60 protein-coding genes (1 of these 60 only partly in view) are annotated in these 55682 nt (G+C 62.8%); 33 read left to right on the top strand and 27 right to left on the bottom strand.

Annotation, left to right across the window (positions count from 1 at the left end; translation table 11 throughout):
* The 5 genes in view from SPISAL_RS00825 to SPISAL_RS00810 are tightly spaced (at most 23 nt apart) and all read left to right on the top strand, a layout consistent with a single transcriptional unit that may run on beyond the window.
* On the top strand, positions 1 to 128 hold the 3' end of the coding sequence (locus SPISAL_RS00825) for a membrane dipeptidase (RefSeq protein ID WP_016352572.1). It extends 874 nt beyond the left edge of the window; only the last 128 of its 1002 coding nucleotides appear in the window; the start codon falls outside the window, past its left edge; it ends in the stop codon at positions 126 to 128.
* Entirely contained in the window at positions 121 to 882 is a 762-nt protein-coding gene (locus SPISAL_RS08985; RefSeq protein WP_245539900.1) for a BCCT family transporter, read from the top strand. The genes SPISAL_RS00825 and SPISAL_RS08985 overlap by 8 nt, the downstream gene beginning before the upstream one ends.
* Positions 816 to 1697 (top strand): BCCT family transporter, encoded by an 882-nt coding sequence (locus tag SPISAL_RS08980; RefSeq protein WP_245539899.1) that lies wholly within the window; start codon positions 816 to 818, stop codon positions 1695 to 1697. The genes SPISAL_RS08985 and SPISAL_RS08980 overlap by 67 nt, the downstream gene beginning before the upstream one ends.
* A gap of 23 nt (positions 1698 to 1720) precedes the next feature.
* Positions 1721 to 3469, top strand: a complete 1749-nt coding sequence (locus SPISAL_RS00815) for a hypothetical protein (protein ID WP_016352571.1) — start codon at positions 1721 to 1723, stop codon at positions 3467 to 3469.
* The gene (locus SPISAL_RS00810) at positions 3469 to 4242 is read left to right on the top strand and encodes a DUF3726 domain-containing protein (RefSeq protein ID WP_016352570.1); all 774 of its coding nucleotides are present in this window, start codon (positions 3469 to 3471) and stop codon (positions 4240 to 4242) included. Before SPISAL_RS00815 ends, SPISAL_RS00810 begins: the two co-directional genes overlap by 1 nt.
* Before the next feature lie 25 nt (positions 4243 to 4267).
* Here the strand turns inward: SPISAL_RS00810 and SPISAL_RS00805 are convergent, their stop codons facing one another.
* A complete protein-coding gene (locus SPISAL_RS00805; RefSeq protein ID WP_016352569.1) occupies positions 4268 to 5284 on the bottom strand; it encodes a zinc-dependent alcohol dehydrogenase family protein in 1017 nt (338 codons plus the stop codon).
* 98 nt (positions 5285 to 5382) lie between these two features.
* Between SPISAL_RS00805 and SPISAL_RS00800 the strand changes: the two genes are divergently transcribed.
* Positions 5383 to 6003, top strand: a complete 621-nt coding sequence (locus SPISAL_RS00800; protein ID WP_016352568.1) for a DUF938 domain-containing protein — start codon at positions 5383 to 5385, stop codon at positions 6001 to 6003.
* On the opposite strand, the gene SPISAL_RS00795 is transcribed toward SPISAL_RS00800, so the two are convergent.
* Together SPISAL_RS00795 and SPISAL_RS00790 are read right to left on the bottom strand one after the other, a co-directional pair.
* Positions 5978 to 6865: an alpha/beta hydrolase gene (locus SPISAL_RS00795; RefSeq protein ID WP_425423128.1), complete on the bottom strand. Its 888-nt coding sequence runs from the start codon at positions 6863 to 6865 to the stop codon at positions 5978 to 5980. The two genes, SPISAL_RS00800 and SPISAL_RS00795, sit on opposite strands and share 26 nt — an antisense overlap.
* Positions 6853 to 7545: a M48 family metallopeptidase gene (locus SPISAL_RS00790; RefSeq protein ID WP_016352566.1), complete on the bottom strand. Its 693-nt coding sequence runs from the start codon at positions 7543 to 7545 to the stop codon at positions 6853 to 6855. The genes SPISAL_RS00795 and SPISAL_RS00790 overlap by 13 nt, the downstream gene beginning before the upstream one ends.
* Before the next feature lie 109 nt (positions 7546 to 7654).
* On the opposite strand from SPISAL_RS00790, the gene SPISAL_RS00785 reads away from it, so the two are divergent.
* Positions 7655 to 8323: a CsgG/HfaB family protein gene (locus SPISAL_RS00785; RefSeq protein ID WP_016352565.1), complete on the top strand. Its 669-nt coding sequence runs from the start codon at positions 7655 to 7657 to the stop codon at positions 8321 to 8323.
* 97 nt (positions 8324 to 8420) lie between these two features.
* Positions 8421 to 9527, top strand: coding sequence for a ferrochelatase (hemH, locus tag SPISAL_RS00780; RefSeq protein ID WP_016352564.1), 1107 nt, complete (start codon positions 8421 to 8423; stop codon positions 9525 to 9527).
* Between the two features lie 45 nt (positions 9528 to 9572).
* On the opposite strand, the gene SPISAL_RS00775 is transcribed toward hemH, so the two are convergent.
* Genes SPISAL_RS00775 through SPISAL_RS00765 form a run of 3 tightly spaced genes read right to left on the bottom strand, consistent with a single transcriptional unit; the run spans position 9573 to position 11166 of the window.
* Entirely contained in the window at positions 9573 to 10505 is a 933-nt protein-coding gene (locus tag SPISAL_RS00775; protein WP_016352563.1) for a sulfurtransferase, read from the bottom strand.
* 18 nt (positions 10506 to 10523) lie between these two features.
* Positions 10524 to 10964, bottom strand: coding sequence for a DsrE family protein (locus SPISAL_RS00770; RefSeq protein WP_016352562.1), 441 nt, complete (start codon positions 10962 to 10964; stop codon positions 10524 to 10526).
* A gap of 13 nt (positions 10965 to 10977) precedes the next feature.
* A complete protein-coding gene (locus SPISAL_RS00765; protein ID WP_016352561.1) occupies positions 10978 to 11166 on the bottom strand; it encodes a YgaP family membrane protein in 189 nt (62 codons plus the stop codon).
* A gap of 97 nt (positions 11167 to 11263) precedes the next feature.
* Between SPISAL_RS00765 and SPISAL_RS00760 the strand changes: the two genes are divergently transcribed.
* The 7 genes from SPISAL_RS00760 (at position 11264) to SPISAL_RS00730 (ending at position 20466) form a co-directional block, all read left to right on the top strand.
* The gene (locus tag SPISAL_RS00760) at positions 11264 to 11959 is read left to right on the top strand and encodes a Crp/Fnr family transcriptional regulator (protein WP_016352560.1); all 696 of its coding nucleotides are present in this window, start codon (positions 11264 to 11266) and stop codon (positions 11957 to 11959) included.
* A gap of 19 nt (positions 11960 to 11978) precedes the next feature.
* Positions 11979 to 13400 (top strand): cytochrome ubiquinol oxidase subunit I, encoded by a 1422-nt coding sequence (locus SPISAL_RS00755; RefSeq protein ID WP_016352559.1) that lies wholly within the window; start codon positions 11979 to 11981, stop codon positions 13398 to 13400.
* Positions 13397 to 14395, top strand: coding sequence for a cytochrome d ubiquinol oxidase subunit II (cydB, locus tag SPISAL_RS00750; protein ID WP_222518975.1), 999 nt, complete (start codon positions 13397 to 13399; stop codon positions 14393 to 14395). Before SPISAL_RS00755 ends, cydB begins: the two co-directional genes overlap by 4 nt.
* A gap of 4 nt (positions 14396 to 14399) precedes the next feature.
* A complete protein-coding gene (gene cydD / locus SPISAL_RS00745) occupies positions 14400 to 16052 on the top strand; it encodes a thiol reductant ABC exporter subunit CydD (protein WP_016352557.1) in 1653 nt (550 codons plus the stop codon).
* Positions 16045 to 17757, top strand: a complete 1713-nt coding sequence (cydC, locus tag SPISAL_RS00740) for a thiol reductant ABC exporter subunit CydC (RefSeq protein WP_016352556.1) — start codon at positions 16045 to 16047, stop codon at positions 17755 to 17757. Before cydD ends, cydC begins: the two co-directional genes overlap by 8 nt.
* A 63-nt stretch (positions 17758 to 17820) precedes the next feature.
* On the top strand, positions 17821 to 18882 hold the full coding sequence (locus SPISAL_RS00735) for a tartrate dehydrogenase (RefSeq protein WP_016352555.1): 1062 nt from the start codon (positions 17821 to 17823) through the stop codon (positions 18880 to 18882).
* A gap of 21 nt (positions 18883 to 18903) precedes the next feature.
* The gene (locus SPISAL_RS00730) at positions 18904 to 20466 is read left to right on the top strand and encodes a gamma-glutamyltransferase family protein (protein ID WP_016352554.1); all 1563 of its coding nucleotides are present in this window, start codon (positions 18904 to 18906) and stop codon (positions 20464 to 20466) included.
* 10 nt (positions 20467 to 20476) lie between these two features.
* On the opposite strand, the gene mutM is transcribed toward SPISAL_RS00730, so the two are convergent.
* The 3 genes from mutM to rpmB form a co-directional block, all read right to left on the bottom strand.
* Positions 20477 to 21295 (bottom strand): bifunctional DNA-formamidopyrimidine glycosylase/DNA-(apurinic or apyrimidinic site) lyase, encoded by an 819-nt coding sequence (gene mutM, locus SPISAL_RS00725; RefSeq protein WP_016352553.1) that lies wholly within the window; start codon positions 21293 to 21295, stop codon positions 20477 to 20479.
* A gap of 83 nt (positions 21296 to 21378) precedes the next feature.
* Complete coding sequence (gene rpmG / locus SPISAL_RS00720; RefSeq protein ID WP_016352552.1) at positions 21379 to 21534, bottom strand: 50S ribosomal protein L33; 156 nt, start codon at positions 21532 to 21534, stop codon at positions 21379 to 21381.
* Between the two features lie 10 nt (positions 21535 to 21544).
* The gene (gene rpmB, locus SPISAL_RS00715) at positions 21545 to 21781 is read right to left on the bottom strand and encodes a 50S ribosomal protein L28 (protein ID WP_016352551.1); all 237 of its coding nucleotides are present in this window, start codon (positions 21779 to 21781) and stop codon (positions 21545 to 21547) included.
* A 158-nt stretch (positions 21782 to 21939) separates the two neighbouring features.
* Here rpmB and SPISAL_RS00710 point away from each other — a divergent pair, with 158 nt between their 5' ends.
* From SPISAL_RS00710 to SPISAL_RS00700, 3 genes are all read left to right on the top strand, one after another.
* Positions 21940 to 22872 carry a DnaJ C-terminal domain-containing protein gene (locus SPISAL_RS00710; protein ID WP_016352550.1) on the top strand — a complete coding sequence of 311 codons (933 nt, stop codon included), beginning with the start codon at positions 21940 to 21942 and terminating at the stop codon, positions 22870 to 22872.
* 74 nt (positions 22873 to 22946) lie between these two features.
* Positions 22947 to 23609 (top strand): protein-L-isoaspartate O-methyltransferase family protein, encoded by a 663-nt coding sequence (locus SPISAL_RS00705; RefSeq protein ID WP_016352549.1) that lies wholly within the window; start codon positions 22947 to 22949, stop codon positions 23607 to 23609.
* Between the two features lie 8 nt (positions 23610 to 23617).
* Positions 23618 to 24970 (top strand): TolC family outer membrane protein, encoded by a 1353-nt coding sequence (locus SPISAL_RS00700; protein WP_016352548.1) that lies wholly within the window; start codon positions 23618 to 23620, stop codon positions 24968 to 24970.
* Here SPISAL_RS00700 and SPISAL_RS00695 read toward each other — a convergent pair.
* On the bottom strand, positions 24967 to 26211 hold the full coding sequence (locus tag SPISAL_RS00695) for a 3-deoxy-D-manno-octulosonic acid transferase (RefSeq protein WP_016352547.1): 1245 nt from the start codon (positions 26209 to 26211) through the stop codon (positions 24967 to 24969). The genes SPISAL_RS00700 and SPISAL_RS00695 overlap by 4 nt on opposite strands.
* Positions 26212 to 26369: 158 nt before the next feature.
* Between SPISAL_RS00695 and SPISAL_RS00690 the strand changes: the two genes are divergently transcribed.
* From SPISAL_RS00690 to SPISAL_RS08750, 4 genes are all read left to right on the top strand, one after another.
* Complete coding sequence (locus SPISAL_RS00690; RefSeq protein WP_016352546.1) at positions 26370 to 27008, top strand: 3-deoxy-D-manno-octulosonic acid kinase; 639 nt, start codon at positions 26370 to 26372, stop codon at positions 27006 to 27008.
* A 32-nt stretch (positions 27009 to 27040) separates the two neighbouring features.
* A complete protein-coding gene (locus SPISAL_RS00685) occupies positions 27041 to 27970 on the top strand; it encodes an LpxL/LpxP family acyltransferase (protein ID WP_016352545.1) in 930 nt (309 codons plus the stop codon).
* Positions 27971 to 27995: 25 nt separating this feature from the next.
* Positions 27996 to 28835 (top strand): glycosyltransferase family 2 protein, encoded by an 840-nt coding sequence (locus SPISAL_RS00680; RefSeq protein ID WP_016352544.1) that lies wholly within the window; start codon positions 27996 to 27998, stop codon positions 28833 to 28835.
* Between the two features lie 72 nt (positions 28836 to 28907).
* The gene (locus tag SPISAL_RS08750) at positions 28908 to 29666 is read left to right on the top strand and encodes a sulfotransferase family protein (protein WP_081633189.1); all 759 of its coding nucleotides are present in this window, start codon (positions 28908 to 28910) and stop codon (positions 29664 to 29666) included.
* Positions 29667 to 29745: 79 nt separating this feature from the next.
* Here SPISAL_RS08750 and SPISAL_RS00675 read toward each other — a convergent pair whose 3' ends face one another.
* The 10 genes from SPISAL_RS00675 to groES all read right to left on the bottom strand — a co-directional run bounded on the left by SPISAL_RS00675 (position 29746) and on the right by groES (position 41188).
* Entirely contained in the window at positions 29746 to 30933 is a 1188-nt protein-coding gene (locus tag SPISAL_RS00675; RefSeq protein WP_041389112.1) for an O-antigen ligase family protein, read from the bottom strand.
* Between the two features lie 90 nt (positions 30934 to 31023).
* Positions 31024 to 31899: a glycosyltransferase family 2 protein gene (locus tag SPISAL_RS00670; RefSeq protein WP_016352542.1), complete on the bottom strand. Its 876-nt coding sequence runs from the start codon at positions 31897 to 31899 to the stop codon at positions 31024 to 31026.
* A gap of 7 nt (positions 31900 to 31906) precedes the next feature.
* Complete coding sequence (locus tag SPISAL_RS00665; RefSeq protein WP_016352541.1) at positions 31907 to 33121, bottom strand: glycosyltransferase; 1215 nt, start codon at positions 33119 to 33121, stop codon at positions 31907 to 31909.
* On the bottom strand, positions 33118 to 34023 hold the full coding sequence (locus tag SPISAL_RS00660; protein ID WP_016352540.1) for a glycosyltransferase family 2 protein: 906 nt from the start codon (positions 34021 to 34023) through the stop codon (positions 33118 to 33120). The genes SPISAL_RS00665 and SPISAL_RS00660 overlap by 4 nt, the downstream gene beginning before the upstream one ends.
* Before the next feature lie 13 nt (positions 34024 to 34036).
* Positions 34037 to 34972 carry a lysophospholipid acyltransferase family protein gene (locus tag SPISAL_RS00655; RefSeq protein ID WP_245539898.1) on the bottom strand — a complete coding sequence of 312 codons (936 nt, stop codon included), beginning with the start codon at positions 34970 to 34972 and terminating at the stop codon, positions 34037 to 34039.
* Entirely contained in the window at positions 34969 to 35223 is a 255-nt protein-coding gene (locus tag SPISAL_RS00650; protein ID WP_016352538.1) for a zinc-finger domain-containing protein, read from the bottom strand. The genes SPISAL_RS00655 and SPISAL_RS00650 overlap by 4 nt, the downstream gene beginning before the upstream one ends.
* A gap of 15 nt (positions 35224 to 35238) precedes the next feature.
* Entirely contained in the window at positions 35239 to 36162 is a 924-nt protein-coding gene (locus tag SPISAL_RS00645; protein ID WP_016352537.1) for a branched-chain amino acid transaminase, read from the bottom strand.
* Positions 36159 to 39080, bottom strand: coding sequence for a bifunctional [glutamate--ammonia ligase]-adenylyl-L-tyrosine phosphorylase/[glutamate--ammonia-ligase] adenylyltransferase (gene glnE / locus SPISAL_RS00640; RefSeq protein ID WP_016352536.1), 2922 nt, complete (start codon positions 39078 to 39080; stop codon positions 36159 to 36161). The genes SPISAL_RS00645 and glnE overlap by 4 nt, the downstream gene beginning before the upstream one ends.
* Positions 39081 to 39192: 112 nt before the next feature.
* Complete coding sequence (groL, locus tag SPISAL_RS00635) at positions 39193 to 40839, bottom strand: chaperonin GroEL (RefSeq protein WP_016352535.1); 1647 nt, start codon at positions 40837 to 40839, stop codon at positions 39193 to 39195.
* 58 nt (positions 40840 to 40897) lie between these two features.
* Positions 40898 to 41188: a co-chaperone GroES gene (gene groES / locus SPISAL_RS00630; protein WP_016352534.1), complete on the bottom strand. Its 291-nt coding sequence runs from the start codon at positions 41186 to 41188 to the stop codon at positions 40898 to 40900.
* Positions 41189 to 41359: 171 nt separating this feature from the next.
* Between groES and cutA the strand changes: the two genes are divergently transcribed.
* From cutA to accC, 6 genes are all read left to right on the top strand, one after another.
* On the top strand, positions 41360 to 41686 hold the full coding sequence (gene cutA, locus SPISAL_RS00625) for a divalent-cation tolerance protein CutA (RefSeq protein WP_016352533.1): 327 nt from the start codon (positions 41360 to 41362) through the stop codon (positions 41684 to 41686).
* Positions 41683 to 43569, top strand: a complete 1887-nt coding sequence (gene dsbD, locus SPISAL_RS00620) for a protein-disulfide reductase DsbD (protein ID WP_016352532.1) — start codon at positions 41683 to 41685, stop codon at positions 43567 to 43569. Before cutA ends, dsbD begins: the two co-directional genes overlap by 4 nt.
* Before the next feature lie 3 nt (positions 43570 to 43572).
* A complete protein-coding gene (locus tag SPISAL_RS00615) occupies positions 43573 to 44100 on the top strand; it encodes a TlpA family protein disulfide reductase (RefSeq protein ID WP_016352531.1) in 528 nt (175 codons plus the stop codon).
* 100 nt (positions 44101 to 44200) lie between these two features.
* Complete coding sequence (gene aroQ, locus SPISAL_RS00610) at positions 44201 to 44644, top strand: type II 3-dehydroquinate dehydratase (RefSeq protein ID WP_016352530.1); 444 nt, start codon at positions 44201 to 44203, stop codon at positions 44642 to 44644.
* A 7-nt stretch (positions 44645 to 44651) separates the two neighbouring features.
* Positions 44652 to 45104 (top strand): acetyl-CoA carboxylase biotin carboxyl carrier protein, encoded by a 453-nt coding sequence (gene accB / locus SPISAL_RS00605; RefSeq protein WP_016352529.1) that lies wholly within the window; start codon positions 44652 to 44654, stop codon positions 45102 to 45104.
* Between the two features lie 9 nt (positions 45105 to 45113).
* A complete protein-coding gene (accC, locus tag SPISAL_RS00600) occupies positions 45114 to 46457 on the top strand; it encodes an acetyl-CoA carboxylase biotin carboxylase subunit (protein WP_016352528.1) in 1344 nt (447 codons plus the stop codon).
* 4 nt (positions 46458 to 46461) lie between these two features.
* Here accC and SPISAL_RS00595 read toward each other — a convergent pair whose 3' ends face one another.
* The gene (locus SPISAL_RS00595) at positions 46462 to 47250 is read right to left on the bottom strand and encodes a sulfite exporter TauE/SafE family protein (RefSeq protein ID WP_016352527.1); all 789 of its coding nucleotides are present in this window, start codon (positions 47248 to 47250) and stop codon (positions 46462 to 46464) included.
* 110 nt (positions 47251 to 47360) lie between these two features.
* On the opposite strand from SPISAL_RS00595, the gene SPISAL_RS00590 reads away from it, so the two are divergent.
* Positions 47361 to 48323: a complex I NDUFA9 subunit family protein gene (locus SPISAL_RS00590; RefSeq protein ID WP_016352526.1), complete on the top strand. Its 963-nt coding sequence runs from the start codon at positions 47361 to 47363 to the stop codon at positions 48321 to 48323.
* A 15-nt stretch (positions 48324 to 48338) separates the two neighbouring features.
* Positions 48339 to 49562, top strand: coding sequence for a multifunctional CCA addition/repair protein (locus SPISAL_RS00585; protein WP_041389348.1), 1224 nt, complete (start codon positions 48339 to 48341; stop codon positions 49560 to 49562).
* 1 nt (position 49563) lies between these two features.
* On the opposite strand, the gene SPISAL_RS00580 is transcribed toward SPISAL_RS00585, so the two are convergent.
* The 5 genes from SPISAL_RS00580 to folB form a co-directional block, all read right to left on the bottom strand.
* On the bottom strand, positions 49564 to 50376 hold the full coding sequence (locus tag SPISAL_RS00580) for an undecaprenyl-diphosphate phosphatase (RefSeq protein ID WP_016352524.1): 813 nt from the start codon (positions 50374 to 50376) through the stop codon (positions 49564 to 49566).
* A complete protein-coding gene (locus SPISAL_RS00575) occupies positions 50376 to 51032 on the bottom strand; it encodes an adenylate/guanylate cyclase domain-containing protein (RefSeq protein ID WP_016352523.1) in 657 nt (218 codons plus the stop codon). The genes SPISAL_RS00580 and SPISAL_RS00575 overlap by 1 nt, the downstream gene beginning before the upstream one ends.
* A gap of 66 nt (positions 51033 to 51098) precedes the next feature.
* Complete coding sequence (locus SPISAL_RS00570; RefSeq protein ID WP_016352522.1) at positions 51099 to 52289, bottom strand: class I SAM-dependent methyltransferase; 1191 nt, start codon at positions 52287 to 52289, stop codon at positions 51099 to 51101.
* Between the two features lies 1 nt (position 52290).
* A complete protein-coding gene (folK, locus tag SPISAL_RS00565) occupies positions 52291 to 52803 on the bottom strand; it encodes a 2-amino-4-hydroxy-6-hydroxymethyldihydropteridine diphosphokinase (protein WP_016352521.1) in 513 nt (170 codons plus the stop codon).
* On the bottom strand, positions 52800 to 53162 hold the full coding sequence (folB, locus tag SPISAL_RS00560; protein WP_016352520.1) for a dihydroneopterin aldolase: 363 nt from the start codon (positions 53160 to 53162) through the stop codon (positions 52800 to 52802). Before folB ends, folK begins: the two co-directional genes overlap by 4 nt.
* An 80-nt stretch (positions 53163 to 53242) precedes the next feature.
* Between folB and plsY the strand changes: the two genes are divergently transcribed.
* Positions 53243 to 53833, top strand: coding sequence for a glycerol-3-phosphate 1-O-acyltransferase PlsY (gene plsY / locus SPISAL_RS00555; protein ID WP_016352519.1), 591 nt, complete (start codon positions 53243 to 53245; stop codon positions 53831 to 53833).
* A gap of 4 nt (positions 53834 to 53837) precedes the next feature.
* Here the strand turns inward: plsY and tsaD are convergent, their stop codons facing one another.
* The gene (gene tsaD / locus SPISAL_RS00550; RefSeq protein WP_016352518.1) at positions 53838 to 54878 is read right to left on the bottom strand and encodes a tRNA (adenosine(37)-N6)-threonylcarbamoyltransferase complex transferase subunit TsaD; all 1041 of its coding nucleotides are present in this window, start codon (positions 54876 to 54878) and stop codon (positions 53838 to 53840) included.
* 116 nt (positions 54879 to 54994) lie between these two features.
* Between tsaD and rpsU the strand changes: the two genes are divergently transcribed.
* A complete protein-coding gene (gene rpsU, locus SPISAL_RS00545) occupies positions 54995 to 55210 on the top strand; it encodes a 30S ribosomal protein S21 (protein ID WP_016352517.1) in 216 nt (71 codons plus the stop codon).
* 12 nt (positions 55211 to 55222) lie between these two features.
* Positions 55223 to 55669, top strand: a complete 447-nt coding sequence (locus SPISAL_RS00540; RefSeq protein WP_016352516.1) for a GatB/YqeY domain-containing protein — start codon at positions 55223 to 55225, stop codon at positions 55667 to 55669.
* Positions 55670 to 55682 lie beyond the last annotated feature (13 nt).

Raw genomic sequence — 55682 nt, 5'->3', positions numbered from 1 at the left:
CGAATATTGAAAAGGGTCTTGAGGCCCGGGGATTCGATCCGACCGAGGTAGATGCCTTGATCGGGGGCAACTGGCGACGCTTCTTAGGAGAGGCACTAAAACCAAAGGGAGTGGGGGAGAATGAGTAAAGAACAGACGGCGCGGATGAAACAGGCGCCACCGCAGGCCGGCATGAATGCCACCCTGGGCGACCCCTGGGTACTGGGCATCAGCGCAGGGTTCATCCTGCTGTTCATCGGCCTGTCGATTGCCGATGTCGACATGGTCTCGGGCATGGTCGGCGATGCGTTCGCCTGGACCGCCAAATATCTAGGATCCTACTTCCAGCTACTCTTGCTACTCACCTTCGTGATCGCCATTGCGGTGGCGATTTCACCCGCGGGTGGCGCCGTGATGGGCGACCTGGATCAGCCCGAAATCAGCACCTTCCGCTGGATTGCCATCATTATGTGCACCCTCCTGGCAGGTGGCGGCGTGTTTTTTGCCGCGGGCGAGCCGGTCTATCACTTCATTGCCCAGACACCGCCTGCGTTCGATGCCGAGACCGGAACGGCCGAAGCAATCCAGGGCGCCCTGGCCCAGTCATTCATGCACTGGGGCTTTCTGGCCTGGGCGGTACTCGGCGGACTGACCAGTTTGGTGCTGGTCCACGCCCACTACGTCAAAGGCCAGCCCCTGCAGCCACGCACGCTGCTCTATCCCGTCTTTGGTGAGCGCGTGATGCATGGCGCCATCGGCGGCACCATTGATGCCGTCTGTGTCATCTCGGTGGTCGCGCCGGGACGGTCGGGCCTATCGGCTTTCTGGCCACGCAGGTGGCCTATGGCGGCAGTGTCCTGTTCGGGCTCTCCGAGGGCTACGGCACACAGCTCACTGTGCTGATCATCCTGGGGGCGATCTATGTCACCTCGGCCATTACCGGCATCCATCGCGGGATCCAGCTACTCAGTCGTTTCAACGTCTACCTCGCTCTCGCCATCGGCGCCGTGATTCTGGTGTTTGGCCCGACGCTGTTCCTGATCGATGCCTATACACAGGGCATTGGTGCCTATGTCGGTAACTTCCTGGGCATGGCGACCATGACCACCCAGACCGCGCCCGACTGGTGGATGAAGTGGTGGACGATCTTTTTCTTTGCCTGGTTCATTGGCTACGGGCCACTGATGGCACTCTTTGTTGCGCGCATCTCCCGTGGCCGAACGGTTCGGCAGATGATCCTGGCCGTCTGCGTGGCAGCGCCCGTCGCCACGACGATCTGGTTCACCCTGCTCGGTGGATCCGGCATCTTCTATCAGCTCAATGGCACGATCGATCTGGCGGAGGCACTCACCAACTTCCGCTTTGATGTTGCGACATTGACGGTTGCACAGGCCCTGCCCCTCGGCACGCTCATGGCGGTCGCCATTCTGGTGCTGACCACGATCTTTGTGGCCACCACCGGGGACTCGATGAGCTATACGATCTCCATGGTTGCCACGGGTCATGACGAGCCCAACACCGCTGTGCGCGCCTTCTGGGGCATCACGCTGGCGGTGATGGCGGCCATCCTGTTGTATATGGGCGCGGGCCAGATCTCGGCGCTGCAACAGTTCATCGTGGTCACCGCCATTCCGGTGTCACTGATCCTGTTGCCATCTCTGTGGACCGGCCCCAAAGCCGCCTATGCCATGGCACGTGCCCAGGGGCTCGTTCGTTAAACTCAAATGTAAGGAGGGACATCATGGTTGCTGCAGTCCGACGTACCGTCAGCGTTCAGGCGGACAACCCCAGACCGGATACCGGTCGTGTCCCTCTACGTCCACCGGCCGAGGTCATGGACCTCGACCGGCTGGGCAGCCTGCATCAGTGCCGGCTGAGTTTTATCCGCACGCTGATGCGCAAGGTGATGGCCGAGCGCTGGGCTATTCAGCGCCAGCGCTTCGACCTCGATGCCGAGGGTTATGGCACCTGTATCTATCGGATCGCCAGCCCCACCCGCATCTACAACATGGTGATCTTCTCCCAGTACCTGGATCCGGAAGACCGATCCGACCGGGTGATCGCAAATGCCTGGGATGTCGCCTTTGCCTTGTGCCTGGGTGATGTGGATGACGCCTACCTTGAGCTTTTGCGTGAGAACGTCCCCCGTCAGGAGGCGGGTCGTTGTGACCCGCGTGTGCTGGTGCTCTCCCGCGCAAACCGGTCATTGCGCAATTTCTCCAGCATGGTGGATGACCTGGCCGCGGGGCGTCAGCCTGATCCCGATCAACTCGCCCGCGTCGGCTATCTCTATCGAACGACCGCGGTGTACGGCAATGGCAAATTCGGGATAGCGGACTACCCGCGCATCCGCGATTCAGAGGATTTTGGCCTGCCATTCTCGGCACAGATGTTCTCGGTCTACCTCCTGCGCGACTTCAGCATCCGCCAGGTCGAACACATCGCCCGGCACCGCGCCCCGAAGACCGCGGTGGAGTTGCATCCGGAACTGCAGCGCTATCTCGGCATCGGCAACAGCACAGGCCTTGGCATGGCACCGTTTCTGATCAACCACCCGCAGCTGATCAACCAGTGGCTGCTCATGCGTGAGTCCGCGCTATCGCGTTGCCTGGGTGAAATCCCCAATCAGGAAACCCGCGACCGCATGATCGCGCTGATCGACCACGCCATCGCACACAATACCGAGACATTCACCGACGACGACCGCCAGGCTCGGAAGAACGCACGCCTCGGCCAGGAACTGCATCAAGCCCGGGACTGGCTGGAGGGCACGACACTCCCCGAGGCCATGCTCTGGCAGGCCCTCCTCGACTGGTCCCGGAAATGCTGCTCACTGGAAACCCAGGAGATCCTGAACTCGCTGCTCATGGAGCTCTACCCGGAGCGTGTGGATGAGCTCGAGCACAGCATGGGCGCGATGGAATCGCAGGACCTCAGCCCTGAGATGGGCACCGACGACCTGCTGGCCCGCCTGCGGCGTGACTACGACTGGGCGCTCGCCTACGATTTTAACGACCCCGCACAGACCCATCTGTTCTGGTATCGATCGGCCGAAAAAGAAGAACCCCGACTGGGAGAGCGCGGCGTCGATTCCGGCGAAGACCGGGAAATGGGCCTGGATATTGCCCGCCAGGCGCGTCAGCTCTATGACGCACTGATCGACTGGGAGCAGGTACAGGGCCAGCCAACGCCCCTGGTCGAATTTTTGCTGGCCAACCCCCGTCTCAAGGGCATCGCCCGGCGCGTTCAGACTCTCTCGGAACACGCCTACGGCGACATCCGGGCCAACCTCTTGATGAAAGGCACGCTGCCGATCGACTTGCTGCGCTGCAAGCTCGCCTTTTTTGGGGCCACCAAGTTTGATCCGCGATCCGACCGCTGGGTGCGCATCACCATGTTTCAGGGCGCACCACGCATCGAGGACATTGGCCAGCATTTTGCGGATGACTGGTGGATGCCGCTCAAACCCGACCTGGCCGAGTCATCGTGATGCACATCTCACTCAACGAGTTCACGATTGTGTGTCGACGGGCCCTCGATGGCATCGGCTTCCCGCCGGGGGAGTACGAGGATGCCGCGGACATGGTGGTCTGGCTCGAGCAGCATGGGCTGAACGGGGCTCGGCTCCTCGGCGAGATCCTCCCCCGCCTGACCGGCGAGGAATGGCCGGCCCTCATTCGTCAGCACGATGACGGCGGCTGCGTGGTCATGCGCATGGACCATGGCTCGATCCTCCATGGCGGCAGCCTTGCGGCCGACCTGGCCTGCACTCGCGCCCTCGAGACCGGGATCGGGATCGTGCGATTGCGGGGATGCCGTGATCGCAGCTTCGTCCTGGGTTATCTGGCGCGGTGTGCCCGGCGCGGCCATCACATTGCCGCGTTCTGGTGTACCGGCGAGCCTCGGCGCGCCGTTCAAAACGTCGGCATTGCCCTTGCCGACGAGCGGCTGCCGGTGTTCCGGCGCTTCCGTGCCGATGGCGGCGGCGAGCAGGAGGCGGACACGGACACCCTCACCCTCATGGCGACTCGCGATTTCGCGATGCTGCCTGCGGCCCCCACGGATCACCCCAGTATCGAACTCCTCGAAATGGTCACGACCGAAGAGTTCGATGCGCGATCACGCCGGGCCTGGGATCAGGGCATCGAGGTCGAGCCCGAGCTCTGGCAGCAGCTAAAGACCCTCGCTGGCACCAAACTGGTGGAAGCCACTGACGCATCCCGCACCCGGGGCGCGGGCGAGGCGCACCCTAACTCGGAATAGGGGCACCCGAGCGGGTGCGAGCGCATCAGATGTCGACGCAGATCTTGCCGAAATGTGCCCCGCTTTCTTCGTGACGGAATGCATCGACCAGCTCTGTGAGCGGGAAGTGGCGATCAATCACCGGACGAATGCCGGTGGCCTCCATGGCCGTGACGAGGTTTTGCTGATCCGCGCGACTACCCACAAGAACACCCCGAAGCCGGAGCTGACGCAGCAACGCCTGAATCAACGGAAACTCGCCCTTCACACCGGTGAGCACGCCAATTAACGAAACATGCCCGCCAACGGCGGCGGCGGTCATGGATTGCTGGAGGGTGCCCGGGCCCCCGACTTCCACCACATGATCTACACCCCGACCATCGGTCAGCTCGCGCACCGCGCTGCCCCATTCAGGCGTTTCCTGGTAATTGATGACGGCATCAGCCCCCATGGCCTTGAGGCGCTCAAGCTTTTCCGCGCTCGACGAGGTGCTGATAACACGCGCCCCCGCCGCAACGGCCATTTGCAGGGCGAAAATCGAGACCCCACCGGTGCCCAGCGTCAGCACCGTCTGACCGGGCTGAAGATTGCCGTGCACAAACAGCGACCGCCAGGCCGTGGTGCCCGCCGTGGTCAGCGTGGCGGCCTCGGCATGAGACCAGCCCACCGGTGCCCGGGTGAACGATGTCGCAGCAGCCGTAATGGACTCACGGGCAAAACCGTCGATGCCATCACCGGGGGTCCCCCCGAAGCCCTCGTCCACGGGGTCACCGGCCAGCCAGTCTGGGAAGAACGTGCTCACAACGGCATCGCCCTCACGGAATTCGGTCACGCCGTCGCCGACCGCGGTCACCTCACCCGCGCCGTCCGACATGGGAATGCGGGCCTCATGCTTGGGTGCCATCGGTCCCTTGACCACACCATAGTCATGAAAATTCAGTGAGCTGGCTCGCAGGCGGACCGTGATCTCTCCCTGACCGGGTGCGGCCGGTTGGCCACCATCGATCAGCTCAGCGCTCTCAAATCCGCCACCGGGTGCCAGTCGAATTGTGCGGTTCTCCATTGAAATCTCTCTGCTGTCGGCCTGTTTGATTGCGTGCTCATGCTGTTCGCGTGGCTTAGTGGATGCAAGCATGCCAGCGTTGCCGGTAGGCTGCACATATGGAAAACCCAACTGATCTTCGCCAATTCAGCCCAGCAGCCGCCCGCAATCGCGAGCCGATCCTGGGCGTGCTGCAATCCGTGTTGCCACAGGAGGCCCGCGTCCTCGAGTTCGCGAGTGGCACAGGCGAGCATGCCGCTCACTTCTGTGCGGCCATGCCAGGATGGGATTGGCAGCCAAGCGATCCATCATCACCGGCGCGGGCCTCCATCGAGGCCTGGAAGGCCGACTTCGGCCTGCCCAACTTGCGGGCACCCCTTGCCCTGGATGCGACCGATGCATGGCCCGCTGGGCCGTTCGACGCCATCCTCGCCGTGAACCTGGTGCATATCTCGCCGTGGGCCGTGACGCCCGCGCTCATGGCAGGGGCTGCGCGTCATCTCAATGGGAATGGGGTGCTGGTGCTCTACGGACCCTATCGGCGTGACGGAGTGCATACCGCCCCGAGCAATGCCGACTTTGACGCCGACCTACGCCAGCGGGATCCGGCTTGGGGTATCCGTGATCTGGAAGCCGTAAGTGACGCAGCGGCTGCCTGCGGGCTTGTCTGCGAGCAGGTCGCCGAGATGCCTGCGAATAACCTGACGGTCGTCTTCAGGCTGACCGGGCGGCCTGACTGACGGGGTCAAGCCGATTCAAAAAGCCCGACAAGCGCGGCCACTGATCGGCCAGCTCAGCGCTCAAATCATGCCCACCGCGCAACCAGACGAGCTCAATTTGATTCGGGTCGGCCGCCGCCGCTAGCGCTTCCGCGTCTTGCGGCGGAATGACGCGATCAGAGCGACCATGGGCAATCAGCACAGGGCAGCGAATCGCCCGAATCACATTAACCGGCGCGATCGCCTCAAACCGATACCCGATCACGTGCTCGACATAACGCAGAATCAAAAAGCCCAGGGGCATCAGCGGAATCCCGCGTGCGGCGAGCCACCGGCGCATCATAACGCCCGGATGCACAAAACCCGCCAAGCTAATGACACCCGCCAGATCATTCCGCCGCGAGGCCGCCAGTAACGTCGCCGCGGCACCAACGGAGTGCCCAGCTACAACCATGGGCCCGGCCCCATCCTCGGTGCGGGCCTGCAGCCAGGCCAGCGCCGCATCAATGTCCTCGGCAAACCGCGGCATGGATGAAAACGTGTCCGAATCACTCTCACCGTGATTGCGAACATCGAACATTAACACCTGCCAGCCGAGGGCTTGCAGCGGGCGTGCCAGCGGCACCAGGGCACATCGGTTCACGCCCCAGCCATGGCACAGCACGACACGGCCGCGTTGTGGATCACCGTCCAAAAGCCACGCCGACAGCCACTTGCCGCGAGCGGTCGGGATCTGGACGGCTTGCCCGACAAGGCCGAGCGCCTCGGGGGTGGTGGTCACCGGCACCCGCGGTGCGGCCAACCGGCGATGCAGCCAGGCGCGAGCGGCCAGCATCAGCACCACGACCACCGCCAGTGTGATCGCAATGATCAATCCAGGCACCCGCCATTGAGACGCGCACGGCGCGCCCGCCAATCCGGCAGGAAGCGATCCATAAAGCCATAAAAACGGGCGTTATGACCCCGCTCAAGCAAATGGACCATCTCGTGCACCAGCACATACTCAAAACACGTGTCGGGATAACGGATCAGATCCAGATTAAGCCAGATGCGCCGAGCCGGCGGGTTGCAACTGCCCCAGAGCGTCTTCATGCGCCGCACTCGCGACTCCTTAACCTGCACACCCATAATCGGTTCCCACCGCGCGATCAGCGCGGGCAGCCGAGCCTTCGCCTCACGGCGGTAAAAGCGCTCAAGCAACTGGCGACGCGTCGCTTCGTCGCTCTCGGGCGCCGTTCTCATCTGCAGCTCTCCATCCACGCAGCGCACGCCCCCGTTGCCCCGCCCGGGCACGATGCGCAGGGAATGAACAGCCCCCCGAAAGACCACGCGGGCCCCGTCACTCAACACAGGCTCGGCGGGCATGGCCTCCTCGCGACGCTGCAGGCGCTCGCGCTGGGCGCGAATCCAGGGCAGACGCGACTCCACCAGCGCCCGAATCGCGGTATCGGAATAAGCCGGACCTGCCGACACCCGCACCGCACCCCCAGGAGACGTGACCCGGATGTAGCAGTGCCGAATGGCTTTGCGCTCAATGGCCACCGACAGGTCGGCGACCTCCATGTCGCGAGTTACCGTCAATGTCTGCGTGCCTTATGCGCCGAACAAGTCATGGGTCGAACAGTCTAAACTGAGTCGGGTTCACAAGGGATCCCGGAACAAGGAGTTCATCATGCCAAGTCTTTCACTTTCCCTGCGCCTCGGCGGGGTGCTCGCCCTCGCACTCCTACTCACCGCTTGCGCCTCCGTCAGCGGCAGCGGCGAATACAATCGCGCCTATGACCTCAGCGCCATCCAGCGCACCGCCGTGATTTCAGTGGATGGCATTGGCGGGCAAGCCGCGCAGGATCAAATCGCCAGCATGTTCAACCAGGCCCTGCTCGGCCGCGGCTACAGCCCCATCGAGCGCAGCCGTATCAACACGGTGCTCGATGAGCAGGACTTCTCCCGCTCGGAGGTCACCACCGCGACGGGCGCATCCCGGGCCGGCGAGATCCTGAACGTCGACACCGTCGTGCTCATTAACGTCCCCGAGTTTGGTGATGACATGAGCATGAGCGCCCAGATGGTGGACGTGCAGGACGGCACCATCCTCTGGTCGGCCAGCGGCAGCGCCCGCACCGGAGCCGACATGACCCGTCGCTCAGGCCAGATCCTCGGCGCCATCGGTGGCGCAGTCATCGGTGCAGAGGTGGGCGGCGATGGCGATAGCGGGGCGATTGCCGGTGGTGTGGGCGGCGCCGTGGGCGGCGGTGTCCTCGGCGATGCCCTGTCGCGGCAGCGCCAAGAGCAGTCAGCTGTCCTGGTGGATCAGCTCACGCGTAGCCTACCCGAGCGCTGATAGACGCCGCCTATCATTCACCTCGGGCCATTGCATTTTCCCAACCGCTGGATCGCGCCTATCATGGGCGCTGATCTATTTAGCAGGAATGACTCTCATGCCCATGTTCAGCGCCAAATCCAACGCCCGTCACTACGATGTGCCGCGTCTCGGTGTCCTCGTCACCAACCTCGGCACGCCCGACGCGCCGACCACGCCGGCACTGCGGCGTTATCTAGCCGAGTTCCTGGGCGACCCCCGCGTTGTCGAGATCAACCGACCGCTGTGGTGGTTGCTGCTGCATGGCGTCATCCTGCGCACACGGCCGAAAAAGTCGGCCGCGGCGTATCGAGAGGTTTGGGAAGAGGGCGGCTCCCCGCTGCTGACCATTGGCAAAAAACAGGCCGAAGGCATTCGCCAGCGGCTGGAGAAAAAACTCGACGGTCCCGTGAGCGTTGAGCTTGCCATGCGCTACGGCAACCCATCCATTCGGGATGGCCTGCGCAAGCTCCGCGAAGAAGGCGCCGAGCGTATCCTCGTGCTACCGCTCTACCCGCAGTACTCCGCGACAACGGTGGGCTCCACCTATGACGCCGTCTTCGATGAGCTAAAGAAATGGCGCTTCATCCCCGAGCTCCGGTTGATCGGCCAGTATGCCGACGACCCGGATTACATCGAGGCGCTGGCGAACACCATCCGTGAGCACTGGCAGGCCCACGGTCAGGCCGAGAAGCTGCTCTTCTCCTTCCACGGCATGCCGCGGCGCTACCTGCTCAACGGCGATTTCTATCACTGCCAGTGCCAGAAGACCGCCCGACTGGTCGCCGAGCGCCTCGAGATGGCGGATGACGCCTGGCAGGTGACCTTCCAGTCACTGTTTGGCCGTGAGGTATGGCTGCAGCCTTACACGGATGAAACCGTGAAAGCGCATGCGGAATCGGGCATGAAAAAGCTTGACGTGATCTGTGCCGGCTTTTCGGCAGACTGCCTTGAAACCCTGGAAGAGATTGAGGGGGAGAACGCCGAGATCTTCGAGGAGAATGGCGGCGAGTCACTGCGCTACATCCGGGCACTCAATGATCGGGATGACCACCTCGACATGCTGGCGAATCTGGCCATGGATCACCTTCAGGGCTGGCCGGAAGCGAGCCCTGAGGTCAAGCGTAGCCGGCGTGACCCTCAAGCCACACTGGCACGCGCCAAAGCCATGGGCAGCGGCGAGTAAAAAAAGATAAAGGGCGGGCAAAGGCCCGCCCTTCAGGTCTGTGGCCTAGCGACCGATGATTAGCGACCGATCACCATCCAGCGTCCACTCATGCAATGACCCGTCGTACAGCGCCACGTCTGACATACCACCAATCTCGGACATGCCAAACCAGGCAAGTGACGAGACATGCCCGGAGTTGCAGTAGTCAATGATCGGCCCGTCGGTCAGCGGCAGCATGGCAGAGACAATATTCTGAACGGCCTCAGGCGAGCGCCAGTAAACAATGCCGTCGCGGGGAGCAACGAAGAGGTTAAAGGGCAGAGGCTCTGCCTCCGGCAAGTGCCCGCGGCCATCAACGTAATCCTTGCTCACCACCCCGGTGAACTGGGGCAGCGGGCGGTTATCCACCAGCGTGGCCGACGTCTCACCAGCGATTACCGCCTCAACTTCATCGGTGGTCGCCAGGAGATCATCCCGAGATTCCTCTGCAGAAAAGCTGCCACCGCCGGGAGAGGAGGCAGGCGACCGGGAAGTCTCACCACCAGCCACCGACCAGGCTGCTACGCCGCCGTTTAGGATGGCGACATCCTCATGGCCGTAGTAGCGCATCTGCCAGTAAAGCCGCGACGCCACGGTGGCATCCCCGTAGATCGCATCGCCCGCCGGGACGATAACCACCTGGTCGTCCGCATCAACCCCCAGGCCCTGCATCACGCCCTCGAAATCCGACGCGGAGGGGACGAGATAACGGATGCTGTCCTGCATGCCTGGCCGTTCGGTCAGAAACTCGCCCATTCCCACGAAAGGCGCACCGGCAATAAATCCGGTGTCCTCGTAGTTAGACGGCCGGCGCGAGGCGTTAATCACCACCACGTCATCCCGGTTTTCCAGCACCCACTGGGCGTCGACAACGGGACCGGGTTGGGCGATGACCAGGGCCGGCAAGGCAAGCGCCAGGCCGGCCAGGGCGTTGCGCGTCAAAGCGCTTATTCGCATATCACTGAGCTCCATGGGTTAAAACGAGAACAGGCGAACCGCCGGGTCTGCGACCAGTGCACCGATCGCTGGCGGCTCGGCGACAGCCACCCCGTCGACGAGATCAGACTCAGTGAACGCGCGATTGGGCAGGTAAATGGCACAGACATCCACAGTGACGCCATTGTTCACGAGGCGCTGGATCATCTGCGCCGGGCTGGCATCAGGCCCACGCAGTGTCTCGGATGCGTCCATCTCGGAGGTCACAGCCAGATCACCCGCACCGTCACACAGCAGCACCTGGGGCGTCGCCCCGTTCTGCTGCGCCTGCATCGTGAGGATCAGCGCCATGGCCTGAGTCTCATCCTCATCACTGGTCAGCAGCGTGAGCATGTCGGGATCATTCTGCGCCAGGGCGGGCACCGAGAAAGCCATAGCCAGCAGGCCAGCGAGGCAGCCGCGTAAGAATGAAGTGGTCATTGAATTGTCTCCTTTAACGCTTACAGGTATTCATGCCGAGTGCGCTGTATAGTGGGCAGTAGCTCACGACTGAGGTGGCGAGCGGGATGGCACCGATCCAGCCCCAGGCCATGCCCTCAACAAACACCGCCATGGCGATGAGTGTCAGACCGACGATGGCCCTGAGTGCCCGATCGAATGACCCAATATTCTGTTTGAACATCTTTTGGCTCCTCTGACGACGCGATTAATCGTCCTGGCAGTAAGCGCCCAACCGCACCTATCGATCAGTGAGGAAGTCACAGAACCGGAGGGCGATCATGGATAACAATGATCTGAATCAGGTTAAGGACACGAAGCAGGCGTACCATCCGGCGATGACGGGTTTGTCGGCGGCAACCCGTGAGCTGATTACACGCGAGGGGGTGTCAATGCAGTTGAGCGCCGGCACGCGGGTGTTCGGGCCCGGCGAGCCGTGCGAGGGACTGCCATTGGTCCTCTCCGGCGAAGTCCGGGTTCAGATGATGGGCGCTTCAGGGAACGAAATCGTCCTCTACCGGATCGAAGGGGGTGAGATGTGTCCACTGTCGCTATCGTGTCTATTGACTGCGGATAGCCATCAGTCGGAGGCCGTGGTTGAGCGTGATGCGGAGGTATTGCTCCTCTCACCCGGGCAAATCGAGCGCCTGATGGATCAGGAACCCGCATTCCGGCAAGGGCTGCTGGAAAGCTACGGTCGGCGGCTTCAGACGCTGATGCTGGTCATCGAAGAGGTGGCCTTCAAGCGCATGGACTACCGCCTCGCCGAGCGGCTTTTGCAGCGCCAACGGGACGGCCAGGTTAATGCCACGCACCAGGACCTGGCGGTAGAATTAGGCACTGCGCGGGAAGTGATCAGCCGCCTGCTCAAAGAATTCGAGCGCCGAGGGTCTGTCAGCCTCGAGCGCGGCTTGATTGAAATCCGTGATGCCGAAACACTCCAAGGCATCATGGCACGCGACAACGAACAACGCTGAATGCTGAGAGGCAGCCACCATGGAACTTGATCCACTTCTCCTGTCGAGAATCCAGTTCGCCTTTGTGGTGTCGTTCCACGCCATCTTCCCGGTGTTTACCATCGGACTGGCGTCGTACGTCGCCCTGCTGGAAGGCCTGCACTTCAAGACGGGCAACCCCGCCTGGGCGAAGCTCTCGCGCTTCTGGACCAAGGTCTTTGCCGTGGCATTTGGCATGGGTGTGGTCTCCGGCATCGTCATGTCATTCCAGTTCGGGACGAACTGGAGCAACTTCTCCCAGGCGTCTGCGAACTTCCTCGGGCCCGTTCTGAGCTACGAGGTGGTGACCGCGTTCTTCCTGGAAGCGGCCTTCCTCGGCGTGCTGCTGTTCGGTCGCGATAAAGTCCCGCGGGGAACGCATCTGTTCGCCGCCTTGATGGTGGCCGTCGGCACGTTTATCTCGGCGTTCTGGATCCTGGCCGCTAACAGCTGGATGCACACGCCGGCGGGTGTTGAATTCCAGGATGGCATGCTCCATGTCCGCAGCTGGACTGAGGCGATTTTCAACCCGTCATTCCCGTACCGATTCGCTCACATGGCCGTGGCCAGCTTCCTGACGGGCAGCTTCGTGGTGGCCGGTGTCAGTGCCTGGTATCTGCTTAAAGGCCACATGGTTGAAGCCAACCGCAAGGCGTTGTCCATGTGCCTGTGGATGATTCTGATTCTGGCGCCCGCCCAGGCGGTGATCGGTGACTTCCATGGCCTGAACACGCTGGAGTATCAGCCGACCAAGGTCGCGGCGATGGAGGGCAACTGGGAGCGTCAGGCTGGCGCACCGTTACTGCTGTTCGCGCTGCCGGATCAAGAGGCTCAAACCAACCGGTTTGAGGTCGGCATCCCGAACCTGGCGAGCATCATTCTTACGAAAAGTGCAGATGGTGTGGTCCCCGGCATTACAGAGGCCGCCGTCGATGAGCAGCCACCGGTGGCCATCGTCTTCTGGACCTTCCGCATTATGGTTGGCCTGGGCTTTGCCATGATCGCCTTCGGGATCTGGGGCCTGGTGCTGCGCCTGCGCGGCAAACTGTATCGCCCCGGCTTGTTCCACCGGGCCCTGCCCTTGATGATCGCCGCGCCCTTTATCGCGGTGGTGGCCGGCTGGTTCACGACCGAGTCTGGCCGCGCACCCTGGTTGGTGTACGGCATGATCAGCTTCAGTGAGGGGCTCACGCCGTCGCTGAGTGGGGCTATGGCGCTCACAAGCCTGATTGGCTACATGCTTGTTTATGCCGTGGTGTACACCGCGGGTGGCTATTACATGTGGCAGCTGGTCAAGGGCGGCATGGACGATGCCGAGCCCGGCGCCGATGAGGTCGGTGCCCATCCGAAGCGGCCCATGTCCGCCGGCGGGCCCATTGGCGACGCCTCGCCCGCCGCCCCCACCGGGAGGGATTGGACATGATTGACTACACCATGATTTGGGCGGTGATCATTGCCTTTGGCGTGATCATGTATGTCCTGCTCGACGGCTTCGATCTGGGGGTGGGCATCCTCTATCCGTTTGCCCCCAACGAGGACAGCCGCGATGTGATGATGAATACCGTCGCCCCGTTCTGGGACGGTAACGAAACTTGGCTGGTACTGGGTGGCGCCGGATTGCTCGGCGCCTTCCCCCTGGTCTACTCCGTTCTGCTGCCCGCGCTGTATCTTGGCGTGTTTCTGTTGCTCGCCGGGCTGATTTTCCGGGGCGTGGCCTTCGAGTTCCGATTCAAGGCGGCACCCGCCCAAAAGCGCTACTGGAGCATCTCGTTTGCGATTGGATCCGCGGTCGCTGCGCTCGCCCAGGGCATTGTGGTCGGAGCCTACATCCAGGGCTTTGAGACCGAGAACTTCGCCTATGTCGGCGGCGCCTTCGATTGGCTGACCCCGTTTAGCGTGCTGACGGGCATCGGTCTCGTGCTGGGTTATGCCCTGCTCGGTAGCACCTGGATCATCATGAAAACCGAAGGCGAGGTGCAGGAGTGGGCCTACCGCATAGCCCCGAAACTGCTGGCCGGCGTGCTCGGGGTATTCGTCATCATCAGCTTCTGGACGCCGCTGGTGGATGAGTTCGTGCGGGATCGGTGGTTCAGCAATCTCTTCGTGATCTGGCTGCTCCCCGCTGGCGCGCTGGGCTGCGCCTACCTGATCCTGCAAGCGATCAATCGCCGCAACGAGGGCATCCCCTTTGTCGCTACAATGGGGCTATTCGTCTTCACGTACCTGGGGCTCCTGGCCAGCAAATGGCCGTATGTGGTGCCGCCCGATTACACGCTGTATGACGCGGCCTCAGCCCGCGAATCCCAGGCCTTCCTGCTGATCGGCGTCCTGTTCGTCGTTCCGGTGGTTCTCGCCTATACCGCCTGGACCTACTGGGTCTTCCGCGGCAAGGTTCGCCTCGGCGAGGGTTACCACTAACCTGATGACACCCAAAGTCTGGCTCGCCCGGGAAACCCGGGCGGTTGCCGGCGGGTTGCGCCTGGCAGCGCTCTACGGGGTCCTTGAAGGGCTGCTGATCATCGCCCAGGCCGGGCTCATTGCTTGGCTCGTGCATCAGGTGATCATGCGCGAGCAAATGCTGGCGAGCCTTGCGATGCCCGCCGGGCTGCTTTTCCTGGTGGTCCTGCTTCGACCGGTGTTTCAGATCCTGCGTGCCCGTACCGCCATTGCCGCAGCGGCCACCGTCCAGGGACGGGTTCGCGAGCGGCTGCTCGGGCGCGCCGAGGCCCTCGGCCCCACCGGACTCGCCACGCGGGACACGGGTGAGCTCGCCAGCCAGCTAACGGATCAGGTCAACGCCCTGGAGGGGTACTACGCGCGCTATCTACCGCAGATGACCGTGGCCACGCTCGTCCCGCTTGCAATTGTCATCGCGGCCTTCACCCAGGACTGGATCGCCGCCGGTTTTCTGCTGCTCTCCGCACCCTTGATACCGCTGTTCATGGCGTTGGTCGGCATGGGTGCGGAGCGCTTGAACCGAGACCAGTTCGAGGCCCTGGGGCGGCTGTCCGGGCAGTTCCTGGATTGCGTCCGCGGGCTGACGACATTGCAGCTGTTCGGCCGGATCCCGGGCGCCACACGCGGCATCATCGCCGGATCAGACGAATACCGTGAACGCAGCATGCGGGTCCTGCGGGTCGCCTTCCTGTCCTCGGCGGTGCTGGAGTTCTTTGCCTCCGTCGCCATTGCGGTGGTGGCCATTTACGTCGGCTTCGGGCTGCTTGGCTATATCGAATACGGCCCCGCCTCCGCACTGACCCTCTTCAGCGGGCTGTTCGTCCTACTGCTCGCCCCGGAATTCTTCCAGCCTCTGCGCACACTGGCCCAGCATTATCACGACCGCGCCACGGCGCTTGGTGCCGCTGAACTACTCGCCGATTTCGAATCCGAGGACGTGGCCGTCAGCAACGCCACGCAAACCCTGGCGCACAACGCGCCCACACTCACGGCCGAGTCCGTCGAGCTGGCGCGGCCGGGGCGTGGCACGGTCCTCCGGGTCCCCTCGCTCACCGCGACGGCCGGCGAGCGGGTCCTCATCGAAGGCCCTTCCGGCAGTGGCAAAACCACCTTGCTGCTCGCCCTGGCGGGCATGCTTCAGCCCTCGACAGGTCACATTGTGCGGGCACTGCCGGACACCCGCATCGGCTGGCTCGGCGCGCCGGCATTTCTGGCCAGCGCCAGCTTGCGAGAGAACATCGGCCTGGGCGACCCAACGGCCGAGGCGCCCGCCATTGAAGCGGCGGCCAGGCGCGCCGGCGTCAGCGATTTCGCCGACCAGCTCCCCGATGGCCTCGACACCCATGTGGGCGAGCGGGGTCTGGGCCTGTCCGGTGGACAAGCGCAGCGCGTGGCCCTTGCCCGCGCGTTTGTCTCACCGGCTTCGCTGATCCTGCTCGACGAGCCCACCGCTGCACTCGATGCCGAGACAGAGACCTTCGTCATCCGTGGATTGGCGGAGCTTGCAGCGGAGGGCCGCATCATTCTGATCGCCAGCCACGACACCGCACTGCGATCCATTGCCGAGCGCCGGTATGTCATCCGTGACGGTGTTCTGGAGAGGGTGACCCATGCATGAGCTGATGCCCTATCTGCGCATGCTTCGGCCCTATCGGGGCCGGCTGATGGTCGGTGCCGCACTGATGCTCGCCACCGCCGCTGCAGGCATTGGTCTGCTCGCGCTCTCGGGCTGGTTCATCACCGCCACCGCAGTGACCGGTGCGCTGCTTGCGGCCGGTGTCGCCGCCCGACTCGATATTTACGTCCCAGGCGGCGGGATTCGGGCATTTGCCGTCACGCGCACAGTCGCCCGCTATTTCGAGCGCATCTTCAACCACGATGTTGTCCTGCGGCTGCTTCGGGACCTGCGTGGGCGCGTGTTTGCCCAACTCGCCGCACTGCCACCCATGGCGATGACCCGACTGCGCAGTGGTGAGCTTCTCAACCGGCTCACCACCGATATCGACCGGCTGGACGGGCTGTATCTTCGCGGCCTTGCCCCCCCGTTGATTGCGGCCTTGGCGCTGATGATCAGCGCCGCCCTCCTCGCTATTGGTAGCCCAGCGATTGCCCTGCTGACCCTCTTGCTGCTGGGCGGCATCGGCGCCTTGATTGCGCATCGCGCGTGGCATCAGGGACGGGCGCTTACGCAGGCCCTGGCCCAGGCCGGTGCGGATTTGCGCGCCAATCTGCTCGACCACCTCCGCGGGCTGGCCGAGCTCAAGGCCTTCGGCAGTCTTGACCACCACCAGGCCCGCGTCATGGCATTCGACCGCCGCGAGCGGGCGCATGAGGCGCGCCTGGCGCAGTCCATCGCCACCGGCGAGGCCGTGCTTCATGGCGCCGTACAAACCGTGGCCGTCGCCGTCTTACTGGCTGCGCTCACGCTCTACAGCTCAGGGGCCATCAGCGGGCCGGTGGCCGTCATGATGCCGCTTGCGGTGCTCGCACTGCTTGAGCCCCTGGGTGTCCTACCCGGTGCCGGCCTGCACATGGCCCGCGCCCGCGCCTCGGCCGAGCGACTGGATGCCGAGCACAACACGGCAACGTCAACGGCGACCGATCACTCAACGAGCGCCAGCGGGGAACCCACGGTCCCGCCCGCCTTCACGCATCACGCCGCGCCGGCCATCGAAATGCACCACGTCAGCCTGATTCGTGGGGCCGGCGCCCGGGTGCTGGCGGACCTGGACCTGACCATCGCCGCGGGCGAGCACCTTGGCATCGTTGGCGTATCCGGTGGCGGGAAATCCAGCCTGGCTGCGCTACTGAGCGCCCAGCTCGCGCCTGATAGCGGCACGATCCACATTGATGGCGTGCCCATCGCGCACCAGGACCGCGAGACCCTCCATGCGCATCTGGGCTATCTGACCCAGCAAACCGATTGTTTCAGCGGCACCGTCGCAAGCAACCTGCGGCTAGCCGATCCGGATGCAGACGACGGCCGCCTCTGGAGCGTTCTGGAAGCGCTTGCCCTGGCACCCTTTGTCCGGGCCCAGCCGGATGGACTGGACACCTGGATCGGTGAGTCGGGCGTTCAGCTCTCTGGCGGTCAGGCCCGGCGTATCGCCCTCGGCCGGCTCCTGCTGCGCAACCCATCGCTGGTCATCCTCGACGAGCCGCTGAGCGGCCTGGATGAGGACACCAGCGAACAGGTTCGGATTCATCTGGAGCGTTGGCTCAAGGGCCGGACCACCCTCATCCTCGGCCACAACACACAGGCCCTGCCCGCCGTTGACCGCCGGCTGCGCCTGCGCGCAGGGCAACTCCACCCCGCGGATTAGTGCCGGGCCCCCGGCCTTCCGGTAACATGCCCGCTTTCTGTTGGCTCAGGTTAGGGGACGGTCATGACCCATCGCATCGCGCTTATTCCCGGTGACGGAATCGGACTGGAAGTTACCCCCGCCGGGGTGCGCTGCCTTGAGGCACTCGCCCAACGCCCCGGCCTCAATTTCGATTTCACGGAATTCCCGTACTCCTGCGAGTACTACGCCCGTCACGGCACGATGATGCCGGAGGATGGCATTGAGCAGCTGCGCGGTCATGACGCGATCCTGCTGGGCGCCGTCGGCTATCCCGGCGTGCCTGATCATGTCTCGCTGTGGGGGTTGCTGCTGCCCATCCGGCGGGAGTTTCAGCAATACGTCAACCTGCGCCCCGTACGGCTGCTCCGGGGCCTGACCTCGGCGCTCCGCGACCGTGGACCGGAGGACATCAACTACCTGGTGGTTCGGGAGAACAACGAAGGCGAGTACTCCGAGATTGGCGGGCGCCTCTACGACGGACTGCCCGAAGCAATGGCCGTGCAGGCCACCGTGATCACCCGCAAGGGCAGCGAGCGCATTCTTGATTATGCCTTCCGCACCGCCCAGTCACGGCCCCGCCGGCGCCTGGCCTATGCCACGAAATCGAACGGCATCAAGCACAGCATGCCCTTTTGGGATGAGCAGGTGGCGGCGATGGCCCCGCAGTATCCGGACATTGCAGTAGAGCAATATCACGTGGACATCCTGGCCGCGAACCTCGTTACTCATCCCGACTGGTTCGATGTGGTGGTCGGCACCAATCTGTTCGGCGATATTCTCTCGGACCTGGGCCCAGCCACCGCAGGCGGCATTGGCGTCGCGCCCTCGGCCAACATCAACCCCGATCCGGCGATCCCGTCCATGTTCGAACCGGTCCACGGCTCAGCCCCGGATATCGCCGGGCAGAACATCGCCAACCCGATCGCCATGATCTGGACGGTGGTGATGATGCTCGAGGACCTGGGTGAGCAATCGGCCGCTGATGATCTGATGGGCGCGCTCGAGGCCGTGACCGGTGAGGGCAAGGTCCTGACCCGTGATCTGGGTGGCAACGCCGGCACCACGGAATTCACTGACCGCGTTATCGCGGAGTTGACAGGCTAGTCGTTTCAAATTGCCCCTGCGATGATTACCGCGCCACATCACCTGGCCACCGAAGCGGGGCGGGATGTCCTGCGCGAGGGGGGCACAGCAGTCGAGGCCATGGTCACGGCCGCCGCCGTTATTGCAGTGGTCTATCCGCATATGAATGCGATCGGTGGCGACGGCTTCTGGCTGCTCGGCGAGACCGAGCAACGCCCTGTGGGCATCGATGCCTGCGGCCCCGCCGCAGGACTAGCCAGTCGCGACTGGTACCACGCCCAGGGCCTGACAACGATTCCGGCTCGCGGGCCGCTCGCTGCCCTCACCGTCCCCGGTGCGATTGGCGGCTGGGCCGCTGCGCTCGCCCAACCCAACGCCCGCAGCAAACCGATCCCTCTGGCGCGCCTGCTGGCGCCCGCTGTCGCGCTGGCACGGGAAGGCGTGCCCACCACCGCAGGACAGGAAGAAGTGACCCGTCAGAAGCTCGAGGGCCTGCAGGACATCCCCGGGTTTGCAGAGACCTTTTTGCACCAAAACCTGGCCGTCCCTCAGCGCGGGGAGCGGCTTGTCCAGCGGCGTCTGGGCGACACGCTGGAGCAGCTTGGTCGAGCCGGGCTAACGGATTTCTACCAGGGCGACGTGGCCCGGAGCCTCGCCCGCGATCTTGAGGCGCTTGGAAGCCCCCTGCGACTGGATGATCTCATCCAGTACGCACCCCGCGTGCTCGATCCGCTCTCGATCACAAGCCGGGACACCCAGCTCTACAACATGCCGCCACCCACCCAGGGGATTGCCTCACTCATGATCCTGGGCGTCTTTGATCGCCTGCAGGTCCCCGAGGGTGAGGGCTTTGCCCATATCCACGGGCTCATCGAGGCCACCAAGCAGGCCTTCCGAGTACGGGATGCCGAGGTCACCGATCCCGACTGGATGCGCACCCCAGCAACCGATCTGCTCGACGCCCGGCATCTGGATGCTGCAGCCGCCGCCATCGATCCGCAGCGGGCGGCGCCCTGGCCGCATCCGGGTACGCCCGGTGACACCGTCTGGATGGGCGCAATCGATGCCAACGGCCAAGCGGTCAGCTTCATACAGTCGATCTACTGGGAGTTCGGCGCCGGCGTTGTGCTGCCCGAAACCGGCGTATTGATGCAAAACCGCGGAATGAGCTTTGGACTCACCCCAAACCACCCGCAGGCACTCGAACCCGGACGGCGCCCCTTCCACACGCTCAACCCCGCCATGGCCACGTTCGCGGACGGCCGCCACATGGTCTACGGCACCATGGGTGGTGAGGGCCAGCCGCAGACGCAAGCGGCCATATTCACCCGCCACGCGCGCTTTGGTATGCCGCTGCAAGACGCAGTGAACGCGCCACGCTGGCTCCTCGGTCGGACTTGGGGCGAGTCCACCACCGGCCTCAAGGTAGAGTCACGACTGTCAGCGTCGCTCATCGACGCGCTCAGTGATGCCGGTCATCCTGTAGAGGTAGTTGAGCCGCTGGACAGCATGATGGGCCATGCCGGCGCCATCGTTAGGCACCCCAATGGCGTACTGGAAGGCGCCAGCGACCCGCGCAGCGACGGCGCCGTCGCCACGGTCTAGCTCGAAAGCCCTAACGCTGGCAGCGGGGACAGTAAACCGTGGCCCGCTGACCCAGACGGATGCTGCGCAGGGCTCGGCCACAGGCCCGACAGGGCTCACCCCCTCGGCCATAGACAGCCAGCGTCTGGGCGAAGTACCCGGGCAACCCATCCGTGCGTGAGAAATCCCGCAAGGTGGTACCCCCTGCCTCAATGGCCTCGGCCAGTACCGCCTTAATCTCATTCACCAGTCGGTCATAACGGGCTCGTGCAATCCGCCCCGCCGCTCGGGCCGGATGAATGCCGGCCCGGTACAACGCCTCGGTGGCATAGATGTTGCCGACGCCCACCACAACGTGGCTGTCCATGATTACGGATTTGATGGGCGCTCGACGGCCTTGACCGACACGATGCAGCAAGGCGCCGGTGAACGCCGCGGACAGGGGCTCGGGGCCCAGAGAGGCCAATAGGGGATGCGCGTCAGTGGGGCCTTCGATGGCGTGCAGGCTGCCGAAGCGCCTTGGGTCGTTGAATCGCAGGATGGCGCCATCATCCAGGCAAAAATCCACATGATCATGGGGCTTGACTGGCTGCCGGGCCGAGACCACGCGCATGTGGCCTGACATGCCCAGATGCAATAACAGATTGAGGTCGCCTTCAAGGGCGAAGATCAGGTACTTGCCACGCCGGCCCACCGACGCGATGCCCCGTCCGGCCGCTTGTGCCGGCAGCGACTCGGCTACGAGCCAACGCAGCCGTGGCTCGCGCACCTTCAGGCGCACAAGCGCACGCCCGACACAGTGCGGGGCCAGACCGCGACGTGTGGTCTCCACCTCGGGGAGCTCGGGCATGGGCAAGAACCTCCGGTTGATCCAGACACAAAAAAGCCCGCACGCAGGCGGGCTTTTTCAGGCCAGTCCGTGTGCGGTTTGGCCTACTTGATCTTGGCTTCCTTGTAGATCACGTGCTTGCGGGCCACGGGATCATACTTTCGGAACTCGAGCTTGTGCGGCGTGTTCCGGCGGTTCTTATCGGTCGTGTAGAAATGACCGGTGCCAGCGCTTGAGACGAGCTTGATCTTGTCACGCATGATGGCCTCCTCAGACCTTTTCGCCGCGACCGCGCAGGTCAGTGATCACCTGCTCGATACCGACTTTGTCGATGATCCGCATGCCCTTGCTCGAGACACGCAACCGCACCCAACGGCTCTCGCTATCCAGCCAGAAACGGTGATAGCGCAGATTGGGCAGAAAGCGACGCCGCGTCTTGTTGTTCGCGTGCGATACGTTGTTTCCGGTCATCGGCCGCTTGCCGGTGACCTGACAGACCTTGGCCATCAGGGCCTCCCGAATGCTGTTTCTGATTGAGTGAGTTGACTCACCCTCAGGAAGATCGCGTGTTATACCAGCCCACCCTTTTCGCTGCAAGCCACCCCGGACCCTGGCGCACCCCGAATCACGTTGAAAACGCGTGCTTTAGGCCTCATAACACCGGTATGGAATTTCAGGACTATTACAAGACACTCGGCGTTCAATCCGACGCCTCGAGCGATGAGATCAAGAAGGCCTATCGCCGACTGGCCCGGAAGTACCACCCGGACGTCAGCGAGCAGGCCGACGCCGAACAGCGCTTCAAGCAGGTCGCCGAGGCCTACGAGGTGCTGAAAGACCCCGAGAAGCGCAAGCTCTACGACCAGCTTGGCGAGAACTGGCAGGCCGGCCAGGACTTCCAGCCACCGCCAGGTTACGAATCCTACACCGGCGGCGCAGGCGGCCGTGCCGGTGCCGGTGCCGGCCCCGGCGCCAATGCCGATTTCAGCGACTTTTTCGAACACCTCTTCGGCGGTGGTTTCCGCGGTGGCTTTGGCGGCGGGCGCACGCGCAAAGGCCGCGACCAGACCGCACGACTGACCATCGATCTGCAGGACGCCTACGACGGGGCAACGCGTACGGTGGAGCTCACTGATCCAGCGACCGGACAACCGCGCACGCTGCGTGTCAAGATCCCGGCGGGCGTCACCAACGGTCAACAGATCCGGCTCAAGGGTCAGGGAGAGACACCCCCGGGCGGCGGCTCGCGGGGTGATCTGCTCATCGAGGTCCATCTCCGGGCGCATCGGCAGTTTCATTTGCGCGGGCGGGATATTCACCTCGATCTGCCGGTCTCACCCTGGGAAGCCGCGCTGGGTAGCCAGGTTGAGGTCCCGACACTGGCCGGCCCCGTGGATCTTCGGATACCGGCGAACAGCCAGACGGGTCAACGCCTGCGGCTGCGCGGCCGTGGGCTTCCCGGCGAACCGCGGGGCGATCAGTATGTTGAGGTCAAGATCACCAACCCACCGGCGGAGGACGAACAAGCCAAAGCCGCCTTCGAATCACTGTCAGCGCAGTTCGACTTCAACCCGCGCGCTGCGCTGTCACGGAACTGATTGACGACCCGCGCGCCTTGTCGGTCCACGGGAAACGCCTTAACCTTCGGACGGGCGAAACACAGGAACAAGCAATGACTGACGTGGATCTGGCAAGCGCGCGGGAAAACATGGTCGGACAGCAGCTCCGGACCTGGGAGGTCTTGAACGAGCGCGTCCTCGATATCCTCGAGCGCATCCCGCGTGAGCATTTCACGCCGAGCGCCTACGCCAACTTGGCCTATGCCGATATGCAAATCCCCCTGGGCGAGGGCGAGGTGATGCTCGAGCCAAAGGTCGAAGGCCGGCTGATGCAGGCACTCGACCCTCACCCCCACGAGCGCGTCCTCGAGATTGGTACCGGCTCCGGCTATCTCGCCGCCTGTCTGGCGCAGATGGCAAGCCATGTCACCAGCGTTGAGTTGCACCCGGCATTCAGCGAGAACGCCCAAAAAACCCTCGATCGGGAGGGCGTGCGCAATGTCCATCTCGAGACGGGGGATGCGGCGCGTGGATGGGATGATGGCCGCCAATACGATGTTATCGCCGTGACCGGGTCGCTGCCCGAGCTTCACGAGGGCTTTCATCGGGCACTGACGCCCGGCGGACGGCTGTTCGTCATTCATGGCAAACCGCCCATCATGGAGGCCCTGCTCATTACCCGCGTGGGTGAAGACCAGTGGTCGCGCGAGAGCTTATTCGACACCAGTGCCCCACCGCTTGCCGGGGCACCGGTTACCCGTACTTTCTCCCTTTGAGGCCCCTGATGCGTCACAACATCCGACTTCACCGCCCACTCGCCCTGCTGATCACCATAGGCCTCGCCAGCGCGCCGTTGGGCGTTAGCGCCGAAGACACGCTGATCGAGATCTACGATCGGGCGCGGCAGAGCGATCCGCAATTCCAGCAGGCCATCGCTGACCGTCGGGCCCGTGAAGAGGCGCTGCCCCAGGCGCGGGCGGGCCTGCGACCCGATGTATCGCTGAGCTCGCGGTACACGACCCGGGACACCGACAGCGACATCGGGACAACGACGGGCAGCGAAGAGGAGGACTATCGCCAGCTCAGTTACGGCGTCGAACTCACCCAGCCGCTCTACCGGTTCTCGCAGGCACGCAGTGTAGATCGGGCCGATGCGCTGGTTGAACAGGCGCGAGCAGATTTCGCCTCCGCTGAGCAGGCACTCATCATTCGCACCGCCGAACGGTATTTCTCGGTGCTCGACGCACGGGAGTCAGTGGACGCAGCGGCGGCAAATCTCGAAGCCATCGAGCGCCAGCTTGAACAGGCCGAACAACGCTTCGAGGTCGGGGTCATCGCTCGTACCGACGTGGAAGAAGCGCGCGCCCAGGCTGATCTCGCCCGCGCTGAACTCTTGCAGGCCGAGGATGACTTTGAAACCGAGCGTGAGCGACTGCGCGAACTAACCGATCGGGCACCCGCTCGACTTCGCCAAGTGCGCGAGGGTGTCGAGCTGAACGCACCATCCCCCAACGATCCTGACGCCTGGCGCGGGCGGGCTGAGGACGAGAACCGCGACCTCGCCGCCGCACGTTTCGCCGCCGAAGCGGCAATGGAAGGCGTCGACGTCGAGCGGGGTGGCCGCTTCCCCCAGATCGACCTCATCGCTGGCTATGACGGCCTGGAACAATACGACCGTGACGGCCAGGATCGTAGCTCCGAAGAGTACAGCGCAGGCATTCAGCTCAACTTACCCCTGTATCAGGGTGGCGGTGTCTCATCCAGCATTCGTGAGGCGCAATTCCGCTACACCGAAGCCCGTGAGGCGCTGGAAGAGGCCCGGCGTACGGTTACCCGGAATGCGGCGGACGCCTATCGTGGTGTCGAAACCGCCCTCGAGCGCGTGCGTGCACTGGAGCAAGCCCGCATCTCGACCCAGGCCGCACTCGATGCCACCGAAGCCGGCTTTGAGGTGGGCACACGCACCATCGTTGATGTGTTGAATGCCCAGCGCGAAGTGTTTAATGCCGAGCGGGATTATCAGCAGGCACGTCACGCCTACCTGGTGAATACGCTGCGCCTGCAACAGGCGGCAGGTGCCCTGTCCGCCGAAGACTTGCGGGGCGTAGACACGCTGCTCGGCAACGGAAACGGCTAATTCAGCAGCTCCCCGATAGCCGCTAACGTATGATCTGCGGCCCCTCGGTGGGCGCTCACAACCTGCCGGGCGGCCTCGCCAGCGCGCTGACGGGCCACTTCATCAGTGAACAAGCCTGTCAGCGCCTGGCCCAACGCCGGGCCATCGGCCACCTGCTGCCGACCGCCAGCCTGCCCTAGAAGCGTATCCACTGCCTGGAAATTCGTGACCGCCGGGCCCATGAGCACCGGCAGTCCGAGTGCAGCAGGCTCCAGCGGGTTGTGTCCGCCGACCGGCACCCAACTGCCGCCGACAAACGCCACATCTGCCGCTGCCAGAAACATGACCAATTCGCCGAGCGTGTCCGCGTACAGGATCTGGGTGTCAGGTGTGACGACCTCGCCGAGTGACCGCTGGGCGACGACGGCCCCCGTGGGGCGCTCACCGCGCTGCGGATGACGTGGCACCAGGATTAACAGGGCGTCCGGGCAGGTCTCGCGTAGCAGTGCGTGGGCTGTCAGCACGCCGTCCTGCTCTCCCTCGCGGACGCTTGCGGCCACCCACACCGGCCGGCCGGGACCGATGCGCCTGCGAAGCGCCTGACCCGCTGAGATCTGCGTCTCATCAAGGGCCTGATCAAACTTGAGATTACCCGCCACCTGAATCCGCTCAGCCGGGATACCCAATTGAACCAGTCGCGCCTGATCCGCCGATGTCTGGGCCAGCACGCACCGCACGCCCTCAAGCGCTCGGGGCATGAGTTCGCCCAAGCGCTGGTAGCGCACGAGGCTGCGCTCGCTGAGCCTGGCATTCACCAGCACAACCGGCACTTGCGCCTTAGCCAGGGCCAGCAATCGATTCGGCCAGAGCTCAAGCTCCACAAAAACACCGGCACACGGACGCCAGTGCGCCATAAACCGCTCCACCGCTCCGGGGGTATCCAGCGGCGGATAGGCAATGGCCACCCCATCGTCACAGGCCTGCTCGAGTGCCGCACGACCACCCGGCGTATTTGTTGTAACCAGCAACGCGTGCCCCGCACGCTGCAGACCTTCAATGATGGGGACCACCGCACGCACTTCGCCCACGGAGGCAGCATGGACCCAAATGCGCCCTCCCATACCACTGAGCGGCTCACCCAGCGCCAAGCGCTCCCGCAAGCCGGCTCGGTAATTCACCTCCCGGCGCCCCCGCCACCACAGATACGCAAGCACCATGGGCACGGAAAGCCGTGTTAAAAAGCGATAGCCTGTCGGGGTCATGGCAAACGCGTGACCCGGCTACGATGGGTGATACCCTCCGGCACAAGCCAAGCCTCGGTAATAGGGTGAGTGGGCAACACTTGAAGCACGATTTCGACGTCCAACATCAAGGATCTGAATACCTTATCAGGCCTGCTCAGTCGTCGCCGCCGGAATGGATGGGCAAGATCTTCAATCCTGAAGCGCTTGCATCCGAAGGGCTGATCGAGGGACGCGCCAGCGGCAGAGCCAGTGCCTGGTTTTTTCGACTCGATCGCCACCCCCTGGTATTGCGGCACTACTGCCGAGGCGGTGCCGTCGCACACATCAGCCGTGACCGGTATCTCTGGCGCGGACTTAAGACGACGCGGGCTTGGCATGAGATCAAGGTGCTCACTGCGTTACAGCGCCTGGACTTGCCCGTGCCAGCCCCCATTGGCGCCCGGGTCGTGCGGCATGGCCTGACCTATACGGCCGATATCGTGATGCGCCGCATCGAGTCCAGCCAGACACTCGCTGACCTGGCGGTCACGCACCACCACACGGACGGGCTGCCCTGGGCAAGCATTGGCAGGACCATACGACGTTTTCATGACCAAGGCGTCGGGCATGCCGACCTCAACATAAGAAACATCCTGATCGACGAGGCAGGTTGCATCTGGCTGATTGACTGGGACCGTGGCGAGCTCCAGGCCTCTGCCCGTTTTCAGGCGCGCAGTTTGGTTCGTCTGCAACGCTCAATCGGCAAAGAGCCCGCGCTGCGTGAGGCGGGGGCCCAAGGGTTTGCGGCATTAATGCACGCCTACGGCGAGTCCTGATTGCAGAACCGCTTTTATGGAATACTTCTAGCGTGACCAGTGGCAACCCCCAATCCTTCATGCGTCTGCGCTACACAGGTCAGTGGCTTACCATCGGGTTTCTATGGCTACTGAGCCGCCTGCCGCCGCAGCGCGCTTTTTCAGTGTGTGAGCGCGCTGGCCGCCGCCTCTCACCCCTTCTGCGGCGGCGCCAACGCATTGCGCGTCACAACCTACAGGTGTGCTTCCCGGAGAAAACGCGCCAGGAACGCGAGGCACTCCTGGCCGCGAATAGCCGTTATGTCGGCAGAGCACTGGCTGAAATTGCGTTGGCCTGGTTCGGGGGTAAAAAGGTGGAAGATATCCCCTGCATCATCCGCGGACAGCACCATCTTGACGAAGCGCGAGCCGGGAATCGCCCGGTTATTTTGCTCGGTGGGCACTTCTTATGCCTTGAGTTAATCGCCCGTTTGCTCGGCCGGAATATGGATCTGGCGGTCATCTACAAACCGATCCGCAAACAGCCGCTTCTGGACCAAACGATGGTGCAGAGTCGCAACAGCATCCCCGTGGAGACCCTCTCGCGCTATGATCTGCGCGCTATCATTAAAACGCTCAAGCGCGGCACGCCAGTTTGGTACGCGGGTGACCAGGACTATGGAACGCGGAGCAGTGTTTTCGTCCCGTTCATGGGCGTTCCTGCCGCCACGGTGACCGGCCTCACCCGCTTGACGGCGCTCGCACAAGCCCAGGTCGTTCCGATTTTTTTTAACGTTAACGACGCGGGGGATGGCTACGAGGTCACTTTCAAGCCCGCGCTCGAGGGCTTCCCGACCGGTTCAGACACGCGGGACGCCCAATGGATGAATGGCATTATTGAGCAAGGAATACGCGCGAAGCCCGAGCAGTATCTATGGGCACACCGGCGTTTCAAAAATCGACCGCCCGGGGAGCCATCGGTTTACCCGCGCTCAATCAAATAACGATCAGATTTAACGGGTTGCCTGAATGAAGCTCTCCGTCATCATGACCACCTATAACTCCCCCGAATGGCTGGCAAAAGTCTTGTGGGGGTACAGTGTCCAGCGTCACAAGGACTTTGAGATCATCATCGGCGATGACGGATCGACGGAAGCGACGCGTGAGCTGATTGACACGCTGCGCCAGGAAACGGGCCTGCGCATTAAACATGTCTGGCAACCCGATCAGGGTTTCCGAAAATGCCGCATCCTGAATCAATCCATCCTGGAAGCCGACGCTGAGTACATTGTCTTCACCGACGGCGACTGTATACCGCGACCAGATTTTCTCACCGTTCACGCCAATGAGGCGAGGCCCGGCCGGTACCTGTCGGGCGGGTACCACAAGCTCCCACCCCGGACCAGCGCAGCCATTGCAAAACCCGACATCATCAGCGGCCAATGTTTCGACCTCGCTTGGCTAAAAGCGAACGGCCTGCCGAGCAGTTACAAAAACGCCAAACTCACCGCAGGCCCAGTAACCGCTCGCCTCTACAACGCACTGACGCCAACCAAGTGTAATTTCAAAGGCTCCAACGGCTCGGCGTGGCGCTCGGACATTATGGCCACCAACGGGTTTGATGAGCGCATGGCCTGGGGCGGCCTCGACAGAGAATTCGGGGTTCGCTTGGCGAACTATGGGGTTAAACCAAAACATGTGCGCTACAACGCCATCGTGCTGCATCTACACCATGAACGGGGCTACTCCGACCCGCAGACCGTCGCGGCCAACAAAGCCATGCGTCAGCGCACCGAAAGCCATAAAATCGTCCGAACGGACTATGGCATTTCCCAGCTTGATGACGCCCAAGAGAACACCGAAAAGTAGGGGATTTTGCATGCAGCCCGAAACTTGGACCCCATTAATCTGCTTATCCACTAGGGAGCGGAGCCACTGCTAATGGATAAGCCATTGATACTGATTGGCGGAATGCCCCGCTCGGGAACAACACTTCTTAGCCGGCTCACATCAGAAGCGCTTAATGTACCATTTGCGCCAGAGACCCATTACTTTACTGCGGCCTACGATAAACATGGAACCCTTTGTTGGAACCAACTGCCAGACGCAGTAAAAGAAAACCCCAAACTCGCAGCTGCCTATCGAGAAATTCGCGACCAGCCAAAAGGGCGCCCCGCATTCCGCAAATTGCTCAGTTGCCTAATTGGTGATAGCGATATAATTGGTGAAAAAACACCAGCGCACCTCACTGTTTTCTCAGATCTTTTAAAAAATGACTCCAAAATCTATTGTGTAGTAATAGTTCGCGATTTCTTTGATGTGATAGAATCGCTCAGTAATGTCCCATGGAACTCAAGACCCTGGCCGCGCAATCTTATTCGCTGCATAAAATATTGGCGCAAAACATATCAATTAAAACGCCAGCATCCTCAAAAGTGCACAGTGATCAGGTATCGCGATTTATGCGAGAAAACAAACGAAATAACGGACCTTATTTCCACAAGATTGCCGGAAGGTAAAGGGAAAAGCATGCGGAGCGAGCTATTTGATCCAGAGAAAGAACACTGGAAACGTAACGCATCGCAAGCACCCTCAAAACGCTCTCATCCTGTCAATATCAGAACGTTGCCTCGGTTTATTTTGGCACGGATCTGCTTCATCGCCTGCACCAAAATTCGACCAATAGAATTTGATCAATAACGATTGTGCCCAAAAGAGGATTTCCCTAGGTTTTTATTCAAAATTATTTTTATGACTTTCTACGGATAGAACTGCGGGTCTAAATCTCACTTCTCCTGCACCAAAACCACACGAACAAAACAGGTACCCAAATCGTCAACCAATGCGTTTTCACTGAATAGATGACGCCCTGACCGGATGTTAGCCCAAGGAGGAAAACCAGAATCAAAACACCCAGCAGGGATAGCTTGATATTCCGGCTGCTGGGGCATCGCCAGATGTTGAATAAAACAAGCCCCGCCAAGGTGCACAAGAACCCCAGGCCGACCAGCCCTGTCTCCACCAGGGTACCGATCAGCATACTGTGCGGGTGCCCAGCCGGGATGCCATTCGGCACCCAGTACTGCTCAAATGCAGGCACGTGCCATTTCTCGGTACCCAAACCAAAGCCAAGCAGCCATGAATCCGGCGGGTAGGCCAAATAGCCCCACCACAAATCAAGCCGGTAAGAGGAACCGCGACTAATCAGGCCCTCAATGTAACGCTGCAATGGCCATTCGCCGGCAACCATCGCGAACGCAACGACCAAAACAAGGGCGAGCAGAGCAGCCCGCACCACGTAATGCCTCAACCGTGTTTCAAAACTGAAGGCGTAGACGCCATAGACGGCCATCGCCAACATGGGGCCGCGACTTTTCGAAAAGAAGATCACGCAGGCCACCACGGCCACCGTCAGAATCAGCAGCGAGCGATCAAAAAAACGCCGACGCTGCGCCTGGTCCAGCTTTAGTAGAAGGCTTCCCAGAACCAGCAGTGTTAACAGGACCGACCCCGTGTGAATCGGGTTATGGAGACCGCCAAGCCCGGATAGCCGAGCCTGATCCTGTTCGAAGGTCAAGAACTTGATGATGGCCAGTAGACCCGCGGCCGATGTGAGCGCCAAGAGAAATCGCCCCCACCAGCCTGGCGCCTCGACAACCTTTGGCATCCACATCCAGAGTGCGAGCAAGAAAAAGGAGAGCTCCACCGTCCATCGCAGCGCCCTGAGGTGACCCGACATTGGCCCAAGCCCGATCAGGAAGGTCGAGAAAGCCGCGTAAAAGAGAAATAGTGCGGCCACTCGGAAGAGTGGGTCATCAAAGACATACCTAAGGCGGCCGACAAGCAACGTCATCAGCACAACGGGCGCGATGACGACATGGAAAAATGCCTTGTATAACTCTTGGTGCGGCCCGACGAGCGCAAGACATAGCCAGATAACGAACAGGGCCGATATCTTGTTATCCACCCTGTCAGCGGCGCGACAGGCCCGGGCGCGCAACGCCTGCCCGCGCGAAGGAAGCGTCTCGGTTGCTCTAGAACCCATCGCGGTAATGGCCTATTTCAGCCGGGCTTGAAGGGACCGAATCCACATTCTGGCCTTTCGCTCAACCGCACGCCCGCCATAACGCCCCTTTGAGGCATGCCTTAGACGATAGACTCCCTGGACGGGGACAGCCGTGCCCGATGACTGTAGCAACCACCGATACACCCGGTCCTCATGACATTTCGCGAATTTCTCCGCTGGCGCTTGCAACACCCGAATATCACGGCAATAGCCGACGGCTCGGCATACATCACCATGGGTGATCTGGAAGGGGCCGGTCGCCTTGCTCAAAGGTCGTGGCGCGAACTCGGCCGGATCAACATCCTGCAGCTGCAGTGGCGCAGCATCACGCCGGATAAGCGGTGATTCGTCCCCCAGCAAGTCGGTCGCATGCTCTCTCTCTGGATAGACAAGCGTATCCCGCCGACCCTGCAGCGCATGCGCCAGCGAATCGAAGCAACCCTGGCGAAACATCACATCGCAATCCGTAAACCAGACCCAGTCCGCTTTCGTCTCGAGCGCCGCCCTGTTCCTACCGATACCCCGGCGAAATAACGCGTTTTTGGGCACGCTCTGCCAGTTCCAGCTGACGCCAGGCACCTGATATTGATCGAAGTAGTCGAGGACTTGAACGGTCTCACGATCCTCCGGGCTAAAAAACACCGTTACGGTAATATCCGCGTCCCGCGGTGGGAAAAGCACCAGCGAGCTCAGTTGATAAGCTAAAAAGTGCGAGTACGCCCAACAGTGGGTGACCACCTCGATCCGCAATCGGCCCGAGCGCGCTGCCCTCTCTGTGCCTGCGGGAACCGTCGGCCCAAACAAAGACGGGGGCAACAGGCCCGATGCGGCCAGCCGGAAGAAAGCGATTTGGGCCGATGTCATCATGGCGAACCTATCCACTCGTAACCAGGCGCTGAACGACGTCATAAAATCGCGCCGCAATCTTTTCTGGCCGGTAATGACTCAGCTGATCGAAGTTGTCCGCGAGTGCTTCGTAACGTCGATTGTTCACCCAATCGATGAGCGCCTCGGACAAGCCCTCTGGCGTTGCTTCAAAATAGTCAACGACCCCTTCCATCGGCTCAGGCACACGATACCGGGCAGTTACCAGACAGGGCTTGCGTGCCTGCAGCAGGTCATTCTCCAAGCCCGACATCTTGCTCTTCCCGTAAATCTCCTGGTATTGCCGGTACCGTGTTTCGATGTGGATCGGGGCAAGCAGGAAGTCCACCTCTGCCATTTGTTTTTCAAATTCTGGCGCCGGGACATGGCTTTGGTACGAAACCAACTCGAACATCGGTGACTCAAGCCCCCTGAAGGACTGAACAACCTGCAAAGCCTGCTTGTCGGACGCACGGCCCAGAAGGACGAGCCTCAATGGGTGATCCATTTTTTGAAGCGACCGCTCAATAGCCTTCCGAACCAAGCCATAGTCTTTCTTATTTTTTGTCACCTGTCCGGTAATCGCGATCGTGACCCTTTCGCGGGTGCTACCCGACCGATGTTGTCTCGGCTCGCTCAGATAACCAAACGGCAGCACGGGCGCTGCGATTTTTTGATCCGCCACAAAACCCTTGCTTTGTACATATTCTGTGATGGGCTCGTTGGGGAGCATCAGATAATCGACCGTTTCGAAAAATTCGGCGCGATCTCGATATTCATTCCCAATGACGGACTTTCTTATGAGATGGCTGGCGAGGGCCGGGAGCCGCGTCATTGGCCGATAAAACGACGCGATTGGTGCCAGGTCCCCATGGACGTTATGCACCCGAACCATAGACAACGTGCTTGCGGTCGCCGAACTCAAATCCTTCCAGAACGCGCGGACGGTATTGAAGTAGACCAGATCTGCGGAGGCGAGGACCGGTCTGGCTTGAGCGATAAACTCACGCATGGTCTGCGTTGCATGCTTGCATCGCGTGGTCACATTTGCGTAGACCGCCGGCGGCAAGTAGACGCGGTCTAATACCTCCGGCACGGTAAGCAGCGTCACCCGAAACCGCGCATGGCTAAGGACGGTTAATAAGTTCTGAATGACATCGCTGTGGTAATGCAGCTCGACAACCACCATATGGATGTCGCGTTGTTCATCACTCGAAGGACTCACAGGCGCTTCCTCAGAGCTAGTTCCACGTTATTCAGCATCTTGAGGAATCGCGCTTTCTGCAACGGATGGTATCGCCAGGGTTTTATCACTGCCTGCGTCGAGATCGTCAAAAAGTCTTCTGCAATCGGCAGATCACTTGAGGGCCTGCGCTTGAACGCCTCAGACTCCGCGTCATCCATTGTTTTAAACGGGTGCAGGCCAACGGCCCTGATCTGCTCTGCTAAGCGCAATGCAAGCGTCTTGCGTTTGCCACGATAAACCGGGACCTCAGGCAACCACATCACAAAGGGGGCATGCAGATACGCCATCTTTTCAAAGACACCCATGGCCTGCTGGTCGTTAGCCGGCTCAGACCGTGAAAATCTCCACTCATGCTCGTTCAATCGGGATGGCTTGGCGATCAATATCGCAGAGAAGTAAGTCCCCGCACTTTGTTTGGTCTGCCCTCGTCGATAGGTCCTGGTCGCGCTCTGATAGTTCAGGCTCTTCTGATCCCGTGATCGGTTGATGCCGCGCAAAAACGCCGGATGCACAAAGCCCAGGCGCTGATCACTCTCGAATAAACCGTTTATCTCAGCAAGCTCTTCTGGACTGACCGATCTGACAACTTGCGTGTCATCCTGCACGAAGCAAACCAGATCGTACGACTGCGCATAATCCAAAGCCGATTGCATGTTGTCGTAAAGGCCACCGACCTTGCGCGATGACACACTACCTGGCTGAATCACGGGCACTTTCTGTGAGAGCCGCTCCAGTATCGCCACGGTCTCGCCATCGTTACTGGCGTCATCAAATATCGCTATATCAGCGAAAGGCACGCAGGCTTCGAGAGACTCAATGCAGTTTTCCAGAAAACGGCCCCGATTGTAGGAAAACACGCAAAAAAGACAGCGAGGATTCATAGGAAAACCCCAATCAGGCTAACTCGCGATACGGATTCGGTTCTCCCGTCGCGCGTCTCGAGAATCGTTGATAAGTCCACTGATACTGCGCCGGACACCGACGAACAAGCGCCTCGATCTCCTGATTGACCGCCGCGGCGGCGACCTGTGGATCATCAGAATCAACCGGCGCGGTCACCCGTTGCCAGTGAAGCCGAAACCCTTTGCTGTCGGGCAGACGCTCCGCCCAACCGATCACAACGGGTGCGCCCGAGCGATGCGCCATCTTTCCGAACAGGGTCATCGTCTTTGCCGGCTGGCCAAAAAACGGCACCAGCACACCTTCACCGGGCGGCACTTGATCTGGTAACACCCCAACCGCCTCGCCCGCCTTGAGGGCCTTGAACAGCGCACGAATCCCGGATGGGCGAGCAGGCCAGAACGTGGCGCCGCTGCGGGATCGCCCCCGATTCAGTAGCGCTTCTAGGTCAGGCCAGCGCGGTGGCCGATACAACGCATGTAGCGGCACCCGCTGTGCGAGCCACATCTGGAGCAATTCCCACGCGCCATGATGCGGCGCAATCACCAACAAGCCATGCCCCTCGGCCATCGCGTCGTGAATGACCTCAGGATTTTCTACCGACTCAACAAGGCCCAGCACACGATCCACGGGCCAGTACCAAAGCGCCGCTAACTCAAATAGCCCCTTGGCATTTTCTCGCAATGCGGCACGCGCAAGCGCATGGCGCTGCGCTGCAGACCAATCGGTAAAACATAGATCCGCGTTAACACGGGCAATGTGCCAGTCTTTCCGGTCCAGCTTGATACTTAACCAGGCGACGGCAGAGCCAAGCCCATGCAAGGCGCGTAAAGGCAGGATAGACAATGCCCGCAACAGCAGGTGAACAGCACGGCCTCTGCGCCTAAGCGTCGGCTCAACCTGGTTGGACGGGTCGGTGACGGCGCTCACTCCCGGCGGTGGTGATCAGCGATCGCCGGGTCGTTCGGGTCGAAGTCGCGAATAAAGAACTCCGCACCGCAATAAATACACTTGCCTTGACCGGTTTTGTGGATCGGGATGTAGACCCGCGGGTGGCTGTTCCACAGATACATTCCTGGCATCGGGCAGGACAGCGGCAGGTCCTCTGCCGTTACCTCGTAGCGGTTTTCGCTGTTCGGCTTGATGAGATCGTCGCGATCATGACTCTGTGGATCCGGCACCAGGACCTCCTTGGCTTAATTGACCAAAGTCAGCCAGGCGTGAGAGGCGTCCGCCCGGCCTTCCACCAGGGCAAAAAATCGACTCTGAATGTCGGTGGTGATCGGACCGCGCTGGCCCTCACCGATCACTCGGCCATCCAGCTCACGAATCGGCGTCACTTCGGCAGCCGTGCCCGTGAAGAATGCCTCATCACAGACATAGACCTCATCCCGAGTGATGCGCCGCTCACGCACTTCGTAGCCTGCCTCTCGGGCAATGGACAAAATGGCATCCCGGGTCACGCCCGCAAGCGCCGAGTGCAGCTCAGGCGTGTGAATCACCCCATCGCGGATGAGGAAGAAATTCTCACCGGAGCCCTCGGCAACGAATCCTTCCGGATCGAGCAGCAGCGCTTCATCGTAACCGCAGGCGACCGCTTCCTGGAGCGCCATCATGGAATTGATGTACTGGCCATTGGCCTTCGCCCGGCACATCGCGATATTGACATGATGGCGCGTAAACGAAGAGGTGCGCACGCGAATACCGCGGGCCATGTTCTCTTCGCCCATGTAGGAGCCCCAGCTCCAGGCCGCCACAATCAGATGGGTCTGCAAGTCATCAGCCCGCAGCCCCATACTCTCGGCGCCGTAGAAGGCCATTGGGCGGATGTAACCGCTCTCGAGGTGATTGCTCCGGACGGCCTCACAACAGGCCTCGATGACCTGCGCCTGAGACCACGGCAGTGTCATCCCGAGAATCTTGGTGGAGTCGAACAGCCGACGCACATGCTCTGGCAGACGGAAGATCGCGGGGCCGCGCTCCGTGTTGTAGGCTCGAATCCCCTCAAAGGCGCCGAGGCCATAGTGCAGCGTATGGGTGAGCACATGCACTTGCGCATCGCGCCAGGGCACCATCTCGCCATCCATCCAGATAAAACCGTCGCGATCGGCCATGCTCATGCGCGGCTCTCCTCAGCGTTCGTTGCGGCCCCCAATTCCATAACCGCGCTCCAGACATCGGCCACCGCTGAACGTGAGGTCTCAACCGCGTTCACCGGCACCTCAGCCGACTGCTCCTGGAGTGTCAGCCGATGGACAAGGCCTCGATAGTGCCGATAGGCGTCTGCGAGGGTCCGGGCCTGCTCACTGCTGTACTCACCAGCCCGTTCCAGCTCGTCCAGCAGACGGATATTGTCCGTATAGCGCAGCAAACCGGGGCACTTAAAAGCCCCAGCTAATACGCCATATTGAACCATGAATTCGATATCCGCGATACCGCCGCGATCCTGCTTCAGGCCAAAGGATGCGCGATTGCGCGAACCCAGCTCCTTGCGCATTCGCTCACGCATGCGCCGCACCTCTTCACGCAACTCGGCGCGATCGCGTGGGCGTTTCAGAATCTCTCGGCGGACACCGCGAAAAGCAACGCAAAGCGCCTCACTACCCACCACCATGCGCGCGCGGACCAGGGCCTGATGCTCCCAGGTCCAGGCGCGCTCCCGCTGGTATTCCGCAAAGGCGTCCAGACTTGTGGTTAACAGACCCGACTGACCGCTTGGCCGAAGGCGGGTGTCCACTTCGTACAAAATCCCGCCGGGCGTTGGGGTATTGAGGATATGAATGATGCGCTGAGCCAAGCGGGCGAAAAACACCGCCGGCTCCACCGGTTTCTCACCCGTGGTGGCCGTTCCCGCCGGCACGGTGTCATGCAAAAAAACCACATCCAGGTCCGAACCATAGCCCAGCTCAAATGACCCCAACTTGCCATACGCCACCATCCCGAAGTCTGCCACTTCGCCGTCGGCGCGCAACGGCTCGCCGTAGCGCTGACTCACCTGACGCCAGGCCAGGGGCAGCACGCACTCCAGCACCACTTCGGCAATATCGGTCAGATAGTCACTCACCAGCATCACCGGAATAGCCCCCGCCAAATCGGCGGCGGCCACCCGTAGCACCTGGGTCTGCTTGAACTGGCGCAGGATCTCCATTTGCTGTTCAAGGTCATCCCTGTCCGCTGTGGCCATGCGCGCTTGCGCTTCGGCCAGCAGGGCGTCGCGGCTGAGGGGCGCGTACAGCGTGCGCGGATCCAGCAGCTCATCAAGCAGCATAGGGTGCAGCGACAGATACCGGGCAATCCACGGGCTGCCAGCGACCAGTCGGACCAACTGGGATACGGCCATGGGATGCTCGTTGAGCAACGCGAGATAGGCTGTGCGCCGGACGATGCCATCCAGCAGCGTGATCAAACGATCCAGCGCATCATCCGGTGTCTCAGATCCCGCGGCGGCGGCCAGCAGCATGGGCATCAGCCGATCAAGCCGTGTGCGCCCCTGGTCAGACAGCGCCCGCACCCGACTACCGTCACGGAAGCGTTGCAGGCGCGTCAGCGCCGTATCGGTGTCGGTAAACCCCTGATGCGCCATTACCTCCTGAGCGCCTTCGTCATCCAGGACGTCGTGCCAGACGTCAGCGAAGTCCGGCACATCGGTGCTCTCGGCCTCGTCCTCCTGCTGGGGGGCGACGAACACCTGATCGAAATGCCCCTGCACGCGACGTCGCCAGTCATCTAGGGTCTCTCGCAGGCTGGCCCAGTCCTGCTCGCCCATGGCCAGCACCAGACGCGCCTGATCGAGCTCGTCGGTGGGCAGGTCGTGGGCCTGGCGATCATGCATGGCCTGGATCCGGTTCTCGATTACCCGCAAATACCGATAACCCGCCGTGAGATCAGCCTGGGCATGCGCCGGGATCAGGGCCTGGTCGGCGAGATAGGCCAGCACCGGCTGGAGGCCGCGCTCTCTCAGTGCGGGCTCCTGTCCGCCGCGGATCAACTGGAACGCCTGGGCGATGAACTCCACCTCACGAATCCCGCCGCGGCCGAGTTTCACATTGTCGGCCAGACGCCGGCGCCGGACCTCGCGGGCGATCATCGCCTTCATGTCCCGCAGCGACTCCAGGGCCCCGTAATCGAGATACTTTCGGTAGACAAACGGCGAGAGGGTCTCGAGCAATTCGGCACCTGCGGCCTGATCACCCGCCACGACACGGGCCTTGATCAGGGCATAGCGCTCCCATTCCCGACCCTGTTCCAGGAAATACAACTCCATGGCGGGCACGCTCATCGCCAGGGGACCGCTTTCGCCGTACGGGCGCAGGCGCATGTCCACCCGGAAACACTGGCCATCGGGTGTCTGCTGATCCAGCGCGGCAATGAGGGAGCGGCCGAGCTGGAGGAAAAACTGCTCGTTCGCCTTCGGCTTGTCGCCATCGGTAAACCCGGGCTCGGGGAAGGCGAAAATCAGATCGATATCGGAGGAGAAGTTCAGCTCGCGCCCGCCCAGCTTACCCATGCCAAGCACAATCATCTGCTCGGCGTTGCCGGCGCTGTCGCGTGGCGTGCCGAGTTGGGCGCAAAGGCGCGCATAAAGCCAGTGCAGCGCCTCGTCGATCAGCACGTCGGCCAGTGCCGAGAGATCGTGCAGCGTTTCATCCAAATCGCCGCGGCCACTCAGATCCCGCCAGGCAATGCGCAGCATCTCGCGGGCGCGGAACCGGCGTAGGGCCCGGTGGAGATCGGCTTCGGCCTCGATCCCCTCCAGATCGCCGCGCAGCCGCTCGCGATACTCGCCCAGCTTGTAGGATCGCGCTAAATCACCACGCTCGGTCAACGCGAGCAGCACGTCCGGATCGCGCAGGCAGGTGCGCGAGGCGAATTCGCTCATGGCCCAAACGCGGGGCAATTCGGCGAGCACCGCGTCGTCCGCGGGTAAGGCAGCGTCCCCGGGCAGGCGCTCGAGGGCGACCTCGACCGGTGCCTGAAGGGGCTCGGGGAGGTCGGGGAGCGCCGCCTGCAGAGGCGCGGGGAGTCGGTTGATATCCATGGCGGCAGCTTAGCGAGGCCGCTCGGTACTCACAATAAAAAAGCCCCGCCGAAGCGGGGCTTTGAGGCAAGCCGGCCTGAGCGCCAGGCCGGTGGGTTGCCGCGGGGGCTGATTACATCATGCCGCCCATGCCACCCATGCCGTCCATGCCGCCCATACCGGCGCCGGCATCATCCTTTTCTTCCGGATGCTCGGCGATCATGCACTCGGTGGTGATCATGAGGCCGGAGACGGAAGCGGCGTTCTGCAGGGCCGTACGGGTCACCTTGGTCGGATCCAGGATGCCCATCTCGACCATGTCGCCGTAGACCTCGGTCTGGGCGTTATAGCCGTAGTTGCCCTCACCGGACTGCACCTTGTCGACCACGACTGAGGAGTCCTCGCCGCAGTTGTAGACAATCTGACGCAGCGGCTCCTGCAAGGCACGACGCACGATGTTCACGCCAACGTCCTGGTCGTGGTTGTCGCCGGCCAGACCATCGAGGCCCTTGAGCGCGCGCAGCAGGGCCACGCCACCGCCAGGCACAATGCCTTCTTCGACAGCGGCACGCGTGGCGTGCAGTGCGTCCTCGACGCGGGCCTTCTTCTCTTTCATCTCGATCTCGGACCCGGCGCCCACCTTGATGACGGCGACACCGCCGGCGAGCTTGGCCACGCGCTCCTGGAGCTTCTCGCGGTCGTAGTCGCTGGTGGAGTCTTCCATCTGCGCGCGGATCTGATCGACGCGGGACTTAATGCCATCGGCACTGCCGCCACCGTTCACCACGGTGGTTTCTTCCTTGGTCACGTTGACCTTCTTGGCCGTACCCAGATCATCCAGGGTGGCCTTTTCAAGGGTCAGGCCGACTTCCTCGGAGATCACGGTGCCGCCGGTCAGGATGGCGATGTCCTCAAGCATGGCCTTGCGGCGATCACCAAAGCCCGGGGCCTTGACCGCGGCGACCTTGACGATGCCACGCATGCTGTTGACCACGAGCGTAGCCAGCGCCTCGCCCTCGATGTCCTCGGAGACGATGAGCAGCGGGCGGCTGGACTTGGCCACGTTCTCCAGCAGCGGCAGCAGATCACGAATGTTCGAGATCTTCTTGTCGCAAAGCAGGATGTAGGGATCCTCAAGCTCGGCGGCCATGCTCTGCTGGTTGTTGATGAAGTACGGGCTCAGGTAACCGCGGTCGAACTGCATGCCCTCGACCACGTCGAGCTCGTTCTCAAGACCACTGCCTTCCTCGACCGTGATCACGCCTTCCTTGCCGACCTTCTTCATGGCATCCGCGATGATCTCGCCAATGGCCTTGTCGGAGTTGGCAGAGATGGAGCCGACCTGGGCGATCGCCGTGTCGGTCTCACAAGGCTTCGACAGGTTGTGCAGCTCGGCGACGGCGGCCTCGACGGCCTTGTCCACGCCACGCTTCAAGTCCATCGGGTTCATGCCAGCGGCGACGGCCTTCATGCCCTCACGCAGGATGCCCTGCGCCAGCACGGTGGCCGTGGTGGTGCCATCACCGGCGGCGTCGGAGGTCTGGGAAGCCACTTCCTTGACCATCTGCGCGCCCATGTTCTCGAACTTGTCTTTGAGCTCGATTTCCTTGGCGACGGAGACACCGTCTTTCGTGACCGTCGGGGCACCGAAGGACTTCTCCAGCACCACGTTACGACCGCGCGGGCCGAGGGTGACCTTGACCGCATTGGCCAGCGTGTTCACGCCGGCGGCCATGCGATGGCGGGTATCATCACCAAAACGTACGTCTTTGGCTGCCATTGTTTCTGTTCCTCTTAATTCCGTTGTCTATGACGTTGCGGTTCAGCGTGCGCGGCGTTTAGCCCTCGAGCACTGCCATGATGTCGTCTTCGCGCATCACCAGGACGTCTTCCTCACCGACTTTGACTTCGGTGCCGGAGAACTTCCCGAAGAGGACCTTGTCCCCCACATTGACGTCGAGGGCGCGAACCTCACCGTTGTCAAGGCGCTTGCCTTTGCCGACCGCGACCACTTCGCCCCGGATGGGCTTTTCGGCAGCGGTATCGGGGATGACAATGCCACCCGGCGTGGTGCGCTCTTCTTCCATGCGCTTGACGACGACTCGATCGTGTAGCGGGCGAAGATTCATGTGCCTTTTCTCCCTAAATGTGAACTATAGAAGCAAAAATGTGCTGTTGTTAGCACTCGCAGTTGGTGAGTGCTAATGATAGTGACGAAATCGCCCTCGTCAATACCTGAGTCATGGAATGGGGATGGCAGTGATAGAATTCAAGTTTGACCGACCGGATGTGGAGGCCCAATGACCCGTCGCCTCGTCACTTTAACGACCTGCCCCAATCGGGCGGTGGCAGACGCGCTAGCCGACGCGCTAGTTGAGCGTCGCCATGCCGCGTGCGTGAACATCATCCCTGGGCTGACCTCGGTTTACCGCTGGCAAGGCCAGGTCGAGCGCGATGAGGAATGGCTACTGGTCGCAAAAACTACGGCTACGGCCTACACGGGGCTCGAGGCCTGCATTCTCGATCTACATCCCGATGAACTCCCGGAGATCGTGGCGCTACCGGTGGAAACCGGCCTGGCGGGCTATCTCGCCTGGGTGGGCGAAGAGACGACCCACCGCCAATGACCCAAGCGCACCCCGCAACTCGTCGATACCGGCTCGCGCGCTTCGCGGCGCTGGCGCTCCTGCTGATCCCGCTGACTGCGCTCTCCCAAGGCGGCCTGAGCAGCTTGTTCGGCGGCAACAGCAACGATGTCCTACCGGTGGAAGAGGCGTTTGTCATTACCGCCAACCGCGTTGCGGACAATGAACTGGCCGTTGCCATCGACATCCAGCCGGGCTACTACCTGTATCGCGACAGCCTGGCGATGACCGTCGGCGACAACACCATCGATACCGCGGCCATCGATTTCCCGAGCGCGAAGACCAAGGAAGACGAATTCTTTGGCGTCCAGCCGGTGTACACCGAACCGGCCACCCTGATTGCCCCGATCCCGCCCGCCACCGGCGATGACGCCCCAGTCACCGTGGACTTCCAGGGCTGCTCGGAGTCGGGCGTTTGCTACCCGCCTTACACCGTCTCGACCCGGCTGGACGGGGGCGCTGGCGACTACGCGATCAACCCGGAGGCGCCGGCCGTCGGCACGACTGACAGCGGCGCCGAGAACCCCGTTGCCGAGGCCCAGCCGAGCGCCGGGGGCGGTGAGGCCGGCCGTCTGGAGCGCCTGCTGAACGAGGCCAGCGTGCCCGCCATGCTCGCCGGCTTTTTCGCCGCCGGCATTCTGCTCGCCTTCACCGCCTGTCTGTATCCGATGATCCCCATCCTCTCGGGGCTCATCGCGGGTGACCCGCATCGCAGTGGCAGCCTTCGGGCGCTTGGCCTGTCCCTAGTGTATGTAGAGTCCACGGCCATTACCTATGCACTCGCCGGCGTGGCCGCCGGACTCACCGGCGCGGCCATTCAGGCCGACCTGCAATCGCCCTGGGTGCTCGGGGCGTTCGCCGCCATGTTCGTCATCCTGGCGCTGGGGATGTTCGGGGTGTTCGAGTTCCGCATTCCCACGGCGCTGCAAACCCGCCTCACCACACTCTCCAACCGCCAGCGCGGCGGCACGCTGGTGGGCGTGGCGATCATGGGGATCCTCTCCACGCTCATTGTTGGGGCCTGCTCCGGGCCGGCGCTGATCGCCGCGCTCGTGTTCATCGGCAGCACCGGTGATGCCTGGCTCGGCGGACTGGCGCTCTTTACCCTGGCCAACGGCATGGGCCTGCCGTTGTTGTTGATCGGCACCGCGGCCGGTCGCTGGCTGCCCCACAGCGGGCCCTGGATGAACACCGTGCGCGCCATCTTTGGCGTGGGGTTCCTCGCCGTCGCGCTCTGGATGCTCGAGCGCTTCCTGGCCGGCCCGATCGTTCTGGCGCTATGGGGTGTGCTGTTCATCGGTGCGGGGGTTTGGCTCGGCGCAACGGAACGCCTGACACCGCCGGTTCGCCCTGCGCAGCGCTTAGCCCGCACCCTGGGACTAGCACTGATGGTGTGGGGCGGCGCCAGCCTGGTGGGTGCGGCCACGGGCGGCGGTGATGTGCTGCGGCCCCTGGCCGGCGTGGGCGGCACTGGTGGCACAAGCGCCACGGAAGGCCTGGCCTTCCGGGATATCGAAAGCCCGGGCGAGCTTGAGGTGGCCCTGCAGGATGCGAAAGCAGCGGGCCGGCCGGTGATGATCGATATTTATGCCGACTGGTGCGTCTATTGCGTGCAACTTGAACAACGCACGTTCACCGACCCGCGGGTGCAGGACGCCGTCGCCAAGGCCATGTTGCTGCGCGCAGACGTCACCGCCATGAACGATAATCACCGCGCGCTGATGCAGCGCCTCGAGGTGTACCTGCCGCCGGCGATCATCTTCTATGGCCCGGACGGGCAGGAAAACCGCGACGCCCGCGTCCTCGGCTTCCTGGACGCCGATCCCTTTATTGCCCGGGCCCGTGCCGGGCTCAGTGAGCGCTAGGCCATGACCGGCGGACTGCGAACAGCCCTTACCGTTCTGTTAGCCGCGGTGATCGGTGCCGGCGGCGGCGTCGCCGCCGTGATATGGCTGCAGCAGACACCGGAAGAAACCGTCCAGCGCCCTGACTTCACCTTGCCCGACCTCGCCGGTGAACGCCGCCGCATCGCGGAGTGGGATGGCGACATCGTGGTCCTCAACTTCTGGGCGACCTGGTGTGCCCCGTGCCGGGAGGAAATCCCGCTATTCACCGAACTGCAAACAGCCTTTGACGACCAGGGCGTTCAGTTTCTCGGGGTCGCGATCGACGACCCCGAGCCCATTCGGGGTTTTATCGATCAGGTCGACATGGGCTATCCCACGCTCTATGGCATGGAGGCGGCCCTGGATGTCGCGGCCGCGTATGGCAACGACCGCGGGACACTGCCCTACACCGTGATCATCGACCGTGACGGGCGCATCCACGAGCGCTTTAGCGGTCAGCTCCACGAACCGGATCTGCGCCCGATTCTCGAGGATCTCACCGACGAATAGGGCTTAAATGCGGCGAAGTCGCCGCGATCAGTCGTGACAATGGACAAAAAAGCCGTTCATGGGGCAAACTTCTCGCACTTTTGTGGCGAAGAGCGCTGTCATGACGCGTGTCCTGGTCTTGCACGGGCCCAATCTCAACCTGCTCGGACAGCGTGAGCCGGATGTCTACGGCCCGACTGACCTGGCCACGATCGATCAGCGGCTGGCCGACCAGGCCAAGGCGGCCGGGGCGCACCTTGAGACGTTCCAGAGCAATGCCGAGCATGCACTGGTTGAGCGCGTCCAGGAGGCAAGCCGTCAGGGCGTTGAGGCCATCATCATCAATCCGGCCGCCTTCACCCACACCAGCGTGGCCTTACGCGATGCCCTGACCGGAGTCGCGATCCCGTTTATCGAGGTCCACTTATCCAACATCCAGGCCCGCGAGCCCTTCCGGCAGCATTCGTATTTCTCGGATGCCGCGCGCGGCGTTATTGCGGGCCTGGGTCCCATCGGCTACGAGCTGGCACTGCAGGCCATCCTGCAGGCCGCGGAACGGAACTGAAGCACTTATGGACATTCGCAAGATCAAACGCCTGATCGAGCTCCTCGACGAGTCGGGCGTCAACGAAATCGAAATTCACGAAGGTGAGGAGAGCGTCCGCATTGCCCGTGGCGCCCCGGCTGCTCCGGCACCCGCACCCGCACCCGCACCAGTGGCCGCCGCAGCCCCTGCACCAGCACCGGCACCCGCTGAGACCGCGAGCGCGTCGGCAACCCCTGAAGTGACCGGCCATGCCGTGCGCTCACCCATGGTTGGCACCTTTTATCGGTCACCCGCGCCCGACGCCGCCCCCTTTGTGGAAGAAGGCCAGACGGTTAGCGCAGGCGATACCCTGTGCATCATCGAAGCGATGAAGATGCTCAACCAGATCGAGGCCGACCGCAGCGGCGTTGTCAGCACCGTCCTGCTGGAAAACGGCCAGCCGGTGGAGTTTGATCAACCGCTGTTCATCATTGAGTAGGGCCTCGTCATGATTGAAAAGGTCCTCATTGCCAACCGCGGCGAGATCGCCCTGCGGATTCTGCGCGCCTGCCGCAGCCTCGGGATCAGCACCGTCGCTGTCCACTCCACAGCCGATCGTGACCTGAAACACGTTCGGCTGGCGGACGAGTCCGTCTGCATTGGCGGGCCGTCATCTGCGGAGAGTTACCTCAACATCCCGGCGATTATTAGCGCGGCGGAGCTCACCGACACGATGGCCATCCACCCCGGCTTCGGTTTTCTCTCCGAGAACGCGGATTTTGCCGAGCGCGTCGAGGAATCCGGCTTTCGCTTTATCGGTCCGCGCGCAGAGACCATTCGACTGATGGGCGACAAGGTCTCGGCCATCGATGCAATGAAAGCGGCCGGCGTGCCGTGCGTGCCGGGCTCCGGTGGGCCGCTGGATGATGACGAGGCCACCAACCTCAAGCTCGCCCGCGACATCGGCTACCCGGTCATCATCAAGGCCGCCGCGGGTGGCGGTGGTCGGGGCATGCGCGTGGTCCACGGTGAGGCCGCCTTGCTGCACGCAATCTCCGTAACCCGAGCCGAGGCGGCCAACGCGTTTGGCAGCAGCATCGTCTACATGGAGAAGTACCTGGGCAATCCCCGCCATGTCGAAATCCAGGTCATGGCTGACGAGCACGGCAATGCCGTGCACCTGGGTGAGCGCGACTGCTCCATGCAGCGCCGCCACCAAAAGGTGATCGAGGAGAGCCCCGCCCCCGGCATTACACCGGAAGAGCGGGCCGCGATCGGCGAGCGCTGCGCCAAGGCGTGTCAGACGCTCGGCTACCGGGGCGCTGGCACCTTCGAGTTTCTCTACGAGGATGGCGAGTTCTACTTCATCGAAATGAACACCCGCATCCAGGTCGAACACCCCGTCACCGAGATGGTGACCGGACGCGATCTGGTGGCGGAGCAGATACGGGTGGCCGCCGGCGAGCCCCTGTCGTTCTCGCAATCGGATATTGAATTCCGTGGCCATGCCATTGAGTGCCGGATCAACGCCGAAGACCCGGAGCGCTTCATGCCCTCACCCGGGCAGATCAGCTTGTATCACCCACCTGGCGGACCCGGTGTGCGCGTGGACTCACACGTCTATACCGGCTACATCGTCCCGCCGCACTACGACTCGATGATCGGCAAGATCATCACCTGGGGCGAAGACCGCGACAGTGCCATTGCGCGCATGCGAACAGCCCTGAGCGAGCTCGTCATCGAGGGGATTCAGAGCAACACGCCACTGCATCAGCGCCTGCTAACCGACCACGGCTTCCGCGCCGGCGGCACCAATATTCACTATCTTGAAAAGCTGCTTGGCCTGACCTAATCGCTCAACCGACGAGCATCTTCAGCCCAACGACCACCAGGAACGCGGCAAAGGCCCGGCGCAGCACCTGCGCCGGCAGCCGCGAAGCGAGTTTTGCCCCAAGCGGCGCGGTAAAAACGCTCGCGAGCGTGATCCCACCCACAGCGGGCCAGTAGATATACCCCGTGCTCCAATCAGGTAATCCTGCCTCACCGACCCCTGCCACGATAAAGCCAAGCGTACCGGCGATGGCCACGCAGACATTGCTGGCCGCCGAGGTGCCCACGGCTTTACGCATCTCCACCCCGGTCCAGGCCAGAAACGGCACGATCAATGCGCCACCGCCAATGCCGACCATGCCGGCGATGGTCCCGATCACTCCACCCACGCCCGTGACCACTGGCGGAGGGGGCATGACGCGCCCGGGCGGCACCTGACCCACCAGCGCCATCCGCACCGCAAGTAATATGACAAACGCACCGAAGATGATCTGCAGCGCGCGACCCGGTACGGCTGCCGCAATCTGTGCGCCCGCGAATGAGCCGACAACGAGCCCGCTAATCAGCCAGGGCAAGGCACGGCCGACGATATTCCCCAGCTTCCAATGCGCGCGGGCCGACGATGCCGTTGTCACCACGATGGTCGCCAGCGAACTTGCCACCGCAACGTGCATGGCGACATCCGTCCCCAGCCCCTGAGCCGCAAACACCGGCAACAGCACGGGCACCACGATCAGCCCGCCGCCAATACCGAACAGGCCAGAGCCCAGGCCCACGGCCACGCCGGCGACGAGATAAATCAGCAGATCAAACAAGCGCCCTCCCGAGGGCCAGCTGGGAAGGCCGAGATTATGGCATAACGATGGGCGCACGCTTTGCTCTACAATAGAGCCAACATTCATTGATGAACGGGAGCGCGGACATCATGCGAATTCGTCGCGTCTGCATCCTCGGCGGCACGGGCTTTATCGGCCGCGAGATCGCCAACCGTCTGGCAAACACCTCAATCAGCATCAAGGTGCTGACGCGGCACCGTGAGCGCAATCGCCATCTGCTGCCCATCCCGAACCTGGATCTGTTTGAGGCCGACGTCCACAACCCGGTGGATCTACACAACCATCTGGAAGACGTCGATGCGGTGATCAACCTGGTTGCCATTCTCAACGAAGGCAAAAAGTCGGGGCGGCGCTTCGAAGATGTGCATGTTCATCTCGTCGAGAAGATTCTGGCCGCGTGTCGCGACACAGGCGTGAAGCGCCTGCTGCACATGAGCGCCCTTGGGGCTGACCCGGATGGCCCCAGTCGCTATCAGCAGACCAAGGGCGAGGGCGAGCGTATGGCGCTGGCCGCCCATAACGAGCACTTCGCCGTCACAGTCTTCCAGCCCTCCGTGGTGTTTGGCCGTGAGGACAACTTCCTCAACACATTCGCCGGCATGCTTAAGATCACACCCGCGATGCCGCTGCCCACACCGAAAGCCCGTTTCCAGCCGGTGTACGTGGGGGATGTCGCCACCGCCTTCGAACAGGTCCTGGAAGACCGGGAGAGTTTCGGGCGCACCTATGAACTCGGCGGGCCGACGGTCTATACCCTCGAGGCGCTGGTGCGGTATGTCGCCGAACTGCTGGATCGCCGGCGCCTGATTGTGGGCCTGCCCGATGGCCTATCGCGGCTGCAAGGCCAGATCATGCAGCATGTCCCGGGCAAGCCCTACACCGTCGACAATTACCTCTCGGCTCAGGTCGACAATGTCTGCCAGCACAACGGCCTGGACGATCTGGGCATCCACCCCACCGCTCTGGAGGCCGTCGCACCGAGCTACCTGAGTGGCTCCAATACCCGCGATCGGTATGACGAGTGGCGCCGAGATGCAGGCCGGGATGGCTGAGTGAGTGGCCAGCCACTGACCATTTATGAAGTGGGAGGTGCCGTTCGTGACCGTTTGCTGGGCTTGCCGGTGACCGAGCGCGACTGGGTCGTCGTTGGTGCCACACCCGAGGCGATGCAGGCGGAAGGCTACCGGCCCGTCGGTCGCACGTTCCCGGTTTTCCTGCACCCGGACACCGGCGAGGAATACGCCCTGGCACGCACGGAGCGCAAGGTCGCCCCGGGCTATCACGGCTTTACGTTTCACGCCGACCCGGAGGTCACCCTCGAGGCCGACCTCAGCCGTCGCGACCTGACCATTAACGCCATGGCGCGCTCGCCCGAGGGCGAGATCATTGACCCCTACAACGGCCAGGCCGACCTGCACGCACGCCGCCTGCACCATGTCTCCGAGGCCTTTCGTGAAGACCCGGTGCGCATCCTTCGGCTGGCTCGCTTCGCCGCCCGATTCGCACCGCTGGGCTTTCGGGTTGCCGAGGACACCCTCGCGCTGTGTCAGGAAATGGTCGCGACCGGCGAAGTGGATGCGCTGGTGCCCGAGCGCGTCTGGCAGGAGACGGCCAAGGCGCTGATGGCCCCCACCCCGTCGGCTTTTATTCGGGTACTCCGCGACACAGGCGCGCTCGCCGTCCTGTTCCCCGAAGTGGATCGCCTGTTTGGCGTGCCTCAGCCCGTCAAGCATCACCCGGAAATCGACAGCGGCGAGCATGTTCTGCTGGCCCTCGATCAGGCTGCCGGCCTTGATGCCGATCTGGCGACCCGTTTCTCGGTACTGGTTCATGATCTGGGCAAGGGCATCACGCCGGCCGAGGAGCTCCCGCGCCATCGGGGTCATGAGGCGCGGGGCGTACCGCTAACGGAGGGCCTGTGTGAACGCCTGCGCGTACCCAGTGACACCCGCGATCTGGCCTGCGCCGTCACGCGCTATCACCTCGACTGCCATCGCGTCCGCGAGCTTCGCCCCGAGACTCTGCTCGGGCTGCTGAACGGTATGGATGCGTTTCGCCGCCCAGAGCGGGTCGATGGCTTTTTAACCGCCTGCGAGGCCGACTATCGCGGCCGGCTCGGCCTGGAACACCGGCCCTATCCCCAGGCAGATTATTTGCGTGAGGCCCTGCGCCGCTGCCAGGCCATTGAGGCCCGGCCGTTTGTTGAGCAAGGGCTCAAGGGGCCGGCCGTGGGCGAGGCGATTGAAAAAGCCCGCCTGGCTGAACTCGCCAGGCTCCAGCCGTCGGATTGAGTCAGTCGGCCAGGCCCGGGCCGAACACGATCAATAACGCCACGCCCAGCGCCAGGCGATAGACCACAAACGGCGTCATGCCGATGCGCGCGACAAGCGCCAGAAACACCCGAATGCAGGTGTAGGCCGACGCCCCCGCCACCACCACACCCAGCGCAAATACACCCCAGTCAACGGGTGCCGGTGTACTCATGAGCTGCCAGGTCTTCCAGATGCCCGCCAACGCGATCGCGGGAATGGAGAGCAGGAAGGAGAATCGCGCGGCGGCTGTGGCCTCCAGGCCCAGCCACAAACCCGCCGTCATGGTGATCCCCGAGCGTGAGGTACCCGGAATGATCGCGAGCACCTGGGCCGAACCAATAAAGAGCGCCTGCCAGGGGCCGATATCGAACTCATCCTTACCCCGATTGCCCCGCCGCGCGGCCAGCCACAGCAGCAGGCCGAACCCGATGGTGGCCCAGGCGATGACCTGCGGGCCCCGAAAGACGGTTTCCGCGGCATCCGCCAAGACCAGCGCCCCCAGCACCAATGGCATGGTGCCAATGATCAACGCCCAGCCCAGCCCGCTCTCACCCACCGCCTCGCGGCGCGAGGCGGACGCCAGCGTTTGGCTCGCCAGCGGCAGCAGCTGGCGACGGAAGTGCCACACCACCGCCAGCAGTGTCCCGACATGGACGGCGACATCGAAAGCCAGCCCCTGATCAGGCCAGCCGAGCAGCTGAGGAAGCAGAATGAGATGCGCGGAGCTCGAGATCGGCAGGAATTCGGTGATCCCCTGAATCAGCCCCAGCCAGAATGCCTGGGCGCTGTCCATCAGCCTCGCCGAATCCGGTAGAGCGGGAGGCCAGGATCCACATCGCGTGGTGGCTCACCCGTTACCGGGTCAAAAAGAATGGCCCCGTCACGTTCTGGCCACGGCAGTGCCTGACGAACCGTGTCGCTGATCACGATCTCGGTGCCGGCGGCGTGATCACACAGCCGGGCAGCAATGTTCACTGCCGCGCCAATGGTGGTGTAGGTCTGCCAGTGCTCGCTCCCGAAGCTCCCGCGGACCACCGACCCGGAATGGATCCCGATGCCGATCGGAACCGCCCGGACATCCGCGCTTTCCGGTGGACGGTGAGACTGCTCCATCACCTCGAGGGCGCACTGACAGGCTCTTGCCTCCATACCGTCGCCCTCAAAAATGGCCATCAAGCCATCACCGAAGAAACTATCGACATAACCGCCAAACCGCTCCACCGACTGCGACTGATAGCGGGCGTGGATGCCGACCGTGCGACTGAGCAGATCTGGATCGATCGTTTGAGAGAGTGCAGTAAATCCGCGAATATCGGTAAACAACACACATAAGTCATTGTAACGGCGAGCTTTGAGTCGCTGCTCACCCCCACCACCATCTTCCAGCACCTCGCGGATTGGTGCGGCAAGGTATCGATAAAACCAGGTTTCCGGCCCCCAGGTCGCCATGCTCTTCCTTTGTTGTGTCTGCGTGTGCTGCCGTTGCCAGCAAGTAAACCGGGGTTGTCTTGAGGGTTACAACCTTTGCCGATGATCGGTAAAGGAAAAACCCGCGAGCGGTTCGTCAAGCGCACGTCCCAGCGCCAGCACCTTGAAGCGCTCCCCCATTTCATCGGGAAACAGCAACGGCTTGGCCTGCTGAGCGAGCTCGGCGGCCCGATTGGGATCGCCAGCCGCGGTTTCTTCCAGTAGCTGTGGCAGCCCGGCACCGGTCAGGAAGTTCCCCTGCGTGGTAAACCCCAACACCTCGAGCCCGGCTTGCTGGCCCGCCCGGGCGGCCAGCGTGAAATCGACCGAGGCGGTGATGTCCTGCAGCCCCGGCCAGTAAAACGGATCATCATGCGCCCGATGGCGGTAGTGACACAGCAGTGTGCCGGTCTGCCGCTGCGCATGATAATACTCCCGCCGTGGATAGCCATAGTCGATCAGCAACGCCGCGCCCGCCTCAATCAGCGCCGAGAGCGCATTGACCCACGGCGCGAGGCCTGGGCACCACTCGGAGGCATAGCCTGAGGGCAGCGTATCGCCGATCTCGGACTCGATCGCCGCCACCGCCTCGGCGAGCGCCGAGTCGGCCGGCATGGTCCGCCAACACAGCGCACCAGCCTCATCATGACCCACGCCCAGGGCTTCAACCCCGGTTTCTGCCCGGTGAAAGCGCTGCACCGGCAGGGCATCCATCACCTCATTGGCCAGGATCACGCCACGAATCGGGGTCGACGGCAACCGATCCAGCCAACTCACCCGATCGGCGAGCGCGGGCACACGCGACTGCAAGGTCTCGGCCTGCTGGGCCCGCAAATCAGCGCTCACTTCCAGAATCAAATACCGCTCGGGCAAGGCGTGGCGTGCCTCGAGCTCGGCCAGGATATCAGCGGCCATCTGCCCCGTGCCCGCGCCGAATTCCAGTACCGTGTCGCCCCCACACGCGACGTTAATGCGCTCGACCTCGCGGGCGAGGGTGCGCGCGAATAGATCGCTCATCAGCGGCGCGGTGGTGAAGTCGCCCTCGGCGCCGAAGCGCTGCTGGCCCGCGCTGTAATAACCCAGCCCTGGGGCATACAGCGCAAGTGCCATGTACTCGGCAAAATCGAGGGTGCCGCCCGCCATGGCAATGGCCGCATCAATCCGCTCACGCAGCTGCCGGCTATGTTCTTGCGCGGCAGCATCCGGCTGCGGGGGCGGTGGCGGAGTCTGTCGCGCCACGTCAGCCGGTCGCTTCGGCGGTCAGGTCCAGGTCAACCGGGGGCAGTTCCGCACCATTCGGCCCCTCGCCCTCGAACTCCGCCCAAAGATCGGCGTAGCGGCGTCCATCCACCGGATGACGCTCATCCGGGGCCACATCCGCCAGTGGCTTGAGCACGAACGCGTACTTCTGGATTTCGTCACGCGGCAGAATCGGTACATCCTCACGCAAGATGTTCCCCAGCGTGAGTAAATCAATATCGAGGGTCCGCGCGCTAAAGCGCTGCGCACCGCGGGTGCGTCCCTGATCGGTTTCAATCTCGCGACAGGCCGCGGCGAGTTGCTCAGCGGACTCCTCGGTATCGAGGCCAATGACCAGGTTGTAGAAATCCGCACCGTCAAACCCGACCGCGGGCGTCTGATAAACCGGCGAGAGGATAAGCTCGCCATAGCGCGCATGCAGGGCGGCGACAGCGGCGCGCACATGGCGCTCCGGCTCGATGTTACTGCCAATGCTGAGATAGGCGCGGGTCATGGGGCCTCTTGCTGACTGCGGGTGATCGCCACCCCGACATCCGTTGCCGCCGGCAGGGCGCCGGGCTTATGAAGGGTCAGGTCAACCGACTGAATGGCGGCGTGGCTCAGCACGGTCGCGGCCAGCCGATCAGCCAGTGCCTCAATGAGTTGGCAGTCAGCGGCCGCGGCCGTTTGGGTGAGTTGCTCGGCCAGCGCGGCATAGTCCACCGCGTCGGCCAGGTCATCGGAGGCGGCGGCTGCACCGGTATCCACAGCCAGGCGTAAATCGAGTTTCAGTCGCTGGGCGAACGCCCGCTCCCAGGCATGTACGCCAATTACCGAGCGCAGCTCGAGGCCTTGCAGGAATACCGTGTCCATGGGCGAGTGAGCATTCCATGTCACCGCGGGGAGCACAAGGCCTGCTTGACCCCGGCCGGGCCACGGGGTGGAATGCCGGCATGTTCGGGATATTGCTGGTCGTTCTGGGGTATCTGGCTGGCTCTGTATCCGCCGGCATCGTCGTCGCTCGCCTGATGGGGCTCGGCGATCCCCGGCAAGGCGGCAGCGGCAACCCGGGCGCCACCAACCTGCTCCGCCTTGGTGGTCGCAAAGCCGCCGCCATCACCCTGATTGCTGATGGCCTGAAAGGCGTGGTGCCCGTGCTGATCGCCCATCTGACCGGGGTGTCCCCCTGGATGCTGGCTGCGGTGGGGCTCGCCGCCTTTCTCGGCCATCTTTATCCCGTGTTCTTTGGCTTTCGTGGCGGTAAGGGCATCGCCACCGGGCTGGGGGTGATGCTGGCCTGGTCGTGGCCGGTGGGCCTGGCTGTGGTGGGGACGTGGCTCGTCGTGGCCGCCCTGGCTCGGATCTCCTCGCTGGCCGCGCTGCTCAGCTTCGCGCTTGCCCCGGTTTACTGTCTGGTCCTTATTGGCTCGCCCGCGCTCGCTGCCGCCGCGGGGGCCATGGCCGGGCTCACCGCCTGGCGCCACCGCGGCAATATCCGCCGCATCGCCGCAGGCACAGAACCGCGGATCGGCAAGGGGAAGTAAGCCCTTAACCCGCGGCCGGCGCGGCAGCAGGCCCCGGAGCTTGCAGCTCACTCATCGGCCAGCGCGGCCGCACGTCCACGTCATCGCGATCCTGCTCACCGGCGGCGAGTCGACAATGCCCCGCATACGCAATCATGGCGCCGTTGTCGGTACAAAACGCCAGCCGCGGATAGGCCACCTGGGCGCCTTCGGCCTCGGCCACATCGCGCAGGCGATCACGCAGCGCCTGATTGGCGCCAACGCCACCGGCCACCACCAAATGGCGGGCACCCGTGTGCTTTAACGCCCGGCGGATCTTAATGGCCATCGTTTCAACCACCGCATCCTGAAAACCCCGGGCGACGTCGGCCTGGGTTTGTGCATCCGTGCCGGCCTCGCGCACGGTGTTCACCACGGCGGTCTTCAGCCCGCTAAAACTGAAATCAAGGCCGGGGCGATCAGTCATCGGTCGCGGAAACCGAAACCGCTGCGGATCACCCTGGCGCGCCAGGGCCTCAAGCTGCGGCCCGCCGGGATACGGCAGGCCGAGGAGCTTGGCGGTCTTATCAAAGGCCTCGCCAGCGGCATCGTCCACCGACTCACCCAGCACCTCGTAGCGACCAATCGCCGCCACCTGGACCAGCATGGTGTGACCGCCAGAGACCAGCAGGGCCAGAAACGGGAACGCCGGCGGATCAGGCTCAAGCATGGGGGCGAGCAAGTGCGCCTCCATATGATGGATACCCAGCACGGGGCAGTTCATCGCCCAGGCCAGGCTCCGCGCCACCGAAGCGCCCACCAACAACGCCCCGGCAAGCCCGGGGCCACGGGTGTAGGCGATCCCAGTGAGATCACCGCGCTGCAAGCCGGCCTCTTCAAGGCAGGCCTGGGCCAGGGGCAGGACGCGCTGAATGTGATCGCGCGAGGCCAACTCAGGCACGACACCGCCGTACAGGGCGTGGGTGTCCACCTGGCTGTGGAGCTGATGCGCCAGCAGCCCGTCCGCCGCGCTGTAAAGCGCAAGGCCGGTCTCATCGCAAGAGGTCTCGATCCCCAACACGGTCATGACATGACAAGCTCACGGGCTTTTGCATTTGGTGGTGGCCAGGCTTACACTACCGGGCTCGATTGGCGCAGGCCGATCATACGTCGATTACAGTTCAACGGTAAGGTCAGAACTCTATGCCGAGCGTTAAGGTTCGCGAAAACGAGCCCTTTGAGGTGGCCCTCCGCCGCTTCAAGCGGTCATGCGAGAAGGCCGGTGTCCTCTCCGAGGTACGCCGCCGCGAGCATTATGAAAAGCCCACCCAGGAGCGCAAGCGCAAGCAGGCGGCCGCGGTAAAGCGCCATGCCAAGCGCGTCCAGCGCGAGAGCCAGCGCACCCAGCGCCTCTACTAAGCAGGCCGGCCGGTGAGCATTCTCAAGACGCGCATTACCGATGCGGTCAAAGCGGCGATGCGCGCCGGCGATAAACCCCGCCTCGGCACACTGCGCATGATCAGCGCCGCGATCAAGCAAAAAGAAGTTGATGAGCGTCGCGAGCTGGACAACGCCGATGTGCTGGTTATCCTCGATAAAATGGTCAAACAGCGGCGCGAATCCGTCGAGCAGTACGAGTCTGCCGGTCGGGATGAACTCGCCGCCGCTGAACACGCCGAGATCGCCATCATTGGCGAATTCCTGCCCCAGCCCCTGACCGATGCCGAAATCGACGCGCTCGTCACCGCCGCCATCCGCGACAGTGGCGCCGAGGGCATTCGCGACATGGGCAAGGCCATGGGCCTGCTCAAGCCCCAGGTGCAGGGCCGCGCCGACATGAGCGATGTCAGCGCCCGCGTGAAAGCCCACCTTCAATAGCGACACATTCCTC

It is taken from the genome of Spiribacter salinus M19-40 (assembly GCF_000319575.2).
Lineage (GTDB): Bacteria > Pseudomonadota > Gammaproteobacteria > Nitrococcales > Nitrococcaceae > Spiribacter > Spiribacter salinus.
The sequence above is the reverse complement of the archived record's forward strand: the minus strand, read 5'-3'. Positions and strand labels throughout refer to the sequence as shown.

Excerpts from the sequence above, each read along its gene's own strand:
- accB (WP_016352529.1), top strand. The coding sequence starts at position 44,652 with ATGGACATTCGCAAGATCAAACGCCTGATCGAGCTCCTCGACGAGTCG.
- cydC (WP_016352556.1), top strand. The coding sequence starts at position 16,045 with ATGCATGAGCTGATGCCCTATCTGCGCATGCTTCGGCCCTATCGGGGC.
- SPISAL_RS00765 (WP_016352561.1), bottom strand. The coding sequence starts at position 11,166 with ATGTTCAAACAGAATATTGGGTCATTCGATCGGGCACTCAGGGCCATC.
- SPISAL_RS00580 (WP_016352524.1), bottom strand. The coding sequence starts at position 50,376 with ATGGACAGCGCCCAGGCATTCTGGCTGGGGCTGATTCAGGGGATCACC.
- accC (WP_016352528.1), top strand. The coding sequence starts at position 45,114 with ATGATTGAAAAGGTCCTCATTGCCAACCGCGGCGAGATCGCCCTGCGG.
- aroQ (WP_016352530.1), top strand. The coding sequence starts at position 44,201 with ATGACGCGTGTCCTGGTCTTGCACGGGCCCAATCTCAACCTGCTCGGA.
- SPISAL_RS00670 (WP_016352542.1), bottom strand. The coding sequence starts at position 31,899 with ATGATGACATCGGCCCAAATCGCTTTCTTCCGGCTGGCCGCATCGGGC.
- SPISAL_RS00760 (WP_016352560.1), top strand. The coding sequence starts at position 11,264 with ATGGATAACAATGATCTGAATCAGGTTAAGGACACGAAGCAGGCGTAC.
- SPISAL_RS00695 (WP_016352547.1), bottom strand. The coding sequence starts at position 26,211 with ATGACCCCGACAGGCTATCGCTTTTTAACACGGCTTTCCGTGCCCATG.
- rpmG (WP_016352552.1), bottom strand. The coding sequence starts at position 21,534 with ATGCGTGACAAGATCAAGCTCGTCTCAAGCGCTGGCACCGGTCATTTC.
- SPISAL_RS00770 (WP_016352562.1), bottom strand. The coding sequence starts at position 10,964 with ATGACCACTTCATTCTTACGCGGCTGCCTCGCTGGCCTGCTGGCTATG.
- SPISAL_RS00705 (WP_016352549.1), top strand. The coding sequence starts at position 22,947 with ATGACTGACGTGGATCTGGCAAGCGCGCGGGAAAACATGGTCGGACAG.
- mutM (WP_016352553.1), bottom strand. The coding sequence starts at position 21,295 with ATGCCCGAGCTCCCCGAGGTGGAGACCACACGTCGCGGTCTGGCCCCG.
- SPISAL_RS00800 (WP_016352568.1), top strand. The coding sequence starts at position 5,383 with ATGGAAAACCCAACTGATCTTCGCCAATTCAGCCCAGCAGCCGCCCGC.
- SPISAL_RS00590 (WP_016352526.1), top strand. The coding sequence starts at position 47,361 with ATGCGAATTCGTCGCGTCTGCATCCTCGGCGGCACGGGCTTTATCGGC.
- cydB (WP_222518975.1), top strand. The coding sequence starts at position 13,397 with ATGATTGACTACACCATGATTTGGGCGGTGATCATTGCCTTTGGCGTG.
- SPISAL_RS00615 (WP_016352531.1), top strand. The coding sequence starts at position 43,573 with ATGACCGGCGGACTGCGAACAGCCCTTACCGTTCTGTTAGCCGCGGTG.
- plsY (WP_016352519.1), top strand. The coding sequence starts at position 53,243 with ATGTTCGGGATATTGCTGGTCGTTCTGGGGTATCTGGCTGGCTCTGTA.
- rpsU (WP_016352517.1), top strand. The coding sequence starts at position 54,995 with ATGCCGAGCGTTAAGGTTCGCGAAAACGAGCCCTTTGAGGTGGCCCTC.
- SPISAL_RS00700 (WP_016352548.1), top strand. The coding sequence starts at position 23,618 with ATGCGTCACAACATCCGACTTCACCGCCCACTCGCCCTGCTGATCACC.
- tsaD (WP_016352518.1), bottom strand. The coding sequence starts at position 54,878 with ATGACCGTGTTGGGGATCGAGACCTCTTGCGATGAGACCGGCCTTGCG.
- SPISAL_RS00680 (WP_016352544.1), top strand. The coding sequence starts at position 27,996 with ATGAAGCTCTCCGTCATCATGACCACCTATAACTCCCCCGAATGGCTG.
- SPISAL_RS00805 (WP_016352569.1), bottom strand. The coding sequence starts at position 5,284 with ATGGAGAACCGCACAATTCGACTGGCACCCGGTGGCGGATTTGAGAGC.
- groL (WP_016352535.1), bottom strand. The coding sequence starts at position 40,839 with ATGGCAGCCAAAGACGTACGTTTTGGTGATGATACCCGCCATCGCATG.
- SPISAL_RS00755 (WP_016352559.1), top strand. The coding sequence starts at position 11,979 with ATGGAACTTGATCCACTTCTCCTGTCGAGAATCCAGTTCGCCTTTGTG.
- folB (WP_016352520.1), bottom strand. The coding sequence starts at position 53,162 with ATGGACACGGTATTCCTGCAAGGCCTCGAGCTGCGCTCGGTAATTGGC.
- SPISAL_RS00790 (WP_016352566.1), bottom strand. The coding sequence starts at position 7,545 with ATGGAGGTCGCCGACCTGTCGGTGGCCATTGAGCGCAAAGCCATTCGG.
- SPISAL_RS00815 (WP_016352571.1), top strand. The coding sequence starts at position 1,721 with ATGGTTGCTGCAGTCCGACGTACCGTCAGCGTTCAGGCGGACAACCCC.
- SPISAL_RS00785 (WP_016352565.1), top strand. The coding sequence starts at position 7,655 with ATGCCAAGTCTTTCACTTTCCCTGCGCCTCGGCGGGGTGCTCGCCCTC.
- SPISAL_RS00710 (WP_016352550.1), top strand. The coding sequence starts at position 21,940 with ATGGAATTTCAGGACTATTACAAGACACTCGGCGTTCAATCCGACGCC.
- folK (WP_016352521.1), bottom strand. The coding sequence starts at position 52,803 with ATGACCCGCGCCTATCTCAGCATTGGCAGTAACATCGAGCCGGAGCGC.
- SPISAL_RS00730 (WP_016352554.1), top strand. The coding sequence starts at position 18,904 with ATGATTACCGCGCCACATCACCTGGCCACCGAAGCGGGGCGGGATGTC.
- SPISAL_RS00775 (WP_016352563.1), bottom strand. The coding sequence starts at position 10,505 with ATGCGAATAAGCGCTTTGACGCGCAACGCCCTGGCCGGCCTGGCGCTT.
- hemH (WP_016352564.1), top strand. The coding sequence starts at position 8,421 with ATGCCCATGTTCAGCGCCAAATCCAACGCCCGTCACTACGATGTGCCG.
- rpmB (WP_016352551.1), bottom strand. The coding sequence starts at position 21,781 with ATGGCCAAGGTCTGTCAGGTCACCGGCAAGCGGCCGATGACCGGAAAC.
- SPISAL_RS08750 (WP_081633189.1), top strand. The coding sequence starts at position 28,908 with ATGGATAAGCCATTGATACTGATTGGCGGAATGCCCCGCTCGGGAACA.
- glnE (WP_016352536.1), bottom strand. The coding sequence starts at position 39,080 with ATGGATATCAACCGACTCCCCGCGCCTCTGCAGGCGGCGCTCCCCGAC.
- SPISAL_RS00735 (WP_016352555.1), top strand. The coding sequence starts at position 17,821 with ATGACCCATCGCATCGCGCTTATTCCCGGTGACGGAATCGGACTGGAA.
- dsbD (WP_016352532.1), top strand. The coding sequence starts at position 41,683 with ATGACCCAAGCGCACCCCGCAACTCGTCGATACCGGCTCGCGCGCTTC.
- SPISAL_RS00575 (WP_016352523.1), bottom strand. The coding sequence starts at position 51,032 with ATGGCGACCTGGGGGCCGGAAACCTGGTTTTATCGATACCTTGCCGCA.
- groES (WP_016352534.1), bottom strand. The coding sequence starts at position 41,188 with ATGAATCTTCGCCCGCTACACGATCGAGTCGTCGTCAAGCGCATGGAA.
- cydD (WP_016352557.1), top strand. The coding sequence starts at position 14,400 with ATGACACCCAAAGTCTGGCTCGCCCGGGAAACCCGGGCGGTTGCCGGC.
- SPISAL_RS00660 (WP_016352540.1), bottom strand. The coding sequence starts at position 34,023 with ATGAATCCTCGCTGTCTTTTTTGCGTGTTTTCCTACAATCGGGGCCGT.
- SPISAL_RS08985 (WP_245539900.1), top strand. The coding sequence starts at position 121 with ATGAGTAAAGAACAGACGGCGCGGATGAAACAGGCGCCACCGCAGGCC.
- SPISAL_RS00810 (WP_016352570.1), top strand. The coding sequence starts at position 3,469 with ATGCACATCTCACTCAACGAGTTCACGATTGTGTGTCGACGGGCCCTC.
- SPISAL_RS00690 (WP_016352546.1), top strand. The coding sequence starts at position 26,370 with ATGGGCAAGATCTTCAATCCTGAAGCGCTTGCATCCGAAGGGCTGATC.
- cutA (WP_016352533.1), top strand. The coding sequence starts at position 41,360 with ATGACCCGTCGCCTCGTCACTTTAACGACCTGCCCCAATCGGGCGGTG.
- SPISAL_RS00645 (WP_016352537.1), bottom strand. The coding sequence starts at position 36,162 with ATGAGCATGGCCGATCGCGACGGTTTTATCTGGATGGATGGCGAGATG.